Here is a 57,671-nt window from a genome sequence, read left to right as displayed (position 1 = left end):
GTAAAACGCGCACTATTGGCCAGCGCCCTGGCACTGCTGTCGCTGCCAGTTATGGCCGATGCTGCCCACCCGAAAATCGGTTTCTCCATTGATGATCTGCGGCTGGAACGCTGGTCACGTGATCGCGATTACTTCGTCGCGGCGGCGGAGAAGATGGACGCCAAGGTCTTCGTACAGTCGGCCGATGCCAACGAGCAAAAGCAGATTTCGCAAATCGAAAACCTCATTTCCCGTGGCGTCGATGTCATCGTCATCGTGCCATTCAACGCTACGGTCCTAACCAACGCAGTGGCCGAAGCGAAGAAAGCCGGCATCAAGGTCGTGTCCTATGACCGCCTGATACTCAACGCGGATATCGACGCCTACATTTCCTTCGATAACGAAAAGGTCGGCGAGATGCAGGCCAGCGGCGTGCTGCACGCAGCGCCCAAGGGTAATTACTTTCTGCTCGGTGGTGCGCCCACTGACAACAACGCAAAAGTCCTGCGCGAAGGTCAGATGAAAGTGCTGCAACCGGCCATCGACAAGGGGGATATCAAGATCGTCGGCCAGCAATGGGTGAAGGAATGGAACCCTACCGAAGCGCTGAGCATTGTTGAAAACGCCTTGACCCGCAACGACAACAAAATCGACGGCATCGTGGCCTCCAACGACGCCACGGCAGGCGGCGCCATCCAGGCACTGGCGGCTCAGCAACTGGCCGGCAAGGTGCCGATTTCGGGGCAGGACGCAGACCTCGCAGCAGTCAAGCGAGTGATCGCCGGCACGCAAACCATGACCGTGTACAAACCGCTGAAACTCATCGCCTCCGAAGCCGCCCAGCTCTCGGTGCAACTGGCGCGCAACGAGAAACCCGCCTACAGCTCGCAGTACGACAACGGCAGCAAAAAAGTCGACACCATCCTGCTCACTCCGACTCCGTTGACCAAGGACAACATCGACTTGCTGGAACAGGACGGGTTTTACACCAAGGCGCAGATTGCCGGGCAGTGATCATCGCCCCGTAATGCCACCTGCAGGAGCGAACTTGCTCCTGCGGGACCGGCCTCGTACCTGCTGCTTATGAGTTTCTGCCATGTCCGATTATCTGCTGCAAATGAACGGTATCGTCAAAACCTTCGGCGGTGTCAAAGCGCTCAATGGCATCGACATCAAGGTCAAGCCGGGTGAGTGCGTCGGGCTGTGCGGCGAGAATGGCGCCGGCAAGTCCACGCTGATGAAGATCCTCTCTGCGGTCTACCCTTATGGCACCTGGAACGGTGAAATCTTCTGGGATGGTCAACCGCTGAAGGCGCAATCGATCAGCGAAACGGAAGCCGCCGGGATCGTCATCATTCACCAGGAACTGACGCTGGTTCCCGATCTGTCGGTGGCCGAGAATATTTTTATGGGCCATGAACTGACGCTGCCCGGTGGGCGGATGAATTACCCGGCGATGATCCACCGCGCCGAAGCCCTGATGCGTGAACTGAAAGTGCCGGACATGAACGTATCGCTGCCGGTTTCGCAGTACGGCGGCGGCTATCAGCAACTGGTGGAAATCGCCAAGGCACTGAACAAGCACGCGCGCCTGCTGATCCTCGACGAGCCCTCATCGGCCCTGACCCGCTCGGAAATCGAGGTGTTGCTGGACATCATCCGCGACCTCAAAGCCAAGGGGGTTGCCTGCGTCTACATCTCCCACAAGCTCGATGAAGTGGCCGCCGTGTGCGACACCATTTCGGTGATCCGTGACGGCAAACACATCGCCACGACCGCCATGGCCGACATGGATATTCCACAGATCATCACCCAGATGGTCGGACGGGAAATGAGCAACCTCTACCCCACCAAGCCGCACGACATTGGCGAGGTGATTTTCGAAGCTCGCCACATCACCTGCTACGACGTCGACAACCCCAGGCGCAAACGGGTCGACGATATTTCGTTCAGCCTCAAACGCGGGGAAATCCTCGGCATCGCCGGGCTGGTCGGTGCAGGCCGCACCGAACTCGTGACCGCGCTATTCGGCGCCTACCCCGGCCGCCACGAAGGCGAAGTATGGCTGGACGGCCAACTCATCGACACCCGCACGCCGCTCAAGTCAATCCGTGCCGGCCTGTGCCTGGTGCCCGAGGACCGCAAGCGCCAAGGCATAATTCCAGACCTGGGCGTCGGCCAGAACATCACCCTGGCCGTGCTCGACAGTTACTCGAAACTGACCCGCATCGATGCCGAAGCCGAACTGGGCAGCATCGGTCGAGAAATTTCGCGCCTGCACCTCAAGACCGCGAGTCCGTTCCTCCCGATCACCAGTCTGTCCGGTGGCAATCAACAAAAAGCCGTATTGGCGAAGATGCTGCTGACCAAACCCCGGGTGCTAATTCTCGATGAGCCCACCCGAGGGGTGGATGTCGGCGCCAAGTACGAGATCTACAAGCTGATGGGGGCGCTGGCGGCCGAAGGCGTGTCGATCATCATGGTGTCATCGGAGCTAGCCGAAGTGCTCGGTGTTTCCGATCGCGTACTGGTGATTGGCGAAGGCCAGTTGCGGGGCGACTTCATCAACCACGGACTCACTCAGGAACAGGTGCTCGCCGCCGCACTCAGCCAGCCTGCTGGCCATAACAATAATGATCGGAAATCCGCGTAAATGAATCAGGTCAAACAACTCTTCACTCGCTACAAGATGCTCGCGCTGGTATTTGCCGTGGCGTTTATCTGGCTGTTCTTCAGCTGGCTGACCGAGGGCGGATTTCTGACACCGCGCAACCTCTCCAACCTGCTGCGCCAGATGTCCATTACCGGAATTCTCGCCTGCGGCATGGTGCTGGTCATCATCAGCGGCGAGATCGATTTGTCGGTCGGCTCATTGCTGGGCCTGCTCGGTGGCGTTGCGGCCATTCTCGACGTGGTCTACCACATACCGCTGCTGGCGAACCTGAGCCTCGTCGCCCTGTGCGGACTGCTGATCGGCCTCACCAACGGCTACATGGCCGCGTACCTTCGCATTCCTTCTTTCATCGTGGGGCTGGGGGGCATGCTGGCGTTCCGGGGCATTTTGCTGGGGATTACCGGCGGCACGACCATCGCACCGGTATCTCCGGAACTTGTCTACATCGGCCAGGGTTATTTGCCCCATACGATCGGCACGGGCCTGGGCGTTCTGCTGTTCGCACTGACGTTGTTCCTGACCTGGAAACAACGGCGCAATCGCGCCTTTCACGGCCTGGCGGCACATTCACTCCTGCGTGACGTCGTACGCGTGCTGTTGATCGGCGCGGTACTGGCCGGCTTCGTCCAGACACTCAACAGCTATGACGGCATTCCCGTGCCGGTCCTGCTTCTGCTGATTTTGCTGGCCGGGTTCAGCTACGTGACGAGTCAGACCGTCTTCGGCCGGCGCGTCTATTCCGTGGGCAGCAACATGGAAGCGACGCGCCTGTCCGGTATCAATGTGCAGGCCGTGAAACTCTGGATTTTCGGGATCATGGGCGTCATGTGCGCCCTCGCCGGCGTGGTCAACACCGCACGCCTGGCCGCCGGCTCGCCCTCCGCCGGCAGCATGGGCGAACTCGACGCCATCGCCGCGTGCTTCATCGGCGGCACCTCCATGCGCGGCGGCTCCGGCACGGTCTACGGTGCCCTCCTTGGCGCACTTGTCATTACCAGCCTGGACAACGGCATGTCCATGCTCGACGTCGACAGTTACTGGCAGATGATCGTCAAGGGTAGCATTCTGGTGTTGGCCGTGTGGGTCGATGTGAGCACCCGGACGGGGCAACGCTGAGCCGCTGCGGATGGCATCATTCACGAGAGTCTGCTTCTTGGGGAGATGCCAGTTGTGGTGATGGTTGTAATGCAGCCACCGAGAGTCAGAGGCCGGTAGTTTTGGGTCGAAGGCGAGCTCTTTGTGGCAGGCGACTGTCGGCCCAGAGTGTGTAAAAACACCTTAGCGAACACTTTCTATGATTTCTGAGGATTTCATCGTAGGGATCGCCCATGAAGCGCTTTATCCAAGGTGAACATCGAGGCTATGGCTACCAATCAACGAAACGAATCAAGTCCGCCTGATTGGCAACAGCGTCAGCCCAGATGAAGCTAAAGCGGTGGTCACGGCGAACGTCGCAGACATCATCGATCTTTACCAGCGCATCGCGGCATAACTCCCCCACATCACTGCCCAGGCATGACCAGGCATAGGACGCCCGATGCCCACAGAAAATCGACGGAGCGTACGATCCGCTTGCCCGATGACTTAGGTAAGCAATATATCCAATAGTTGATGAATATTGATATCGACCGGTGTTATCCAGGGCGATTGCTTGTTCTCTGCTCGCATCGCCAAATAAGCCAAGGTGCGTCCCTTATGGAATATTTGTTTATTCAGGGAAATTTCGTCGATGAGAGTTTTCGGGACGCCGTAATACCCACATCCAGGGCAGTCAACTTCTACAAACTCTCCAGCCAATAGCAGCTCAATTGCTTGGGCTCCGCAGATTAAACACTCCATCTTTTTGCACTCCCTTTGAATGGCCCTTCAACTGTAGTCGATCAAAGACTAAGGACGCCCCATACCCAAAGAAAACAACTCACTGAACCCTTGAATGTTGAGTGCTCGACTTTGACGAAGCAGGGCATCACTGGTGCCCCGGCTCGATCCGATCACCATGTTCCTCGATACCTACGGCCGGCGCGACTGCCCGACCGAAGCCACCCCGAACTACCAGACCGCCCAGGGCAAGATCACCATCAACTGCTGGGACAAGAGCTGGACGCCCATTTGGGCCACGTACCATTGCGGAGTTCGTTGCCGACTGCGGTAGGACTGCTATTCCTAATTGCTTGAATTGCGGGATCAGTTCCACCGTTTTCCGTTGTGACGCGCTGCATACCATCGACAACAGACCGGGCTCCACGACTGGGAACTGGGCGAGCTGAGCAAAGCTAAAGCCGACGAGCTTTGCATGACATTGATGTTTTGAGCGATATCGAGACCCAAAATGAATACTGGCACCACAGCAAGCTGTTGACGGACCTGTTCGGGGAGAAATGGCACCACCCGTCGGTGATCGCACACTTGGAGAAGAAACACGAATTCACCTAGCTGCGGCGGGGGTGGAGACAGTGCAAGAAGCGCTACGCCAGGAGCAGCAGTGGGTGGCCGCATGACGATGGTGAATGGCCATAACCGTGCCCATAGTGATACAGATCGATACGCCGAGCTTACTTTTTATACTCGCGCGACAACTCACTTCGGCGCGCCATTGCGAGGCCTAGCAGTTTCGTCTGCATGGTCCAGAGTTCACCCAAGGCTAAACCACTTACCATCATAGATTGAACCCTATCTCTGGCGAAATTATGTTCAGCCAAAGCTATTGCTGACTTTAATAAAAATTCTTCATGTTTGGTCACAACATCCCCCTTGAGAGCACTCGAACATCCGCAAGATATAAAAATAACAGAGCAATCCTGCTGCAGTTGCTTTCAATGCCACTGCAATCGCCAGACGACGGCCAATAATAAGCCAAACACGATAGCCACCAACTATGCTCTCTAACGACCTTCACAGATGCATCTGTTCATAAATTGCGTGCTCGCATCGAGAAAGAAGCTTGATCCAAGCCTTTGCTGTATCCCTTAGGCCATTTTTTGCCATCAAGGTTGAATGGCGGTCGAGGAAAGGTGTTCGCCCTACCCACACAACCTCGCCATCCATGGACTGGTAAAGAGTTGGCGGCAGGGGAACAGCTGAAACGATACACCAACTCAATTCCAAACAACTTTATTTCTGTGCCATCAATGTTCGGCGTACCTGGAATCGCTATGTACGAAAGCGTATACGACGAATAAATCAACCCGACGGTCCAACAGACCAATGGCATCTACAAAGAGCACGACATCGCCTCGCCGCTCTCCGCTCAACTCCAAGACTAGGACGGCGAAACGCTCTACTGCACAACCATCCCGCCAGGCACTGACGATATGTCAAACGGGAAATTTGTCCAAGCGTGGAACCTCATCAGGCCTCCAAGCGGATCAGTGATGATCTGCCCCCTTGCAGACGGCCACCAGACGCTGGCCGCAACCATCTGACCACTACCACCTTTTGCCGACACGCGCGGCATGGAGCTCTTATGTCTGCAGAACTGGCGCAGGCACCCCGGCGCGACAACGTCCTTCCCCCTGCTCCATCCGTGCCTGTGCTGCGCGCATCTATCTGGACATGTGCCGCGTCGCGTTCGACAAAACCGTTCTGATTCAGTGAGTTTCCGATTGGAGAGCGCGGTATCGGCTTCGACCGGGCTACGGCCTACGTCTCGCAAAGGCAAACGATAAAAATGGCGCGTCGGACCGATAATCGCACCGTAGCACCAAAGAGGAGATAAATCTGTTGATTAAGGCTCCATCTCGCTTCTTTTGAACCTGTCCACCAGCAGCGGCAGCACGAATTTTGGTGCACCTTCCTCAAGCATTGCCAGTGCCGCTATGCGCGATCAACACGGGCAACATCGCGTCGATGGGGATCATCATGTACGTAGAGGCCGGATGGATCATCACCTCTCCCCCCATTCTCGATTTTTGATCATCCAATTCACTGGGATTTCAGCCAGAAATCAGTTGATCACAAACGACTGTGTGAATACCTGTCGAGTCTCGAATTTGGCGCACTATGTGCAAATATTCACGCTCAAAATCACCGAGGCGACGACCAAACTCGATTTTTTTCATTGCCTGTCAGTAGAAGAAAAAATAAATGCTGCACGCTAAACCTAGCATACGGGATTGCCTATGTGACGGAGCAGATGTTCTTCGCCGATGATGTCAAACGCTGGAAAGTCAGTGGCAGCTAGACGAATGTAATTTCTAGCATAAAGTGCAATTGATCAAGCAGATTGAACCTAGCTTGAGCAAAAGTTTCGGATACTAAAATCCCCATTGGTGAACCCATGGCAATCGAGGAAACGCTACTGCGCCAGCGCAAGGTGCTTGCCAAGTTTGGCGAGCTAGCCTTGGCGTCGGATGACTTGGAGCACATCCTCGATGAGGCGTGTCGGCTGGTCGGTCACGCGCTCGAAACCAATCTGGCCAAGTTCATGCAACTGCAGGATGACGGCATCACGTTTCTCGTGCGAAACGGTGTGGGTTGGACACCCGATGTTGTCGGGAAGGTTCGGGTGCAAGCATGCGAAGGAAGTCCAGAATTGTATTCACTTAACACGAACGCCCCAGTCATATCGACGGACATTTCAACGGAAACACGATTCCGCTATCACGACTTTCATAAGAAAAATGGGGTTAAAGCCTTCGTCAACGTTTTAGTCCAAGGCGCCAATGGCGAACGTCCTTTCGGGATCTTCGAGGTTGATAGTCGAAGTCCTCGCCAGTTCACGGAAAGCGATATCGATTTCCTTCGGGGGTACAGCAACCTACTCGGTGCAGTTCTGAAGCGTTCCAAAACCCAAGAAGCCATGCGGCTGACGGAAAAACGGCTGCGTGAAAGCGAGCGACATTACCGCATCGCAGCTGATCTCAATCCACTTTGGCCTTGGACTGCTGACAAAGTCGGCAACCTTATCTCTATCGATCAGCGCTGGTATGAATATACCGGTCTGTCACCTGCGCAGACATTGGCGCGTCAGTGGGCTAATGCCGCCTACCCCGCAGGTCAGGTATCAATAGCTAATTCGTGGGATCAATCACTGGCCACGCTACAGCCATTCGACTTACAAATCCGCTTAAGAAAACACACTGGCGACTATCGTTGGTTTAGAGTCCGTGCGCTGTGTAGTCTCGACGCAGCCGGACAATGCGAGCAGTGGTACGGCACCGTTGAGGATGTCGACGATCGCGTGCAGCTAGAAAGCGCACTGCGTGATTGGAACGATTTGCTGGAGGATCGTATCGCTGAACGGACTAAGCAGCTTGAGGATGAACAGCATGAACGAGCTGTAGCGGAATCCAAATTGCGGCAAAGTCAAAAAATGGAAGCCGTAGGCCAACTTACCGGCGGAATAGCCCATGACTTCAACAATCTATTGGCAGGCATCATCGGTAGCCTGGAGCTCATGCAGCGACGCATCGATGCTGGCCGTTACAGCGACCTGGCTCGTTATAATTCCGTGGCCATGACTTCAGCTTCTCGGGCGGCCGCATTAACGCAACGTCTATTAACGTTCTCACGACAGCAAGCACTCGAACCTGAACTCTTAGAGCCCCGGAAAGTGGTGGCGGATCTTGAAGAGATGATCAGGCACTCGGTAGGGCCAAGCATCATTGTCGACTGCTCCTTTAGAACGACCGATCGTATCAGGTGCGACCTCAATCAACTGGAAAATGCATTGCTTAATCTCGCCATCAACGCGCGAGATGCAATGCCCAGCGGCGGCAGACTCGAGCTTCAAGTAGATCGATGTTTCATCGATAATGTGTCCTCCTCCGAAAGAATGTTGAGACCTGGAGCGTATGTGAGCATTTCTGCCACGGATTCCGGTACAGGGATTCCTCCTGAAATCTTGTCGCGCATCTTCGATCCATTTTTCACAACCAAGAAGATAGGTGAAGGTACCGGGTTGGGCCTATCTATGATTTATGGCTTCACTCAGCAATCCGGTGGCCAAGTCAGAGTCCACAGTAGCCTTGGTGTCGGCACCACCGTTACCCTCTACTTTCCAGTAGATGCCTCGCAGCCAGATGAGTCCAAAACAGACTCGGGCAACGTTCAACAGATAGAGCCATCAGGGCACAACGAAACCATATTACTGGTGGACGATGAGGCGGCTATTAGACAAATGGCGTCGGAGCTTTTGTCGGAAATCGGCTACCGAGTTATTGAAGCCGCGGATAGTGTTTCCGCGATGAAGATGGCGGATAAGCAGGAACATGTGGATTTACTCCTGACGGATATAGGCTTACCCGGATTGATGAACGGGATTAGCCTGGCTGCGAAACTCAAGGAGAAATTTCCGCAACTCAAAGTGCTTTTTATCACGGGGTTCGCTGGTGGTGCGAGAATGGTCACGGTCGATACGACTACTCAGATTCTACCCAAGCCCTTTAGTCTGAACGAACTCAGCTCGCGAGTGCACTCTCTGATTCAAGTAGCCTCCACAGGCAGTGACGACTGTTGAACAGAGAAAAAACCTAAATAATGGTCGGTCGAATATTGTCGAGGACAAAGAGAACGCGTGCAGTCCTACCTTCGCCATTTTCTTAATAATGCACCGCGTGTCGATAGTGACGGAATCCCTTCCCCCCCCATGAGGTTTAATGCCTTCAGTTAGCTACGGCATCAACGCATGTAGGTTGCATGGTCGCGTGGAGGCTCACCATCCCTGAGCGCAATGATTCGTAAACTTCACTAACAATATGCTAACCCTGCCCAATACTATGCCCATCCGCAGCGCCCTCTAAGCTTGTCGGCGTCACAGTATGAGAACAGGTTTGGGGGTACGTTATGCCTGGTCGTTGAAGAGCATCGCCTTCGGAATAAGCAGAATCAGCACACAGCTGACGAGCAAGCAACCACCCAAGACGTAGGTACCGTTGTTCATATCGCCCGTTAGTGTCTCTGCAGTGGCCGTAATCATGGAACCGGTGAACCCCGAGAGGTTACCAATCGCGTTGATCATGCCAATGCCCGCTGCCGCTGCCACACCGGACAACACGGTACCCGGCAATGTCCAAAAAATCGGCATCAGGCTCAGCAGGCCAGAGGCGGATATGCTGAGGAAGATAATGGACACCGGCAGGTTATGGGCAAAGACGGCGCTGCAAATCAAACCGATTCCGCCGATGAGCGCGGGAATAGCCGCGTGGAAACGGCGCTCTCCGGTTTTATTGGAGTGCCAGGCATTAAGTGTCATCGCCACAATGGCGGTGGCGTAAGGAATCGCCGTCAGCAAACCGATGTGCAGGGTGTTGGAGATACCCGTCGCTTTGATGATCGTCGGCATCCAGAACGCCAGTCCGTAAAACCCGGTGTTGAACGTCAGAAGGATCAGCACCAATAACCACACGCGACCGTTGAAGATCACATCCCGGAGGCTGGAGGCCTTTGCCGTGTTATCCCGGTCGAGGTTATTTTTTAGCATGTTTTTTTCTGCAGCTGTCAGCCATTTGGCGTTGTCGATTTTATCGACCAGCAAGGTCACCACCACCACGGCCATAATCAGCGACGGGATGCCCTCAATGATCAGCATCCACTGCCAGCCGGCCATTCCGTGGACACCCTGCATAGCCCCCATCAACCAGCCGGACAGAATTCCGCCCAAGGTCAGGCTGATCGGCATGGCCATCAAAAAGCCCGCCATTACTCGGCTCTGCCGGTGGGTTGGAAACCAGTAGTTGAGGTAGAGAATTACGCCTGGGAAAAAGCCGGCTTCACATATTCCCAGCAGGAAGCGCAGCACGTAGAACATGGTCTCCGATTCGATGTGGAAGAACCGTGCTAGTGGCACGGTAAACGCCACAGCCATGGAGACAATGCTCCAAGTAATCATGATTCGAGCGATCCAGAGGCGCGCGCCAAAGCGATGAAGTAACAGGTTGCTTGGCACTTCGAATAGGAAATAGCCCCAGAAGAAGATGCTTGCACCGAGCGCGTAGACGGTATTGCTGAATTGCAGATCGTTGAGCATATCCAGCTTGGCAAAGCCGATGTTGACCCGATCCAGGTACGCCGCCATGTAGCAAAACAGCAGGATCGGCAGGATGCGCAGGATGACCTTTCGGTAGGTACGATCCTCGGAGGTAAGCTCCGCCGAGCCCTCTCCTTCGAGAGGACGCTGAGATACTGATTCCATGTGTTGACCTCAAGGCATGTTTGTCATGCCGATTGTTTTTGTTTTGGCTTGCGACCTTGAGTTCCTTGGACTGACCTAGAGCAATCCGTTCGGAGAAAAGGAATCTGCAAGTTGACCTGTTACCGGTAACATTTTTAATTTAGCAATTAGTTTCCGAGCAACGCAAGCACACTCAGCTAAAAATTTTCAGGTGCTTTCACGTGCCAGGATTTTAAATTCGACGACGTCACATTCGCGAGGGCGAGGTAGGCCCAGGCGCTGAGCAGCAGCACTGGCCACCAGCAATTGGCCTGCGCGCCAGCCAATGCCATAGGGATCAACCGAGACGGTGGTGATGGTGGGAGTGCAATACCGCGAGACTTCGAAATCACCAAATCCGGCGATTGCAATGTCCTTGGGTACGCGTCGACCCTGCCGATGGCACTCCATAATTGCGCCGAACGCCGACAAGTCACTCACGCACATCACCGCGTCCGTATCCGGCCACTTTTCCAGCAGGCGCTTCACCGACTCGCCGCCATGACTCATCGTGATCGGCGACTCACCGTATTCCAGCACGCGCGGCTCCCCTGCCCCCAACGCGGCAACGGCCTGAAGGTAACCTTGCTGACGTTGCTGCCCACGGTGGTCAAGAACCGATGCGCCACCGATGTAGCCGATTCGTCGATAGCCTTTCTCGTGCAGATGTTCGTACAGCGCAGCAGCGGCTGATACATTGCAGAAACCTACCGATTGCTCAATGGGATCGGCTGGAATGTCCCAAGTCTCGACGACAGGAACCTGCGCCTGGCGCAGCAGCTTGCGGGTTTCCTCAAGGTGCGCACTGCCGGTCAACATCACCCCGACCGGGCGATGGCGCAGCAGTGTGCGTACCAGCAAAGCCTCCTGTTCCAAGTGGTAATCCGTGTCACCCAACAGCAGGCACAGGCCCTGTCCGCTGACGGCGTCATTCAGGCCGCGCACGGTATCGGCAAAGTTTGAGCTAACCAGGGAAGGCACCAGGGCCACGATAAATTCCGAGCGGCCGCTCGACAGGGTTCCGGCAGAGGCATCAGGCAGGTAGCCGAGGCTTTCAATGGCTTCGTGTACCAGCTTTTGAGTGCGTTCTGAAACATCGCGGCCGGCTAAGACCCGGGAAACCGTCATCTTCGACACGCCTGCCAGCTTGGCAACGTCGGCCATTCGCGGCGGCGTAGTGATTTTGCCTAAATCCTCGTGACTCATGGACGTCCTGTTTTCCTGAAAAAAGACCGGGCGGTAGGTAAAAAATACCGCCGTTAACGCTGATTGTTGCTGATTATACATGCGCGCAAATAGGCGCACCGAAGCTCCTTGCATCGATTATCTGCGCCCATTCGAACATTGATCCTAGGCCTTTACAAAAAAATTGTTACCGGTAACATCGATCAGTAGAACGTCGCCAAGTACTTGGCCAGTGCTGCTTTGTTGCCTCAGTCGCCCCGTTCAACCTTCCATTGATACCTTCTAACAAGAGTTAAAACCCATGACCGGAACCACTCCTCTGCCCCTGCGAAGTCAACAATGGTTTGACGATCCAAGTCATGCGGACATGACCGCGCTCTATGTCGAGCGTTTCATGAACTACGGCATGACGCGAGAGGAGTTGCAATCCGGCCGCCCTATCATCGGCATCGCCCAAACCGGTAGTGACCTCGCCCCATGCAACCGTCATCACCTCGAACTCTCGCAACGCACCAAAGCCGGTATTCGCGATGCAGGGGGCATTCCCATGGAGTTCCCGGTACACCCGATGGCCGAGCAAACCCGGCGCCCCACTGCCGCGCTGGATCGCAACCTGGCTTACCTAGGCCTGGTCGAAATCCTTCACGGGTACCCGCTGGATGGTGTGGTGTTGACCACAGGCTGCGACAAGACCACCCCCGCCTGCCTCATGGCAGCGGCGACGGTTGATATGCCGGCGATTGTGCTGTCGGGCGGCCCGATGCTCGATGGACACCACAAGGGCAAATTGATCGGCTCTGGCACGGTGCTGTGGCATGCGCGAAACCTGCTCGCCAGTGGTGAGATCGATTACGAAGGCTTCATGGAAATGACCACGGCTGCCTCCCCTTCGATTGGTCACTGCAATACCATGGGCACCGCGTTGTCGATGAACGCTCTTGCCGAAGCGCTTGGCATGTCCCTGCCCGGCTGCGCGAGCATTCCGGCAGCCTATCGTGAACGCGGCCAGATGGCCTATGCCACTGGCAAACGCATCGTCGACATGGTTCGCCAGGATATTCGTCCATCCCAGATCATGACTCGCGAGGCCTTTGAGAATGCCATTGCCGTTGCGTCGGCTCTGGGCGCTTCGACCAATTGCCCGCCGCATCTCATCGCTATCGCGCGGCACACCGGAATTGATTTGAGTCTGGAAGACTGGCAACGCATCGGTGAAGACGTGCCGCTGCTGGTCAACTGCATGCCAGCCGGCAAATACCTCGGTGAAGGTTTTCACCGTGCGGGCGGTGTACCGGCAGTTATGCACGAACTGCAGAAAGCCGGACGACTGCATGAAAATTGCGGCACAGTCTCGGGCCAAACCATTGGCGAGATCGTAATCACTGCGGCGGCCAGCGATACCGATGTGATCCACGCCTACGAAGATCCGTTGATTCAACGCGCGGGGTTTATCGTGCTGAGCGGGAATTTCTTCGATAGCGCCATCATGAAAATGTCGGTGGTTGGCGAAGCCTTCCGCAAAACCTACCTGTCCGAACCTGGCGCAGAAAACAGCTTCGAAGCCAGAGCCATCGTTTTCGACGGCCCGGAGGACTACCAGGCCCGAATCAACGACCCCGCCCTAGACATCGACGAGCGTTGCATTCTGGTGATCCGAGGCTGCGGCACCGTGGGTTATCCGGGCAGCGCCGAAGTCGTCAACATGGCTCCACCCGCAGCACTGATCAAACGCGGCATCGATTCCTTGCCCTGCCTGGGCGATGGGCGCCAGAGCGGGACGTCGGCGAGTCCGTCGATTCTCAACATGTCCCCTGAAGCCGCCGTGGGTGGCGGGATCGGCTTGCTGAAGACCAACGATCGTTTGCGCGTCGACCTCAATGCCCGTCGCGTCGACCTACTGGTGGATGACAGCGAAATCGCACGTCGCCAGGCGGAGTTCAAGCCATCCTTCCCGGCCTCGCAAACGCCGTGGCAGGAAATCTACCGGCAGCAGGTTGGTCAACTTTCGACCGGCGGTTGCCTGGAGCCGGCAACCTTGCACCTGCGGGTCATCGCGCGCAGCGGCGATCCACGTCATTCCCACTGATTCAGTCTTTTTGCAAAGGGTATTGTCCATGTCCCAACGATCTGCTGTAACGACATTTTCGGGTTTGAGCGTGCTGGCTAAAGACCTCGGTCAAGGTACCTGGATCAGTCGTGTCTGGATTCCTGGCGCCACCGCAGGGCCTGCCGTTGTCCTGCTCAAGAACGACCAGGTCTATGACATCAGCGCCCGGGTTGCGACTGTTTCGGCCCTGCTTGAACTCGACGATCCCGTGGAGTACCTGCGCGGCTTGCCATTGGAGCAGCCGTTGATCAGTCTGGATGCCCTGCTGCTTAATAGTGATGCGACCTTACGCGACCCAACACAACCGTGGTTGCTAGCGCCGATCGACCTGCAAGCGGTCAAGGCCGCCGGAGTAACTTTCGCCACCAGCATGCTTGAACGCGTGGTTGAAGAGCAGGCAAAAGGCGACCCCGCCAAGGCCGACAGTATTCGCGCAACCCTGGTGCAAAGTATCGGCACAGACCTTGGAGACATTGTTCCGGGCTCAGCCCAAGCCGCCGCGCTCAAAGAGGTGCTGATCAGCCAAGGCATGTGGTCGCAGTACCTCGAAGTGGGTATTGGCCCGGACGCCGAGATCTTCACCAAAGCTCAGCCACTGTCATCGGTGGGCTATGGTTCGGACATCGGCATTCACCCCAAGTCGAGCTGGAACAATCCAGAGCCTGAAGTGGTATTGGCCGTTTCCAGTCGGGGCAAGATTCAGGGCGCTACGCTGGGTAATGACGTCAACCTTCGTGACTTCGAAGGGCGGAGTGCCCTGCTTCTTTCCAAGGCCAAAGACAACAACGCATCGACCGCGCTTGGGCCATTTATCCGGCTGTTCGATGAGACCTTCGGCATCGAGGACGTGCGCTCGGCGGAAGTTGCACTTCGGGTCGTCGGCGAGGATGGTTTCATCATGGATGGCAGCAGCTCCATGAATCAGATCAGCCGCGATCCGCTGGATCTGGTGGCGCAAACGCTCAATGAGAACCATCAATACCCGGATGGCTTCGTGCTGTTTCTCGGCACCTTGTTTGCCCCCAAGCAAGATCGCGATCTACCGGGTGGAGGCTTTACCCACAAAGTGGGGGACATCGTCGCCATCAGCAGCCCCAAGTTCGGCACGCTGGTGAACCGGGTGACGACGAGCGATCGCGCTCCGGCCTGGCAGATGGGATATCGCGCTCTGCTCGACAACTTGCTCGGCCGTGGCTTGGTCGCCGCCGCGATCAAACCACGCTAGCCACCTCGGAAAACCTTATGAACGCTGACACTGGACACAACTTTATCAGTGGCGGACGCAGCGCCATGGGACACACCCGCCTGCACAGTTTCGACGCCACCACGGGCCAGGAACTGCCGGGCTTCTTTATCGAAGCCACCCACGAGGAAGTGGACGCTGCCGCCCAGGCGGCGGCAACTGCTTACCCGTCTTACCGCACCATGCCTGCAACTCGGCGTGCCGCGTTTCTCGAAGCCATCGCCGATGAACTCGACGCCCTAGGTGACACGTTCATCGCAACGGTCTGCCGCGAAACAGCATTACCGGCTGCACGTATTCAAGGTGAGCGCGCCCGTACCAGCAGCCAAATGAGGCTGTTCGCCAAGGTGCTGCGACGCGGTGATTTCTATGGCGCACGTATCGACCGTGCCCTGCCCGATCGCCAGCCCCTGCCCCGTCCCGACCTGCGCCAATACCATATCGGCATCGGCCCCGTGGCGGTGTTTGGCGCCAGTAATTTCCCTCTAGCCTTCTCCACCGCCGGCGGCGATACCGCGGCTGCGCTCGCCGCGGGCTGCCCGGTTGTGTTCAAAGCGCACCCTGGCCACATGGCTACGGCCGAATGGGTTGCTCTCGCAATCATTCGCGCTGCCGAAAAGACTGGGATGCCAAACGGCGTCTTCAACATGATTTACGGCGGTACCGTCGGCGCTTGGCTGGTGCAACACCCCGCCATTAAAGCCGTCGGTTTCACCGGCTCGCTCAAAGGCGGACGAGCGTTATGTGACATGGCGGCAGCACGACCAGAGCCGATTCCGGTGTTCGCAGAGATGTCGAGCGTCAATCCGGTGCTGGTGCTACCTGAAGCGCTGAAAATTCGCGGTGCTAAAATTGCGGCTGAGCTCAGCGCCTCGGTGGTTCAAGGGGTAGGACAGTTCTGCACCAAACCAGGCATGGTGATCGGAATACGCTCTGCCGAGTTCCAAACGTTCATCGATGATCTGGCCCAACAGATCAACGCTCATCCTACGCAGACGATGCTCAACGCTGGCGGGTTGTGCCATTACTCCGATGGCTTGATTCGTCTGCATGATCATGCGCAGATCCACCATCGTGCGGGGCATCCTCAAGAGGGTGGCCAGGCTCATCCACAGCTGTTCGAAGCTGACGCCGAGCTACTGATCAACGGTGAAGAACTGCTTCAGCACGAGGTGTTTGGCCCGGTTGTCGTCGTTGTTGTGGTAGATGATCCGCAGCAACTCATACAGGCATTGCAAGGTTTGCAGGGACAACTGACCGCAACCTTGATTGCCGAGCCCGGAGACTTGGCAGCGTTCGCCGAGTTGATACCTTTGTTGGAACTGAAGGCCGGTCGCCTGTTGCTCAACGGTTACCCAACCGGTGTCGAGGTATGTGACTCGATGGTTCATGGCGGTCCTTACCCGGCCACCTCGGATGCCCGAGGCTCGTCTGTGGGAACGCTCGCAATTAATCGTTTTCTTCGCCCGGTTTGCTTCCAGAACTATCCAGACAGTCTGCTACCGGAAGCATTGAAAAACGCCAATCCTCTCGGCATTTTACGTTTGATAGACGGCGTCAACACAAACCAGATGCTGGGTTGATGATCTTGGGGGTGGATGGGGTACTTCAACCATTCCGCCCCATTTATTGGATGCCACCTGATGTATTTCGTATGAGCTGATCAGCCACCTCGGTTTAGTAAGATACAGAAAGTGCGCTCGAAGGACCCTGAGTGCACCGCCATCACGCAGTACCTTGATGTTGTAAATGGGCAGTTCCATGCGCTATCAGTGTCCAATGTTGCTTTACGGTGATCTAACATTTCCGATCAATGTGAAATTAGAAGCTATGGAAGAAGATGTTGTCTTCACCATTCACAACGGAGGCGAACCGATACCTGAGAACGTTTTACCGTTCATATTCAATCCTATGGGACGTTTTTTCTCAACGGTCGACTATAGACAACAGGCCTGCAGCAGGATTGGGCCTATTCATTGCCTCAGAAATCGTTGCCTCACACGCGGGCGTAATCACCGTAGATTCGGAAACGGAACTTGGCACTACATTTATCGTGAAGATTCCTAAAAGAACTTGAAAAAATAAGATGTTCCGAGAGCCCCGGATTCGAGAAATTCGATCACGGAACTCTGTGTGCTTCTGCCTTCATAGAGGAAAAATAGCCTTAAATGTTGTCCCTGCATCAATTGTCGAAGTAACTGAAACCGTGCCGCCGTGTGCCTTCACGATTTCGCTGACGATGAAAAGCCCTAGACCTACGCTGCGGGTGTCTCGAGGGAGATTGACGCCGCGAGTCATCGGACTGAAGACAGTGGCAAGGAAGTCTGGAGGAATTGGTGTACCCCAGTTATGCACAGTCAACTCAAAGCCCAGTTCCATAACGGAGGATGTGACTGTCACGGGACGATCTTCCGCACCATAAGCTACTGCGTTAGAAATTAAGTTGCCTGCCAGTTGCGCAAGCCTATCGCCGTCCGCAACGCATAAACCTTGGCCATGTGTTGAATAGACAAGCTCTCGTTTTGGATAAACGATTCTGAGTTGCTCGACAGCCCCTGCAATGAGCAGATGCAGATCGGTGGTCGCTTTTGTAATTCCGATACCACGCCCTATTCGCGCCTGCGTGAAATCCAACAAATCGTTGATTAGCCTGCGCGCTCTTTGCGCCGCTTCGTGAGCGTGACGAACAAATTTTTGCTGCTTCGGCGTCAGTCCCTGGCCCGCAAGCATTTCGGTGGTCATTGAGATCACCGAGAGAGGATTACGCAGATCGTGACTCACGATCCCGATCATCTGCTCGGAAAAAAGAGCGCGATCTTCAGCCGCAGCTTGCTCACGTTTTACGTCGGTAATGTCATGAAGGATGCCAACAAACTGCACAAGCTTATTAGCGGGATCGAATGCAGCGCGACCAGTCGAGAGCACCGTGCGCTGAACGCCGTCAATTCCGTTCAATCGGTAGATACAGCGATACTCCTGAGCTACCGATTCAAGGGCCGCCGAAAAGAGTTCGGCTTCCCTCTGCTGGTCTAGGGGCTCAATGACGCTTGAGTAAGCGGAAGCGGAAACAAACTGGCTTGATGGGTAACCAAGTAGTTGCGCGACGCTATCATCATAACGGCGCTCGAGCGTCACCGGGTCGACATCCCACACGTGCATCTGGGCCGATTCCAAAGCAATCCGTAGCCTGGCATCGGCCACCGAAAGATCTCGTTGGAGCGCTAAGTGTGCTTCGAGTGAATCCTCCGCCTGCCGCTTGGAAATCAATACTTCTTGCTCGAATCGGTGCCTCTCGATTACCACAAATGCCGAAACCTCATCGAAGACGCTACCGCAGTGCTCTCTCCTTCTTACATTGAGAATCATCGGCACTTTTTTTCCGTCAGACGTTGCAAACTCAAGCTTTACCTCGGAAATGGAACCCTGCATCTCCAGTAAAGGTATCCAGTGAGTTTGATGGAAAATTCGTCCTCCGATGGTAAGCAATTCTTGCAGTTTACGATGGCCAATTAGCTGGTCTTTCGGGTATCCCAGCCATTCACAAAAAGTGGTATTCGCCCGGAGGATTAAGCCAGCCTTGCTCGTGACAATCAGGGCGCAGGGAGCGTGCTCATAAAGAGAGTCTGCATCGGGAAGCGAGTCGCCATCAGCTCGCATGAGCAATTCGACCTTGGACGCTTTCAATAAAGTTATGGATCGCCTTGATGCAAAGGTCAGGTGCACTGAGGTGCGGACAGTGCCCCATGTTTTCTATCACCTCAAGTCGATTATCTGGAATCACCTTGTGGAGGTATTGACCAACCTCAACAGGGGCGATGATGTCCTCGGACGACTGAATAATCAGTGCAGGCGCCTGTAGCTTCGCCACATCACTACGATTGTCCGAAAGGAATGTTACCCTCGCGAACCGCTTTGCAATGTCTGGGTCGGTCTGGCAGAAACTGTTAGTCAGCTCGACACCAAGGTGGGGCTGGCCAGGCGCGCCCATGATGGCCGGTGCCATGGAACTTGACCAGCCCAGGTAATTACTTTCCAAAGTTTCCAGGAGTGAATCAATATCTTCCCGGCTGAAGCCGCCAAAGTAATCTCCATCATTGATGTAGGACGGTGAAGGGCCAACCATGACATGAGCCCCGATGAGGTCAGGACGCATGTTGGCGGCGATTACCCCAACCATGGCACTGACAGAATGCCCTACAAATATGACCGGGCCGTCAGCAAATTCCTCGATGATCTCCACGACGTCTTGAGCGTACCCTTTCAATGTCGAATACCTCACAACCTCGTAGGCTGTGAGGTCGGATTTACCACAGCCTACAACGTCGAAAAGAATCGTTTGATACCCTTCGCAAAAGGCTGGCTCAACCAGTCTCCACATATTTTGGTCGCATCCAAAACCGTGCGCAAATACCAGCGTGGCAGGGCCTGAACCTCGAACGCGTACATTGTTGCGGATTAGGACAGACATTTCTGCTCCTGCGCTGATCGATGGGAGTCGATTCGTTGAGGTGGGTTTTAGCAGTCTACGTCATCCGCTAGAACAGTCTCGGTTTGGATAGTTTGCGTTGAACCGTCGGCAACCCATCGAATGACGACCAATCAGCTCCACCCACCCGCCTGAGTCCATATCACGAATGATCCGTGAATCGAGACCTGCGAGTGTTCGACTGCTAAAAGAGTGAAGGTAGAGGTCAGACAAACGAGCTAAAGATAAATTCCTTTCTTAAGTTCAGCGAATTATCTTCTAGATCACGAAATAAGTTTACGCTTAGCGTTGAAAAACCATTCACCACCGGAAGACGTAGGAGCGCTTCATGGCGGTGCCTCTGGCACATATCAACGAAACTCTAAGGTGGGTTAATGCGCAGACAAAAAAAATTCAATGCGCCGGCTGGAGACAGTCATATTAGGTATGGCATCAGGATCAATCCAGTCAGATAGCTGGCAAAAAAAACGAACCTCTCAAAGCCGAAACTGGTCAGAATCGTTCTGAAGGCATTGGTGCCTAACTGCTACTGAGGGGCAGTGAAAAGCGTGCGGAGCAGAAAATGAATGACATCACGAACGACTTGCCTGAAGCCATTCGGCGCCAGGCTGACAGGATACTGCGTGACATCGAACATGCCGGCTCCATGATTGTTACCGTCGAAAGCGGCGCAAGAGCAAACGGCTTCGTCCTGGGAATAATGTGCTCGGGAGCCCTTCCTACAGAGCGATGCGAATCACTATCCATATACTTCGATGACCTTGTGGAGAAGAGACTGAGATTGTTAGCTCTTGGCCTTTAGCATTCTCATGATTTGAACTTGAAGAGCAGTGCGTGAGGGATCGGATGAAGTATTTCATATTCCTTATTGGTATAGCTTCGTTGGTCGGCTGCGTTTCGCCTACCGAATATTCTTCCGGGAAGGCGGAGGCAGTCCCACCGTCGCGTCTCTATGGATTCACCAAAAAATCTGACGCGCAGTTGATCGTGGTGAGTGATTCTCGCCTTCTGGAAAAATGCGCTACCCGACTCTCGATTGATGGGAGGCCTGCTGCTGACTTGCTTCCAGGAGAAGAAGCGAATTTCAGCGTTACCATTGGCATGCACAAGCTAGTAGCGCTACCACTGGACGACTGCGCAAATTCGACGGTGCAAGAGGCCAAAGTAAATGTGAAAGCGGGTGACGCTTTGATTAAGAGAATAGAGCGGGCTGGTCTTAACCCGGTTTCGTATTGAAATCCAGGTTACGACATTTGTGAAGCTAATGAGCCCGAGACCGAAAGGATCTAATGCTCCGGGACTCATCGATCTATAGTGATTGGTCAGTCGCCCGACAAGAGTGCAGCGTCGCACCTGAGGCCGATGGCACTATTCGATTTCAATCCACGCTTTGCTTAAAATTCAGACCAAGTGACTCCCATCGAAACCTCACTTCTTAGGCGTTCGATAGTGGCTATGAAGCCGATCCTGTTTGGTGCTATCACTCTGGCGATGATCGGAATGACGACCTATGGGCTGATCCAGTGGAGAGCCGCCGAAAAGTACAATCAAGACGTTTTGTGTACTGAAGCGAAGCACGCCTTAAATGGGGTGCAAATTCGAGCGCGAGCATTGGCTGCGGGGATGACCGTAGAAGCATACGTTGGTGCCGAAGAGGAGGAAGTAGCGAAACTAATCAGTGCTCTCGAAGGTGCGACTAGCGCCACGGAGATTGACGAGGTCATGGAAAACCACGCTGCTGCCATAGAAGCGGAAGATGCCGCTATTGAGGCAGAGGTGAGCGCACGAGGCAATCAAACTTTCCTGGAACAACGATTAAAAAAACAGCGCATTCCTGTAGACGTTAAACAACAGCTCGAACGTACCGCAAAGGCAGTCAATCGCAGTTGTAATTAGAGCTCAGCGATAGAAAGTCTTCCCCCCCAATCGGTCCGACCCAAACTCTCATCCGATCCATAAAAAGGTCTCTATTGTACTCAAACCAAGATCACTTGGTTAGCCAGGACTCGATGTATCGGAACCGTATGTCGCTCTCTATTTTTTCAAGGTTCGTTGATTACCACCAATTGTCTCAACGACAACACTTCTCGCACTACCTTCAATGCCACGCCAAATGATCAAGATCGTACCTCTACTTTTGGGTGACTTAATCTAATCGCCAATGGAGCCAACGCTTTGTAAGCGTCCGGTAATCCCACCCCTTGTCCCTAGGCTGCACTGCCCATTCAGCACTGCCCCACCTGAACCAAAACAACCAACTGAATACCTGAAAGCAGCTGCATTAAGCGGGCTTTCAAGGTGAGTTATGGTCGGGCCGCTCTGCTGCGGGCCATATGGATGAGTGCTGATCTACGACTATCCAGGGTAATTCGCTTTTCGACAGCAAATGGTAAGAAGCCCAGTTTTGGATAAAGCAGCAAGCCTGCTGTATTTTCATTGAAGCACGAGATCTGCACCTCTGTGGCGTTATAGCGGTCGAACGCCAGAGCTGTCATCGTCTCCACGATGAAGGTCGCCACACCCTTACCTCGTGCCTCTTTGGCAACGATTACATTGCCGATACAGCAAACCCCACCCGTTTCAGCCCGATAAAAGTTAGCAAAGCCGACGACGCTGTTCGCGGTCTCGACAACCGTCGAGTCGAATCGTTGAGTAATAGCGTTAGACAGCTGAGCTTCAGTCAGAGGGTATTGAGCTTTCGGGAACATATAAAACAGTTCCCGAGCGTTCAGGGGAAAGCTACAGATAATTTTGATGTCATCAGCCTTCACTGGCCTGTGTTGCAATATCATCGCGCGTCCTTGAGGTCTATGCATCCGGCATTCTAGCTCACCTAGATTTACTCAAACACCTTGCTTAGTTACCGTGGCCCCATTGATGCGGTAGCAGGTTTGCAATATCCCACGCCCGCTGCGTCGGCAGCCGAGTCAGTACGTCCGATAGTGGTCTCAGTGCATTAGGAGCTTAGCATTCGCCCGCAAATTCAAAATCCACGATTCCGATAGCCGTTATTAGCAGAGCCCATCAATTTCTCGTCGCCATCGGTGGCGTAGTCAGCCCCTGACTTTTTCCAAGGCCACAACAATGCGCTCAGCCGCCTCTTGGTCACCAGTGCGTTTGAAGTCGCTAGCCACATGGTTCAACTGCTGTGCCGTGAGGCCAACATTCATGCTGATCTTCAGGTGCGACTCCAACTGCGGCTCTAGCCCCGGCATCGCGGCAAGTGCCCCAACGGTGGCCAGTTCACGAGCAGCCCAATCGAGGTTGTCTCGGGCGAAGATATCGCCGAACAGATGAACCTTCAAAAACTGGTCAATCGCAGGGGCAAACTCAAACAACGGTCCTGAAACCGGTGCACCCACCAGACGGGTTTGATTGTCGGTGCCCAGGTCGAGCAAAGCGTGCCCCGACGGCACAGGGCCTGGTTCACGTCCCGGTTCGTCGTGAGCGCCGCGTGCTTCGCGCTCTTGCAACACGTTCATCAGCAGCGATAGTGCATTGAGGCTGCGCGGGAACCCGGCGTACGCATAGAGCTGAACCAGGATTTCCTTACTCTCACTAATCGTCAGACCGGCATCGAGACCGTGATTGAGCGCATCGCGCAAACGGGGCATATCGCCGGTCGACATGCTAGCGCCGAGAGAGGCGACCGCCAGTTGTTTTGCACTCAGGGTTTGTTCAGTCACCATCTGTGTCTCCGAAGTGTGTGGGGTACTGGCACTCGATACGTGAGCACCTACAACACTGGCCAGCACAACCAGGCCGGCCAAAAAACCCAAGCGGGCATCGCGGTATTTACCGGGTTTGGTAGTATTCATCGCCGACCTTTTCCATCCAGATGCCGTTCTTACCGTTCTCCGTGTCTGTGATTGCTAGGTGGGTCATGGCCGTCGAAGGCGCGGCGCCGTACCAATGTTTAACCCCCGGCGGGCACCACACCACATCACCGGGACGTAGCTCCTGCGCGGGCTTGCCCCATTCCTGGGTACGCCCCACCCCAGCCGTGACAACCAGATATTCCCCGGCCGGGTGCGCGTGCCAGGCCGAACGTGCGCCTGGCTCAAAGGTGACGTAGGCGGTAGAGGTGTTGATGCTGGCGTTTGCAGCGCTTAACGGGTCGATCCGCACGTGGCCAGTGAAATAGTCGGCGGGCCCTGTCATCGAAGCCTGCTCGCCCGCAGGTGTGATTTTCTGGCTGGCTGGGCTCAGCTCGGCCGCGAAGGCTGGCCCGATACAGGTCGCGGTGAGCAGCGCCAGTGCGGCCACAGTTGAATGAGTGTGCTTAGGCGGCATAAGAAGCTCCTGGATCAACGTGCAAGTGGGTTGTGCGCAACGCGTGAAATTAATGGCCGGGCGGAAGACCACTGAAACTAGTCTGTTGAAAACGTCACTCGAACATCGTCGCGACCCAGAGCCTGCGAGAGACCCGCAGGGTTGTCGATGCGGCCGAGACGGGTATAGCTGTAAGACGAGTTGAAGGTTTTATAAAAGACCACCAACGAGTCGGCGCCGTACAGGAGGAAATCACCGTTGTGGATTGTTCCAGGTGGATAAGTTTGAGTGGGTAACGGGCGCTGCAAGGTGACGTGCTTTTCGTTGTCGTTCAGATCGCTCATCTCCAGGGTGAGCGGCAAACAGGCGGAAAGCTCCCGAGTGGTCGGGTTGTCCTCAAGGGTAATGGCGAAGCGCTGTTGGCCTATGGTCATCCACATCGTGTAGTTCTCCATGCCTGTTGACGGGCCGGCGATATGTGTCGCGGCTGCGAGGGGCAATGCCAATAGGGCAAATGGCATCAAGGCCGCGAACCAGAAGCCCTTCCATCCAGGGGAATGATCGATAAACATAACTTTCTCCTTGGAATAGAGGGTTCACAGGGGTGGCGGCACCGGCGAACGAGAGGTTAGAAAGGTTAACAAGGCGGCGAGCGTCAGCATCGCGGCGCTTGCGATAAAGGTACTCTGGTAGCCAAGTGCGTCAAACAGTACACCACCGACGGTGGAGCCTACGGCAATAGCTAATTGAACAATCGCCACCATCAGGCCGCCGCCCGCCTCGGCGTGATCCGGCAAGGCGTGCGCAATCCAGCCCCACCAGCCCGCGGGCGCTGCCGTCGCAATAAAGCCCCAAAGTCCGAGCAATACCGCCACCGCGATAACCCAGGTGTCTGCAGGAATCAGCGCTACCGCAATAACCGCCATCAGTAGCGAGATGGTACTTAAGGTGCCGTACAGGCTGCGCGTGAGCACTAATCCAATCAGCGCTGTTCCGCAAAAGCCAGCGACGCCTATCACCAATAGCATTAGAGTAAGAATGGGCACGCTGACGTGGGTGACCGTTTCCAGAAACGGGCGCAGGTAGGTGAATAGCGTAAATTGGCCCATAAAAAACAAGCCGGCAGCCGCCATGCCCAGCGCCACCTTGCGATTTTTCAGCAGTTTGAAAACATCGCCAGCACCCGGCGAACGCTTCTGCACTGCCATGCTTGGTAGGCTTATCCACTGCCAAACCAGCGCAATTGACGCCACCGGAACCAGGCACAAAAACGCACCTCGCCAACCCACAATTGAGCCCAGATAACTGCCCAGTGGGGCTGCCACCACTGTCGCCAGGGCGTTGCCGCTGTTGAAAACAGCCAGCGCCCTGGGCACCTGTGCAGTGGGCACCAGGCGCATCGCAGTGGCTGCGGACATCGACCAAAATCCGCCAATCACAACGCCGATCAGGGCTCGCCCGACCATGTAGATCAGGTAGTTCGGGGCAAGCGCCACAATGGCGCCCGACACCGCCATCAAACCGGTCAGGGCCAGCAGCAGGGTCTTTCTGTTCAGGGAGCCGGCGATCCAACTAATCGACAGGCTGGCCAACACCGCAAACGCGCCAGAGATGGCCAGCCCCTGCCCCGCCAAGCCCTGGCTTACCCGCAGGTCGTTTGCCAAGGGTGTCAGCAGGCTGACGGGCATGAACTCCGAGGCGATCAGCGCGAAGACGCACAGCGTCATTGCATAAACACCTCCCCAATGGCCGGTACGCGTACCTGTTTCGCCCAAGGCGTTGGTGTGCAGGTGGGCGTCAACGCTCATTTCAGGTGGTCCTGAAAGAACTGGGTCAGCTTGGCGAAAGGAATCAGGTCGACGCGGTCATACAGATCGACATGGCCTGCGTTGGGCACAATGACTAATTCTTTAGGTTCGCCTGCCAGACGAAACGCCTCTTCGCTGAACTCGCGGGAGTGAGCGTTCTCACCTGCAATAAACAACATCGGGCGAGGCGAAATGCTCTCGATATCTACGAATGGGTAGAAATTCATGAACTTGGTATTGCTGCTCAGCGTCGGGCGGGTGGTCTGTTGCGGCGTGGAACTGGGCGGGGTGAATTCGCCACGCGGGGTACGGTAGAAATCAAAGAACTCGCGCTGAATCGGATGGGTGTCAGCACTCAGCTCTTGCACCGTGCCGCCGGTGTATTCGATCTTGCCGCCCGCGAACTCCACATAACGCTGCTCGGAAGCCGCTGCGATGACCTGCTTGCGCTGTTCAAGGGTTTGCGAATGCTTAAGCCCGTTGCGACTGGCTGCACCCATGTCATACATGCTGACCGTGGCGACAGCCTTCATGCGCGGGTCGATTTTGGCTGCACTAATTACAAAGCTACCGCTGCCACAAATCCCCAGCACGCCGATGCGCTGGCGATCAATAAAGGGCCGCGTTCCAAGGTAATCCACAGCGGCACTGAAGTCCTCGGCGTACACGTCCGGCAGTACCGAGTTACGTGGTTGGCCTTCGCTTTCACCCCAGAACGACAAATCCAGCGCCAGGGTAACGAAGCCTTGCTCCGCCAATTTTTGCGCATAGAGGTTGGAGCTTTGCTCCTTTACCGCGCCCATGGGGTGGCCAACGATAATGGCCGGGCTGCGGGTGGAGCTGTCCGGCCCTTTCGGGATGAATAGATTGCCCACTACATTGAGCTGGTACTGATTTTTGAAGCTGACCTTCTGCACGGTCACCTTGTCACTTTTAAAGAAATTATCTGCACCGTTGGACATATCGGCTCCTAAGGCGGTGAATGAACTAATTAGCAACCCGAGCATTACGAGAAGTCTTTTCATGGGGCGTCCTTTTGAGGGAAAGCTGAAGGTGACGCAGCACGAGGCTTGCCCCTCTTCATGGCGATAGGCTGGGATGCGGGGTAGTGTTACGCAATAACGAGATTTTGATTAGCTAATGAATGCTTAATGTGGCTATAACCTCGCCTAATCAATAAATCGAGCGTGCCCGCCATGGCCAAACCCAATTTCAATGATCTGCTGGCTTTCGTGACCGTGGCGCGGGTGGGCAGCTTTACCCGCGCGGCGGTTCAGCTCGGGGTGACGCAATCAGCAGTGAGCCAGGTGGTTTCCGCACTGGAAGCTCGTTTGAAAATTCGCTTGCTGACCCGCACCACGCGCAGCGTGTCGCTGACGGCGGCGGGCGAGCGATTGCTGGAAGCGGTGGGCCGTCGCTTTGATGAAATCGAGGCCGAAGTGGAAGCTTTGACCGAGCTGCGCGATAAGCCGGCCGGGACGGTACGCATTACCTGCGGCGACAACGTGATCAAGACAACCCTGCTGCCCAAGTTGGCGCCGTTGCTAAAGATGTACCCGGATATCAAGCTGGAATTCGATATCAACTACGGCTTTCGCGATATCGTCGCCGACCGCTTCGATGCCGGCGTGCGCTTCAGCGAGACGGTGGCCCAAGATATGATCGCCGTGCCCATTGGCCCGCCGATACGAATGGCCGTAGTGGCTGCGCCAGGCTATTTCGCGAAACACCCTACCCCGGAACACCCTCGCGATCTAACAGCACACCGCTGTATCGATATCCGTTTTCCCACCTATGACGGCGTGGATGCATGGGAATTCGAACGTCTGGGCAAGAAGCTTAAGGTACGTGTAGACGGTCAGCTGGTATTCAACTCCACCACCCATATCGCCGATGCTGCGGTGAGTGGGCTGGGCATCGCCTATCTGCCCGAGGACGAGTTTGCCCCGCACCTAACCGAAGGGCGGCTTGTTCGGGTACTAGAGGACTGGTGTGAACCCTTCGGCGGCTTTCATCTGTACTACCCCAGCCGCCGACAACCCTCCCAGGCGTTTTCGCTGGTCGTTGATGCATTGCGGGTTGATCGTTTGCCGCCGACCGTTGATCCGCGCGAGACGGACGGCTAACCGCTCTCGCTGATGCGATTACGCGCGGAAACGCTCCAGCGCTTGCAAAGACACATGCAATCAAAGCAACCTGATTGCGCATGCAACCAATGCCGAGCTCCTGGCGAGCTATACCCTATGGATAGGAGAGACTTAGAGGCAAGGTGAGTGTCTGGTATGGGTCGATTCTGTTGAAAAAGTCGGATTTTCAGATCGCCTGAACTCAGGCACGACCACCACCGGAGAACCTACTCACCACGTTGAGTGGTTTCTCGGCCCTTCGTTCGCCTTTGCTGCTCTGTTAGGTTAGTTTGAGGTTTTTTGCTGAGTGCAGGCGCACCTATTCCGTAGAAGGTGGCCCTTGACAGGTAAGTTTGGCAAGACGTCGTAAGTTCTGCACCGCAGCGGCCAGCGTAAATTCATCAGTCATGCCACGTAGTCGCAAGCGATCCAGTTTCAGGATGCGCTTGAGGTGGGCAAACAACATTTCGACCTTTTTACGTTCGTGGCGAGAGCGCACATACGCAGGTGTCGCTGCGATTCGTCGAGCCACATCACACGCGGTTTCATGGACGCTGCGAGCGATCTTGCGGAACGCAGTGTTCGGGCAGCACTTGGCTTTCATCGGACAGGCAATGCAGTCCGCCTGCCGGGATCAGAAGATGATGGTGTCGGCTTTGGTGACGTGCGAACGCTCGTTCTTGAAGACTCGCCATTCGCTGCGCAATGCGTTGCCGGTCGGGCAGCGGTATTCCTCCGCCTCTTCATTCCAGTGGAAATCGGTGCTCGAGAAACTGTCGTTCTTGCGCTTGGTTTTGTTCCACACCGGCACATGCGGCTCGATGTCTTTTTCCTCCACCATCCAGGCCAGCATCGGCGCTGTGCCGTAAGCGGTGTCGCCAATGAGGCGCTCTGGCTTGATGTCGAACTGCGCTTTGACCCGATCGATCATCGTCTTGGTACTCTCGACTTCTGCGGTTCGATGAGCCGGTGTAGGTTCCACATCCATGATCACGCCGTGCTCCGTATCGATCAGATAATTCGTGGAGTAAGCGTAGAACGCTGGGTCGCCTGGAGCAGCGGGCCAGCGGGCCAGCGGGCTTGAGGATCCGTCAGCGACAGGCGCTTCGGTAGCGTTTCGGCCAGAGCCTCTTCATCGAGGGCTTCAAGGTATTCACGCACGGCGCGGGTGCTCAGGGCCGGATCGCTCCAGACGACCGGTTCATCTCCCGGTACGCCGCGCTGCCGACTCGCATCCGCGTTGATGATGCTCGCGTCCACGGCAAAGCCTAAGCCCTTGACCAGACCGGCGTCCATGCAGCGACGCAGCACTTCAATGAACAACCGGCGAAACAGATCACTGTCGCGAAAACGGCCGTGTCGATTTTTGGAAAAGGCCGAGTGGTTGGGGGGTTCGTCTTCAAGGCTCAACCGGTAGAACCAGCGATACGCCAGGTTCAAATTGGCCTCTTCGCACAACCGCCGCTCTGAGCGAATGCCGTAGCAATAGCCGACGATGCGGATCATCAGTTCGGGATCAAACGACGGACGCGGGCTATAGAAATCGGCGAGGTAATGGCGCAGGTCGCTCAGATCGAGACGCCGATCGATGCTGCGCAGAAGGTGAGTGGCGGGGATGTGATTTTCAAGGTTGAACGAGTAAAACAGCCGCTCCTGCCCACTCGATAACTGTCCCATCATGCTGCGTGCTTCCCTGCTGGCCAATGCAGAGATTTTGCCGTAGGCCAGACAGGGGAGCTATTTTTTCAACAGAGTCGGCCAGAAACTGGCATTCAAGGATCCCGCTAAACCACCATTGATTCTTGCAGATGTAGCCAATAAACGATGAACATCGCAGATAGCAGAATCATTAAAATATGGAGGAATATTGTGCAGTTCCAATTTGACAGCAAGTCAGTTGCGAACGTCTTATCACGGTCCCCCTTTCACGAACTGATTACGGCCCAGCGCCTTGGCGCCATAGAGCGCCCGATCTGCCAGCTCGATCAATCTTTGCAAATGATCCAGTTCCGAACCCGTGGCGGCAGCAATCCCGATGCTTACGCTAACCCGCCCAAACGGGCTGGACTTATGTGCAATATTCTCTTGCGCCAGGCGATCAAGGATAAGTTGCGCCACTACCGTTGCACCATCAATGTCGGTGTCAGGCATGATTACACTCATCTCTTCTCCGCCATAACGTGCCACCTGGTCCGACGGCCGCCGCACACATTCCTCCAAGACTCTGCCAACTGTTTGTAGGCACGCATCTCCGGCTACATGCCCGAGAGAGTCGTTGAACAGCTTGAAGTAGTCGATATCGATCATCAGCAATGCCAACGTCGTGCCGTCACGTTGTGCGCGCCGTGCTTCCATGGCGAGGCTCTCGTTAAAGCAGCGTCGATTAGCCAGCCCCGTCAGGGCATCCTTCATTGCGAGCAACTCAAGCTGCCGATTGGATGAGAGCAGCAACTGCTGCGTCCCCCGCAACTGGTCTTCTGCCTTGGTGCGCCGACGGATATCCAAGATCAGGAACCAGCCGATCAGGCCGGTAAGCCCCAACAGTCCCGTGACCACCAATGCCGACAGCCATGCCTCCATTCGCCACGCGGCGAGGGCTTCGCGCTTGCCGAGTGCGACGGTGGTTATTAATGGCAGCCGATCACTCTTGCGGAAGGCGTAGAGCCGCTCCACACCATCCAGGCTGGAGGTAAACGACGCCGTGCCAACTGATCGATCGACGAGATACTTTGCATAGATCGGCGACCTGGAAAAGTTGCGCCCCATGTCCTGCTCGCGGAACGGATAGCGAACCAGCAACGTACCATCGGTATAAGACAACCCGATGGCCCCCTCCTGCCCTACGTCGATTTTTCCAAACAGGCGCAGGAAGTTTTCGATTCCTAAGGTGACCGCGACCACGCCGGCAAACTCGCCGCGAGTATCGTTGAAACGGCGGCTCACGGTAATCACCCACTCTTGATTGGAGCGGCTCTGAATCGGCGGACCGATAAAGATCTCGCGGGATGGATCGCCGCGGTGATGAGTGAAGTAGGCACGATCACTGCTGTTCACTCCGGCTGGAATCGGCCGATTGGAGGGCATCAACCAGCGTCCCTGATTATCGTAGATTGTGATGCCACTGAGCTGTGGCATCAGCGGCTCCTGGCGGTTGACCAGTGCACTCAAGCGTTGAATCTGTGCAGGGCCACTACCTTCAGTCTCCAGGCGCTCAACGAGCCCGAGCAGAATCAGCGAGCTCTGGCGGACAATGCCTTCGGAGTAAGTAGCCAGCGCCTGGGTAAGGTTCAATCCATGGACATCCACGTCCTCCAGTGCTCGCTCTCGAGAGGCCAATACCTTCCAGACCGTTAGTGACGCCAGGGAGCAACCGATGACTAGCAGCAAAAACACAACCAGATGGGAATCACGCTTCACATTACTACCTTATGGAAAGTCCGGTTTTCCGTTCCAGCGACTGATGGATCAACTCAAAAACTTCAGCCGCATGTCCTTGTCTCAAACAAGGATACAATTAGCGGTGGGTCACCGTAGCAACAGATTATATGGTGGGGAAAACTATATTTCTTCCTCGCGACGCCATACCCAGACGAGGCGGGCCACAGATTTCAGGAAAGAGAATTCGCGCTTGCTCAAACAACGTCAAGAATGCCAGTCCAAACCATCGCCAGGCTTTCAGGATGTGATTTGCCTGGGGAGGTCCAGACAACGGATGTGGGCTATTCGCGTGGAAGGAAAAGAGGCCAGCCAGGGGCGGGCATCCCTTTCAAGCTTTAGTACGTACGCCGGTTTTACTGTTTCAGTCTGACCCTTGTTTTCAGGATGGATCTTGAACCAGATGGAGTACATCGCTGGCACGAACACCAGCGTCATGATGGTGCCGACGAACGTGCCTCCGATCAGTGTGTAGGCCCGAGTCCCCCAGAAGACGGAGTGTGTCAGCGGAATGAATGCCAGGATGGCCGCAAGCGCTGTCAGCAGTACTGGGCGGGCGCGTTGTACCGTGGCTTCGACCACTGAGTGGAACGGGTCCAGCCCTTCGTGCCCGTTGTGATGAATTTGCCCAATAAGAATCAACGTATTGCGCGTCAGAATGCCCGAAAGAGCGATTAGACCGACCAAAGCGTTGATATCAAACGGCTGCTGGAAAATAAGCAGTGTCGGCACCACACCAATTAACCCTAGTGGCGAGGTGAGGAACACCATGATCAATGCTCACCGACCCTGCAAAAGTGCTGCTAACACCCAAGCGACTTAGCGCTCGTGAGCATCCAGGTATCACTGCCTGGGTAGCCCTTCCACTGTACCAGGAGTGCCTTGAACAAGGTCGGTCAGGGCTTCGCCAAATACTACCGCGCGAAGCAATATCATCGTCATTTTCCTCATTTTTTTCGTAGGGATAACTGCTGGCTGATCAGCTTTTGTTAACGCCAACGCTGAATTGACCCACGTGCTGACGTGCGATTAACCCACCCTCAAGTCAACACAAATCCAGTAAAAGTAGTGGTTATCGAGGAGTCTGCCCGGGTCAGTGATATCTCGGCAACTGGGTCAATTCGGTGCCGGCGCCAACAGGCTGGACGTCAGCGCTGACGTGAGCGCCGGGCGACTGGTCGTGTTGCTGGCGGATCATCCGGGCAACGCTTCGCCGTTAGGCATGGTCTGTCCGCACCGCAAGCAGATTTCTCCTGCCGTTTCGCAACTCTATACGTGGTTGAGAAGCCAGTTTTCCCGAATGGAGCCTGTTTGAACCTGGGCGTCTGGCTTAAAGTCTCCCAGGTAAGAACGGCGGGCTGCGCAGCGTAACGAAACACCCTCTCAACGTTTCACGCCTGAATATGCCGCCGCGTTGATCACTGTCATTGTCATTGTCATTGTCAGTTGAAACACACACTGCCAATACTCAGCCACATCATTCATCAGCCCCGCTGGCGTCTACACTCGACGGCCATGCCCACCAGGACAACCCTGCTGGGCAGGTTGCTGCTGATTATCATGGAAACTTGAGAAGGACACTCAAATGGTACGTGCCGTTACTATTCTCACCGAGAATTTTTCTGACTGGGAGCCCGCGCTGATCAACTCCACGGGCCGCGCCTACTATGGCTTCGAGACTTGTTTTGCCGCTCCCGGTGGCAAGCAAGTGACATCATCCGGAGGCATGACCATCATCCCCAACCTGGCCATCGAGGCCATTCGGCTGGACGATGTCGACTTGCTGATTGTGACGGGAGGCCCGATCTGGAAAACAGACAAGGCACCCGCCATCGAGGCGCTGGTCCGTGAGGCCCACGACAGGAACATCGTCGTGGCGGGAATCTGTGACGGTACCCGCGTACTGGCCAAGGCTGGAGTGCTGGATCACTTGCAGCACACCTCCAATTCCGTTGACAACCTGAAGCAGGTGCATTATCGCGGAGCAGATTATTACCAGGACGTACCGTACGCCGTTGCCGACCAGGGTGTGGTCACGGCTCCCGGCAGCGCGCCGGTCAGTTTCATGGCGCAAATTCTCGACACCTTGGGTTTGAACGACAAGAAGCTGGATGCCTACCTGGCCATGCATGCGGCTGAACATATTCACGGCTGAACCCTTCCCTCTATCTCTCCCCTCACCTCGGCGCTGCGGCCTGTTACCGGGCCGTAGCGCACTTCACCGTTGAACTACTCCTCCAATACTGCGCTGAAAACAACCCCTGTTTGTTCTCCACTGCTGAACCGCAGTTCCAGATCGTCCGACAATTATTTTTAATAATCGGAAAAATCTTACTTGCGGTTACGACATTTCCGACTAGGGTTACTCCCCATGACGCGTAGGGGTTTCCTTGGCTCCATAAGGACGAGTTTGGAGCCGTGTCAAAGAATGCATTATTGAGATCGCCAAGAGGCGACACTTTTCGACCAAAGCTAAGGAATGGCTAAATGTTTTTCTCTGCCGACATGACTGTGGCTCGATGCCTGCCGCACTCGCTTGTGTCCCCGGCTTTCAGCTCCTCATCCCATGAGCGAACTGCTGTAAGCAATAACTCCCATACCCTCAGAGCCGTGCCCGAGATGAAGTCAGGCTCTCTCCTTAGCGTGCGCCTTAGAAATTGATTGGCCCGCTCATAGCCAGTAAATCACCGACACATTTTTACGACATGACTGACTGAGTCTGTCGTACAAAAACCTGTGCGCGTTCTATGTCTTTCCCGCTGAACGGGAGAGATGCGAGTGCCCGGGAATGTGCTCCCCAATGGATCGAGATCGCCGCCGGCTGCTGCCTGTGCGTCGAGGATCTGACATGCCAAAAATAACAGTTGAACGCTCGACCAAAGATTCGACCGAGCAGATGAGCATGACGCAAGCACTTGCCGATGCCAGGCTGAGTGTCGAGGCCAAGGCCATGGTCGCCCAAGGCATCTACGCCGGGGTCGCTCAGGAAGTTTCCATCGTCATACCGGTCAAAACTGCGATCCATCCGAATTTGGGACTTTTGCGTCAGTTGGTGATCGCTGGATGGGGCGAAGCGCTTGGCCAGTATCTTGAAGTGCTCGATCTGGGGGGAGACGGCGCTCCAGAGGCCTTGCGCAAGGTTCAGCTAGCTGTCAGATCCGGCACTGCGCTATTTGCCGCCGGCAGCCTGACCACCCGCACTGGAGTGCACTGCCTGGTCTCGATCCATCATGGGTTGGCCGACGAACATAGCCTTGAGGTGCTGGCACGACAACTACAAACAGAAGACATCGACTCGGCCCTGATGTGCATGCGTCGAGGGCGCGAACGCCATGGCGAATACATCCAGGCACAAGCACAGCTCGCAGAAGTTGATGGCGCGCAGCTGACCGCTGCGGCGCACGCCATGACCCCCGTGCGTTTGCTGCAAACCGGGCGCTTGGCCTTCGACATCCAACGGCAGCGCATCAGCCTGCAACGCACCCTGGACATCGCCTCGATCAATGCTGACAAGCCGCCCGTGGCGAAACTCCTGGGCTGCCTGCAGCGGGCCGGTGTCATCGCCGAGGGCGACACCCTGTGTTCGTCGCACAACTGGCGCGAGGCTCACCAGCAGGATGCCATCGGCATGATGACGGGTCTTGTTCCACGCTCCGTGGCGACCCCTGGAGCGCTTGTGCTTCCCGGACAAATCAGCCTTGAAGCATGCGCCCGTCGCTCTCCGGCTGCGCGCCAGGCGCTGGCCTGCTGCCGCGCGTCCGAGCTGTTCATCAATGGTGCCGGTCGACGCGGCATCCCGGCTTCACACGTGATGAGTGCCGCTTTTCCGGTCGGCATCGACATACGGCGTACCGGCGCTTCGCAACTGCTCCTGGAACTCGAGGGACCGTTTTGCAACGCCAGCGCAGTCACCAATCTGCTCAATGAACTCGCTGATGTATTTATGGATAGGAGTGAATGGAATGACTGAAAACATCCAGCTTGATGAACACGCTCTGGCTGATGAAGTGGCTCGCGTCTGCGCCACTTTTGCCGAGGTGCTCAACCTGCCGAGTGTCGGCCACGAGGACAACTTCTTCAACCTCGGCGGCGACTCCTTTGACGCGATTCGCGTGATGTCGCGGCTGTCTTGCAATTTGCCCATAGTGACTCTTTTCGAGCACCCGACGGCAGCGGGTCTTGCTCAACGCATTGTCTGCGCCGCCGCCCGACAAGCCGCACGTCTGGTCTGTTTTGGCGACGTGCAAGCAGCCGCGGGTTCGACCGCGGTGATTGCGGTGCCTTTCGGCGGCGGAGACGCCACGGCCTACCGCAATCTGTTTCAAGGTAATCCGGATGTGCAGGTGTTCGGCGTGGACTTCGGTGATACCGAGGTGGAGAACGCCGCGGATTTTCAAAGTCTGCTCGACAGCCTTGCCAGCGACATCGAAGAAATCGGCGCTGCCCATCTGGTGATCTATGGTCACTGCGCAGGCGCGGCGACCGCCGCGTGCATTGCCTCAAGCATGGCCGCCCACCACAACCACCTCGCTCTGGTGGTGGCCGCCTCGCGCCCGGTGCTGGATGCAGACGCCGCGATTCGTGCGGCTGAAACCACCTCGGACCAGATCTGGACCGACTACTTGCGATCGCTGGGGGCCTTCACCGGACTGCTCGACAGTCAGGTCGAGAGCATGCTGGCTCGCGGTCGAAGAGACCACCTGATCGCCTGCGAAGCCTATCGCTACCTGACGCAGTACCCAGCCAATGGAGTATCGGCACTGGTGCTGCTGGGCGACGAGGATCCGGCCACCGCCGAGCCTGAAGTCGTATTGGCGCAATGGGGCAAGTTCATCAACGTCACCCAAGCCGCCACCCTCGCCGGTGGCGGGCACTACTTCGTGCGTACCCATGCGCACGAGGTCGAGGAAACCGTGCTGTCTTTTGCAGCACACAACACCAAAGGAAGGGATAGCAAGTCATGACAGTCAATCATCAACCACTTCTGACCCAGGCTGATCTGCTCAAGCGTGGCCTGGCCGATCTGCAGGAACATGATGCCGAACTGGCGCGGATCCTCGACGCCGAGGTCGCTCGCCAGCAACGCACGCTCTCTCTGGTGGCCTCTTGCTGCGCGGTCAAGCCGCGCACCCTGGCCGCGTCGTCCTCCGTGCTGGTCAACGTGACCGCCGAAGGTGTGCCCGGACGCCGCTATCACGCCGGATGCGAGAACGTCGACCTGGTCGAGTCTCTGGCGATCCAGCGTGCCCGCGAGCTGTTCTCTGCGCAGTACGCCGGTGTGCAGTCGCACTCGGCTTCCAGCGCCAACTATTCGGTACTCGCGGCTTTGCTCGAGCCTGGCGACACGCTGCTGGGCATGGCTCTGGATAACGGCGGCCACCTGACCCATGGCAGCCCCGTGACGTTCTCGGGCACTTACTACAACGCCATCGGCTATGGCACCACCAAGGAAGGCCTTATCGACTACGACGAAGTCCGCAGGCTGGCTTTGGAACATCGGCCGCGACTGATCATCTGCGGTGCCACGGCCTACTCCAGAGTCGTGGATTTCGAGCGCTTCCGCCGGATCGCCGACGAAGCCGGCGCCATCCTGATGGCCGACATCTCGCACATTGCCGGTCTGGTGGCAACCGGGCGGCATCCGAGCCCGATCGACGCTGCGCACGTCACCACCACCTGTACCCACAAGCAGCTCGCCGGCCCGCGTGGTGGCCTGATTCTCTCGGGCCGTGACGCCCACGAAAAAGTCCCTGGCCGTGAAGCGACGTTCAGCCGCGTGCTCGAACTGGCGGTGTTCCCGCGGATGCAAGGCGCACCGGCCGTCAACATGATGGCTGCCAAGGCCGCGGCACTGGGTTACGCCATGACCCCTGAGTTCGATGCCGAGATGCAGCGCATCCGCACTGCGGCGGACGTAATGGCCAGCGAATTTCAGGCCCGGGACTATGAAGTGGTGGGCGGTCGCAGCGAGAACCACACCATTCTGATCCGCCTGCGTGCAGCGATGACCGGCGCTATCGCCGAGACCGCGCTGGAGCACTGTGGAATCGTCGTCAACAAGAACCGTGTGCCCGGCGAAACCCGCTCGTCCTTCGTCACCAGTGGCCTGCGCATCGGTACCGGCGCCCTCGCCCAGCGTCATGTCGACCCACAGGGTTGCCGGGAGATCGTCGACCTGCTCTGCCGGATCCTGGACGAGGTGACGCCGCTCGGTGACAGCGAGTTCACCCTCGATCCGCTCCTGCGCCAGCAATTCTGCGCAGAGGCCGAGGCGCTTTGCGCGAAATATCCGATCGCCGATTACCTCGCACGCTAAAACAGTCTCCGGCAGCGCTGGAGGCATGGCACGACGGTCCGCCGATCGTCGTGCCCGGGAACAGGTAAAACTCTAAGGAGAGAGAAGCACCATGACGGACAAGATCAAGTATGTCGCGATCAATGGCTCGGAACGGGTGGATGGCAACAATGCCAGGGCGCTGGAGTGGGCGGCCGAGTACCTGGAAAAACAGGATGTCATTCTCGAAGTTTTCTCATTGGCCAACGCCAAAATCGACCCTTGCGGGGCCTGCGGTGATTGCAATTTTCGCAACGAACCCTGCGCCCAGAAAGATGACGCCGCGCGCGCCGTGCGCCTCATGGAAGCCAGCGATGGCGTGATCTTCGCCTGTGCCGTGCATGGCTTTGGCGCAACCCCTCTGATGTCGGCGTTCCTGGAACGGGTCGGCACCGGGTTCCTGCGCCACGACCGCACCCTCACCAACAAAGTGGCCGGGGTCATGGTCACTGGTCGGCGCATGGGCCATGTCGAGGTCTACAACCAGATGCTCCAGTGCGCCTTGCTCAACCGCATGATCATGGTCGGCTACGGCTTCCCGGCGATGCTCGTGGGCGACAAGAAAGGCGAAGTGCTGGGTGACAAGGAAGGCATGGAGATGCTGCGTCGGATGCTCGATCGCATGGTGTCCATGACGCGTCTGATCCGCGACTACGAACAACTCACCGGGCAGCCGGCGCTGCCGGTCTCGGTGCCTGGGGAACGCCATCGCGAGGGTAACGACGGCAAGTTCTTCGTCCCGACCAAGTCCGACATGTACCAGGTCGAGGCCACTCGCAGTTGCAACTTCGATGTCGTCGGCGACTGAACAGCGCAGCCCCAGAGCCAATCGAGAATCATATGAGCATTAGAACTGCCTGCAATGGCCTCACCGACACTCTCCTGCGGGAATGGATGGTGTCGGAACACTTCGAGCGCCTGGCACAAGCAACGGTGGCACAGATAGCACAGGCCTATGTCGGCGTTTATTCGGCGCGGCCCACCAGTTGGCTGGCGGTCATGGCACGCAATCAAAACCTCGATCGCAAGAGCGTACTGGCGAAAGAAAACGACAGCGAGTTGTTGCGTATCCCGGGTATGCGGCGCTCCAAGTTCCTGCTGCCCGGCGAGCTGGCAGGCAACGTCTTTGCGGCCACTCGCCTGCCGTTGGCCAACCACGAGTGGCGGCTACGGGACGTCGGGCTTGGCCTGGACGATTACCGACGCCTGCTGCCGGCGCTGATCACTTTGAGCACAGGCGCCGCCGTGCGTCTGCAAGACATCGCCAGTGCCCTCGAACTGCCGGCGCCCCAGGCGCGGGCGTTGACGTCAGTGGCGACCTATGACGGCGCGTTGGTTCGCATACCGGCGGCCAATCATTGGTCGAATCGCTGGCTGTATTCGGCTGCACCCGAAGGCCTGTTGCCGGGTGACGGTGTGCCACTGGACCGCGACTCGTTGCTGCGTGACATCGCTGGGCGCTACGTCGAGCACTACGGACCGGTCACGGTCGATGACCTCGCCTGGTGGCTCGCGGTTTCAAAGGACACCGCGCGCACGCTGCTTCAAGCCTGCGCAGCCTGCCAGGTCGCCGATCAGATGTGGCATAGCGAGGCCGGGAAAGCGCGTCTTGAGCAGTTCCTGCAACGCGAGCAGAAACCCGCGAGCAAGCAGATCCGCTTTCTGCCGGCCTGGGACCCGTTGGTCATGGGCTATGCGCCCGGTTCCAGGCAGCGCGACTGCCTTGAACTGGAACGCATCGGCGGCTACGACCCGGCCGGTAACGGCCGGCCGGTGGTGCTCATCGGTGGTCGGGCTGCCGCAACCTGGCACACGGCGGCCAAGGGCAGCAAACGCGTCATCGCAGTCGATGCCTCGACACTGACTGACCAGGAGCGTGCAGCCGTGCTTGAGGCTGCCACGGTTCTGGCGGAGCAGATCGGGGCTATTCACCAGATCGAAAACGAACTCACAGCGTGAAAACAGGGAAGCATGAACAAGATGAGGGACGACATGACATCAGTACCCCAAGCGCCACAATTGCTGTCAGGGAGTGAGCGCAGCCTGTGGGACGCGTTTGCGCAGCCACAGGCCGGGCAATCAGCGGACAACACCCGAGAACAGCAAGAGATCGTCTTGCCCGCTGGCCTGACGGCCACCATGAATGACCTGGTCACGGTCGCCGCGGTTCTGGGCTACCTACTCAGTCCGGAAGGCCGGCTGACGTTGGCAATCCATGATGACGCCAAGCCGTCACTGCTCAGCGTCGATTGCATGACATTGAACCTTGCAGAAGACGCTCGCGACTACATCTCGCAATTGCGCAACAGTGCCGAAGCGTCCCATGGCGAGCCGCAATTGCGGGCCGATATCGAGATCAGCGATGGCAAGCACCTGCCAGCGGCGCAAACACCGGTCTGGCTGTTGGTGCACGAGGGCCGCTGCCAACTGTCGGTACGCAGCGATTACATGACCCCGGCGGTAAGCCTGGAATTGCTGGAGTTGGTGGCCTTCGCCTGCGCCCGTGTGCTTGATTCCAAGGCCCTGCCGGCGCCCGCGCTCCAACCGGACTGCCCGGCCCCGGCCGAAGCCGTCGAGCGCCAGTTTCTCGTGGAGCGCATTTACCGGCATGTGCAGAGAAAACCCTCGGCTGCGGCAATCGTCGATGACAACAGCGATCGCACCCTGACTTACGCCGAACTCTGGAACGCCTCCGAGGCATTGGTCCAGCACATACGCGAGCGCGTCACCTCCCGCCGTTCGAGCCCGCGCCTGGCGTTGTTCCTGGAACGCGGCTGGCAGCATCTGGCCGCGATCATCGCCGTGCAACGCATGGGCGGTACCTGCGTGCTGATCGACCCGGCGCATCCTGATGAACGCATCCGTGCCTTCATCGAAGAGTGCAGTCCGCATGCGGTGTTGACCGCCGGCAGCACCACCGAACGCGCGCGCGAGCTGCTGACCTTTCCGCTGCTGGATATCGATAAGGTGCAGGTCCGTCCTATCCTCGTCGATTGGGAGCACGGCAAGTGGGTCGACAGCACCAATGAAGCCTGTTTTATCGCCGGGACTTCCGGTAGTACCGGACGGCCCAAAGCCGTTTGCCTGTCCTATCGGGGGATGGCCGCGACCCTCGACGCTGTCATCGAGCAGGCCGGACTTGGCGAGCATAGCCGCGGCTCATGGCTGTCGTCGCCCGGCTACGGGATGGTCGAAGTCGACCCGCTGCCGGTTCTGTGTGCCGGCGGCACGGTATGCATCCCTGCGCCCCAGGTGCTGCAGGACGTCAACCTGCTGGCACGCTGGCTGCTTGAAGGCGACATGAACCACACACTGGCCATGACTTCCATTGCCGAAGCATTGTGGGCCACGAGCACCCGAACCGGTCTGCGCACCATGCTGATCGCCGGTGAACGCTGCAAGCAATGGCCGCCGAGCGACCTCGGCTACCGGGTGATCAATGTCTACGGCTCCGCAGAAGCCGCCGTAGTCTCCATCGAAGACCTGAGCGCCCCGCGCCGCACCTTGCTGCCCTCGGTAGGCCGCGCGATTCCTGGCGCCCGGATGTACGTGGTCGACCGCAATGGCCAACAACTGCCGGCCCGTTGTGTCGGTGAGTTGATCATCACCGGCGAAACGCTGTCGGTGGGCTATGTCAATCCCGAGGACACAAGGAAAGCCTTTCGTGGCAACACTCTGGACGCCACGTCGGCCTTGCAATACAGCACCGGCGACCGGGCGCGCATGGCGGCCGATGGCACCGTGGAAATCTTTGGCCGTACCGACTCCGTGGTCAAGATCCGCGGCCATCGGGTCGACCTGACTGAACTGGAGATCACCGCACTGCAAGTTCCGGGCGTGGTGAAGGCCGCGGCCAATTGCTTGAGCAATGACCTCGGCGCGACGCTGGCATTGTTCCTGGAGCTGGCTCCCGGTGCCAAAGAAGTGGTCGCCCGGGTTCGCCAGCACTTGGCCGCGCACTTGCACCCGGCCGCCCAACCCAGCCAGATCGTGACCGGCGCCCTGCCCCTCGGGCGCAATGGCAAGGTGGACTACAGCGCGTTGCAGGTCAGCCCGATCGAGCGCGATGCGAACCAGACCGTTTTTGTCCCGCAGAGCCCGGCAGACCACGCGGTACGTGACTGCTGGCTGGCCTGGACGCTCTGTGACGAAGCCATGCTGGAGGCGAGCTTCTTCGACGCCGGTGGCGATTCCCTGCGCGCCTTGCGCATGGTTGGCGAACTGGCCTGCAAGCATGGCATTCATGTGCAAATGGGGGCGTTCCTCGAGGAGCCGGTTCTGGCGAATCTGGTGCTCCTGGCCAATGCCTCGCACAACACTCAGTTGCCGACGTTCGAGCACTTACCGGCAGAGCAGCAATGGCTGCCGTTCGAGCTCAACGAAAGCCAGCAGGCGCTGTGGATCGGTCGTGGTTCGTTCTACGACTACGGCGGCGTCGGCTGCCAGGGGTATTTCGAGTGGGAAGTGCAAGCCCTCGATAGCGAGCGTTTCACCCGTGCCGTGGGGTTGATAGTGCAACGCCATCCAATGCTGCGCATGACCATCGATGCCAGCGGCCGCCAGAGCATCGGCGACGTCGACGGCACGCAAGCGGTGAAATATGTCGATCTCAGTGCTCTGGACGGCGCGCAGATCGAGCGCGAGATCGATGCGGTTCGCGACCGCATGGCCAACGAAGAAATCGGCACCACGCAATGGCCGCTGTTCCAGTTCCGCATCAGTCGCATCAGTGCCAGCGCCAGCCGGGTGCATCTGTGCATCGACATGTTGATCGCCGACGCCTGGTCGATTTTCCAGGTGATCATTCCCGACCTGATCGATCTGTATCTGGAAGATGATCCACAACTGCCGGTGCTGCAGACCAGCTTCCATGACTACGTCGCCTATCGGCAAAAAGTGCTCAAGAGCGCCCAGTACCAGGCCGACCGCGAATACTGGCTGGAGAAGATCAATCACCTGCCGGCAGCCCCGCGCCTGCCTCAACTGGAGCCTGGAGAGTTCAGCGGCACGTCGCACTTCGAGCGACACGAAGGCACCCTCGCCGTCGATGCCTGGGAGCGACTGCAGGCCCGGGCGCAGGCGCGCAACATCTCTCCGTCCGGCGTGGTCGCGCTGGCCTTGTGCGAAGTGTTGCGCTGCTGGGGCGAAGAAGACCGCTTCACCCTGAACTTCCCGGTCTCCGACCGGATGCCCGTCACTGCCGATATCGACCAGGTTGTCGGTGACTTCACCAACACCTTGCTGGTGCCCTATGAAACCGCGGCCGCCGACACCCTCGAGGTCCGTGGCCAGCAACTGCAGGGCGCCATATGGCAGGCACTGGATCATCGCCTGTTCAACGGTGTCGAGGTGCTGCGCGAGCTGGCCCGGGTCCGGCGCAGTGGCGGCGCGCCACTGATGCCGATCGTCCTCACTAGCCTGCTCGGGCACCCAGGACGCCATGATGCGGCACTGCTTGGGCCAGAGGTTTACGGCGTCTCGCAGACACCGCAAGTCACCCTCGATGTGCAACTGCGCGAATCCGAAGGCACGTTGTACTTCAAATGGGATTACCTCACCGGGGTCATTCGTCCCGAAGTCGTGGAGTCGATGTTCGGCGCATTCAGCACATTGCTGCAGCAACTGGCCGACGACAGCGAGATCTGGCAACGCACCTGGCTTGACCTGCGCCCCGCCGCGCAGATTGAAGTACGCCGTGCCGTAAACGCGACTCAGGCCCCCGTGCCGCAGGTTCACCTGCGTGACCTGTTATTGGCACGGATTGCCGAGCGCGCCGGGGAAACCGCAGTGATCGATACCCGGCGCAGCTACAGCTGGGGTGAAATCGGCCGGGCCGCAGCACGGATCAGCAAGATGATCCAACACACCCGTAACCCCGATGAACGTTTTGTCGGCATCGTCCTGCCCAAGGGCAGCGGCCACTACGCGGCTGTCTATGGCTGCCTGCTGGCCGGGGTCGGTTATGTGCCGGTGGATATCGATCTGCCGTCCGAGCGTATTCGTTCAGTGCTGTCGCAGGCCGGAGTGCACACGGTTATCGCCGGTATCGATACCCCGTTGCCGGAGCAGATCCAGCGGCTGGTACTGACCGATGAGGACCTGCATTACTGGACTGCCGAGCACACGGAGCTGACTCTCGCACCTCTGGCTGCGGACTACTCGCCGTATGTGATCTTCACCTCCGGCTCTACCGGTAATCCCAAGGGTGTCGAGATCCCGGAGGCCGCAGTAGTCAACCACGTTTATGACGTCGTCGAGCGCTTTGGCCTGGATGCCTCCACTCGCCATCTGGCCACTGCCGCCCTGCATTTCGACATGTCGGTCTTCGATATCTTCGGCCCCCTGCTGCACGGCGGCTCGGTGGTGGTGCCAGCTCAGGCGGCGGGCCCAGACCCCGATGCCTGGCTACGACTCCAGCGGCGTCACGGCGTGACCTTCTGGGCCTGTGTTCCGGCGATCATGGACCTGCTGTGCAGTGTTGCGGAAACTGCACGGAGTTTCTGCGCGGTGGATTCGCTGGCCAACATCGTCATGGCGGGCGACTGGATTCCACTGCCACTGTTGCCACGCGCCAGGGCGCTGTATCCGAACGCGCGATTGTATTCCTGCGGAGGTCCCACCGAGACCACCAACTGGTCGGTGCTGCACGAGATCGACGAACAAGAAGGCCATCGAGTGCGTTCGGTGATCTACGGCGCGCCCATGCGTAACTCTGCCTACCACATCGTGGCCGACGACTGGACCGATTGCCCGGATTGGGTGCCCGGGGAAATGCTGGTGGAGAGCGATGTTTCCCTGGCCTGTGGCTACATCGGCCAGCCGGAACTGACCGGCAAGGCCTTTGTCCAGCACCCGCGCAGCGGGCGGCGCATGTACCGCACCGGCGACCTTGGGCGTTACCTGCCTAACGGCGAAATCGAGATCCTCGGACGTATCGACAACCAGATCAAGCTCAATGGTCTGCGCATCGAGCTGGGAGAAATCGAGGGCGTCGCCGAGTCCTGCGCCGGCGTCTCGCGGGCCTGTGCGATAGCACTGCCGGGGCCCGACGGGCATCCCAAACAGATTGCCCTGGTGTATGTCGGCGAGCCCGGACTGGCGCCTGCAATCACGTTGACCTTGAGCCAACGGCTGCCCGCGTACATGGTGCCGAAAACTGTCCAGTCGTTGCCCCGCTTGCCCCTGTCGAAGAACGGCAAGGTGGATGTGCTGGCCCTGCGAGAAACCATGAGGAATGACATGAAAGAACCCAATGGCAAGGCTTCGCAATCCACCCTGCGCATCGTGATTGGTGTGATCAGCCAGCATCTCGGACAGCCAGTACTGCCCGACGACAACTTCTTCGACATGGGCGGCGACTCGCTGTCGGCAATGAAGATCAAGGTCGAACTTGGCTCCAGGTTGTCACAGCCCATTGAGCTGGAGGACCTCATGCTCACCGAGACCATCGGTGAGTTCGCCAAGTGCCTGAAAGCGGAGACCCAGTCATGATCAGAGACAACCTGCACCAGCAATGGCTGGATGATGTGGACGCCTACCTGGATGGACGCACGACGCCGCAGACACTGCAGGCCAACGGGCAGCAACGGGCCGAGGAAGTCTTGCGCTATGTCGCGCAACGCTCGGCGTTCTATGCCGATCACCTGCGCTCGCAAGCGGGCAGTCCGAGCGCCTTGCCGGCGCTGGACGGCGTACCGTTCACCACTAAGGACGACCTGCGCGCCGTGGGCCGCTCGGTCTGCAGCCTGCCGTTCGACCAGATCGCGGTGTACTACGAGACCACCGGGACCACCGGGCTGCCAACCCCCTGCCCGCGCGCGGCGATCGATGTCGAAACCAGCGGCGCCTATGTGCAGAAGGCTGTTGCCGACCTGTATCAGTCGACCTTCGGCACCACTCATGCCCTCACCGCGATCATGGGGCCGTCGGAGCTCTACGCGTTCGGCGATACCTATGGCGAGGTCTGCCGCAATCTGGGCATTCCTTACGTACGGCTATGGCCGGAAAGCCCTCGGGTCGGCCTGGTCAAAGCCGCCCAGTTGATCAACGACCTCGGTGTCCGCTCGCTGATCTGCTCACCCGCCGTCGCGCTGGCCCTGGCCCGCCTCTATGTGAGTCAGGGGATCGATCCGCGCGCGACAGCAGTTGGGCAGATCATGGTGTTGGGCGAACTGTGCACGCCGCAGATGCTGAGCAATATTGCCCGGGTCTGGGATGCGCATTGCACCCACGGCCTGTATGGCTCTCAGGAAGCTCACGCGGTGGCCACCGGTTGCCCGAACGGCAACCTGCACTTTTCCGAGACCAACTATCTGGCGGAGATTCTTCCGGTGCCCGGGATGGACGGCGATATCGGCGAGCTGTGCCTGACGATGCTCGTACCCGGCGCCAAACCGCTGATCCGCTACCGCACCGGCGACCTGGCGCGCCTGCATTCTGCCGAAGAATGCGGATGCGGCAATCGTTCGCGTTGCCTGCGGGTCTTTGGCCGGGTGAGTGATGTGATGACCCTGGCCGGTCGCCAGGTACTCCCGGCTCTGATCGAGTCGGCGGTGCTGACGGCGGCCGAGTGGGTCTCCGGCTACGAGGTCAGGATCTGTTCCGCCAGCGACGGCAGCGACCATGTCGAGGTGTCGATGGTGGCAGGGATCGGTGAGCGTTCGCTGGCCGAGGTACAGGAGCAGATGGCCAGCCATTTCGGCACCTCGGTCCAATTGCAACTGGCACAGAACCTGGACCCGAGGACCGAGACCGGTGCCTACATTTCCTGGAAGCACGCACGTATCCGCGATCAACGGGAGCCCGCCCTGTGAGCTCATTACAACCCATCCCCCTGTGGAGCGTGGAGCACCACGAAATCAGCGATGCGGCGCCGCTCGCCCAGGTGCGGCGAGGCCTGCTGGGGCTGTATCCGTGCCCGGCATTGTTCGAGACCGGTGCGGGTTTTCTGCCGGTCGACGGCAACCAGACCACCTTCATGATCGACCTGTTGTTGGAGTTGAAACTGGTCAACGACACCTGGCACTTGTCGACCGGTGCGCCGTTCCAGTGGGCCCTGGCCGCGTGCGAGCAGTTGCTGAACAATTCGCAGGCGAGCCTGTGCGAACGTCTGCGACGCGTCACCCAGACGCTGGCCCTGCCGGAGGGCTTTCCGCTGGTGCTGGCGCTGGGCTACAGCGCCGCGCGGTTTGTCGAAAACCTGCCGGAGATTGCCATCGAGCCAGATGTCCCGGAGGTGGTGGTGCGGGTCTATCGGCATGTCGTCCGCTACGAAGCTCCCGAAGGTCCGGCGCGGATCGACGTACTCAATGCCGGCGACAACGCGGCAGCGCAACTGGATGCCCTGCTCGCCGTGCTGCGCAATCCGCCGGTGACGGCACCTGTTGCAAGACTCGGCACTGAAGTCGCGGTGATCGAGGACGTCACTGACCGCGAGGACTTCTGTGCCGCCGTTTTAAGGGCCAAGGAGTACATCCGCGCCGGTGACATCTATCAGGTGCAGTTGTGCCGGCGTGCCGTGTCCAGCGCGACGATTGCTCCGATCGATCTTTACGAGCGTCTGGCAACGGTCAATCCGGCGCCCTACATGTACTACCTCGACCTTGCCGACCTGCATGTCGTGTCATCCAGTCCTGAACTGATGATCCGCCTTCAGGACGGCGTGGCCCAGGTCCGGCCCATCGCCGGCACCATGAGCCGGGAGGATCAGCGCGGCAGTCCGCTGGACAAGATTCCCAAGGAAGCCGCCGAGCACTTGATGCTCGTCGATCTGGCGCGCAACGACCTGGCCCGGTGCGCGGTTCCCGGGGGCGTCCAGGTGAGTTCGTTCATGCAGCAGGACACTTACGGGTCCTTGCTGCACCTGGTGTCCACTGTGGAAACCAGGGTACGCGAGCAATGCGATGTCTGGGATCTGATCGTGGCCAATTTCCCGGCGGGAACCATGACCGGCGCACCCAAGGTCCGCGCAATGGAAATCATCGCCGAGCTGGAAGGCACCGCACGCGGGCTGTACACCGGTTGTGTCGGCTATATCACCGGGCCCAACAGCGCGGTGCTGGCACTGACGATCCGCACCATTGTCGGCAACGCCGGACGCTATGTGTTGCAGTCGGCGGCGGGAGTCGTCGCTGACTCCGAGGCCGAGGATGAATGGAATGAAGCGGGAGCGAAGATCAAGTCGTTTTCCCGAGCGATGGGAGCCTGCGTATGAAAGTGATGTTGATCGACGCCTTCGACAGCTTTGTGTATGTCATCGAGCAGTATTACTCGGCCGTGGGTGCAGAAACCCGGGTCGTTCGCGTCAACGATGATCCGATCGCCCAATACCGACAGTGGCAACCGCAGTTGTTGGTTCTGGGTCCAGGGCCGGGCACTCCCGAAGATCATGGCTACCCGCAGATCATTCGCGCGATGGATGAGCAGCAGGCCATTTTCGGTGTCTGCCTGGGGCATCAGGCACTGGGCGAACATTTCGGCTGGAAGCTCAGCCGTGCACCGACCACCCAGCATGGCAAATACGCCCAGGTGCATCATGACGGCCGCGGCGTTTTCCAGGATGTACCGTCGGCCGTCACTGTGGTGCGTTACCACTCGCTGGCCATCACCGAGCCGCAAACATCAAGCTCATTGGTGGCCACGGCGTACTCGGACGATGGCGTCAACATGGCGGCGCGGCACCGTACCCGGCCGATCGAAAGCGTGCAGTTTCACCCCGAGAGCGTCGGCACCGCCCACGGGATCAAAATGATCCGTAACTCATTGGCGTTGGCCAACGTCCACGCCATGGGCTGATCGCTCAAGAAGAAAGCCCTGGGTGCCGACTGGAAGCCGGTCGACACCTCTTTAAATCTAAGGATTGGATAAACATGATGCACACACCAACCAACACAACGCTGCACGAAAAACGATGGCAGGCACTCGCTGTCATCTCGATCATCCAGTTGATTCTGCTGCTGGATGCCACCGTGGTGAACGTCGCCCTGCCACGGATCAAACACGACCTGGGACTCACGGATGGATCCCTGACCTGGGTCGTCAATGCCTACCTCATTACCGCAGGTTCGCTGTTGCTGCTGGGCGGACGGATCGGCGATGCCTTCGGGGTGCGCCGCACCTTTCAGGTCGGCGTAGTGATTTTTGGCGGATTTTCCTTACTGGCAACCTTCGCCCAAGACGCCACCGTGCTGATCATCAGCCGTGCCGGTCAGGGGCTCGGTGAAGCCCTGGCGTCAGCCACCGGACTGGCAATGGTGTCACTGCTGTTTCCTTCCGGCCCCGAACGCGGCAAGGCGTTTGGCATCTGGGCAGCACTGGGCGGCCTGGGCTCGATCATCGGCGTATTGCTCTCCGGTGTACTGACGCACTATCTCTCGTGGCGCTGGGTCTTCGGGATCAACGTACCGATTGTCATGCTCCTGATCGTGGCTGCCGCCGTCATGATTCCCAAGTTCAGCCACCGCAGTTCCACCTCTCTGGATCTGGGCAACGCGCTGATCCTGGTCGTGGCCGTCGCCGCGACCGTCATGGCCGTGATGGGTTCTGGCATTGAGCATCTTCCTGGCCAGCGCATGGCGCTTCTGCTGCTGGGCGTTTTGGGCATCGCGGTGGTACTGCGTCGTTGCAAGCGTTCGGAAAACGGCATTATTCCGGCACGCCTGATGACGCGCTCTCCGCGCATGGCTGGTTACGCCATCGTCGCTATTCTCGCAGCGACCTCCGGCGCCCTGTTCTATCTGGGCGTGCTGTTGCTGCAAGACTATCTCGGCCTGACGCCGATGCAGACGGGCCTGGCGTGGCTGCCCTTCTGCCTGGGTTTCTTCCCTGGGATCTTCCTTTCGCAGTTCGTCATGCAGCGCTGGAATCCGCAGGCCGCCGCCGTGGTCGGCCTGGCAATTTCGGCTCTGGGTTTCGCCTTGTTTGCCTTCGGCGTGCCCCTGCACAGCTACTGGCTGGGAATGCTTCCGGCGATGCTGGTGACCTCCATCGGCTTCGGCTGTGTCGCCCCGGTCGCCCAGTCGTTGGCCACCAGCGACCTTAGCGAGGCCGACGCCGGTGCAGGGTCGGGCATCACCACCACCCTTCAGCAACTGTTCCAGGTTTTCGGGGTCACCCTGCTGGCAGCCGTGGCGCTGGCGGTCTCTGACAACAGTGGCGTGCCGACCATCGCCGCGAACGGTTTCGTGGCCGCCTTCGCCGTGTCGGCGCTGGCCATGCTCGGGGGCGCCTTGCTGATATGGGCCGGACGCAATGCCCTGGCGCTCGAGCCAGCCCCGTCGAGCCCCCAGCCTTAGGAAACCGTCATGCATCAGAACTACCTGATCCCGCCCTTCAAGGGCCCCCTCACGACGCTGTCCAGCGTCGCGGGACTGCGGGAAAAATGGACCGGGGCGATGCTTGACCAGACAGGGCGCGCCTATTGCGGCGCCCTGCGTCTGGACTTCAGCGCAGAGTGTGACCAGGCACAAGTATTCGATGCCGTGGCCCAGACCCTGGCGCGACATCCAATCCTCGCGGCCCGGTTCGAGCTGGAACAGGAACACCTGATCGGCCGAGCCCCCACTGAGCAGGCATTGCGTCAGGCGTTGCGTGAGCAATTGGGCCAGGTGCAGGCCACGCTGAGCGATCAGGACTTCCTCGCCTATCGCGCCCGGCACGCCGGCGAACCCGGGCTGCGCATCGCCTCGGCGGTCGACGCGGCTGGCCTGCATGTCTGGATCGGTTTCTGGATCTATACCTGCGATGGCGCGTCGATTGATCTGTTGATCGACGACATCACCCAGTATTACCGGGGCCTGCCCCCGGTTTCCTGCACGGAATGGAACGACTATTGCCAGGGGCTGCACCTGCCGGAGCAGCCCGTGAGCACAGCGCAGCAGCTGGAGATTTACCCGGGAACAGGCCCCTACGGACTTGATGCAGTGCGCAGCAAAAACACAAGCGGCAAGGGGCGCATGCAGAGTCTGAAGTTCACCGCCCCCGTTGCCCGCAGCCGGGTGTTGGACTATGCCAAAACCTTGCGCGTGACGCCGTTTGCTCTGCTGCTGGCCATCTATCAACGGGCAATCAGTGCCGTCAGTGGGGTCGCGACCGTGGTGACGGGAGTGCCCTTCGCCAATCGCCCGGATGCTGCCGCTCAGACTGTGGTGGGGCCGTTGTCCAATACCATCCCGGTCAGTACCCGGCATGAACCCGACGAACCGCTGGCAACAGTGGTCAAGCGGGTGCAGCGGGCGGTGATCAATGCCGCGACGCGGCAGCAAATCGAACCGGCAGCGTTGTATCCCGAAGGCATGTCTACGCGTACCGCCGGCTTCGAACTGCCGTTTCCCCAGTTGTTCAACGCCTGGAACTCACGCAGCGAAGGCAGTCGCATCGACCTGGGTGACAACCAGTGGATGAGCCTGCAGCTATTGCCGAACGATACCTGCCGGGTCGCTTTCGAGATCACTCTGGATGAGCATAACGAGCATATTTCAGGGCGGATCGACATGGACGCCGATGGCTATGGCGAACACGCAGGACAGGTCATCGAGCAGATGATCCGCGACCTGCAAAGCATCCCCGACGCTTGATCGGTAACGCGTGTAAAGCAATCAGGGCGGTGTCACACCGCCCTGATTCAATTGCCGATGTAACTTGCTTGCTCAGAAGTCCACAGTCGCCGACAGCAGATAAGTCCGAGGTGTCGACAGCGTCAACCCCGGTTCGCTGTCATCGGAAGCGCCGGCGGAACTCCAGTAACGCTTGTCCAGCACGTTCTCGACATTGGTGCGCAAACGCCTGGGTCGCATTGGAGCCTACACGCACGAGCTTGGTCGGTACTGGGTGTACCGAACGTTGGTGGGGCAACCTGCAATCTTGCGCGCGCTATCCGCAGCTTTTGGTCGATGAGTCCCAGGACCTGGGCACCTTGCATCAGGCTATCTTGGAATTGCTCATGAAGGCTGGAGTCCATGTCTCGCTCATTGGTGACGTGAACCAAGGCATTTACGGCTTCGCAGGAGCTGACGGTTCGTTTCTGAGCACTTGTTACAACCGTGCTGGGGTGAAGGATTTCAAGCTCACGCGCAATTACCGCTCACTGCCTCCAATCATCAGCATCGCCAATTCGCTCTGTGGCCGCGAGGATGAAGCCGATCGGGAGCCTGAAAACGGAGGGGCATATTTCGTCGGGTACAAGGACTCCGAGCTTCCTAAGCTTTTTGAATCGTTCAAAGCGCAAATTGATGACTTGGGCATGCAATATCAAGATGCGGTGATACTCAGCCGGGGGACTGAACGGGCGGCAGTGCTATCCGGCAAAGCTGCTCCCCCAGGTCAAGGTACGGTCGCTCTTTTCACCGAAGCAGCATTGGTCCGAGACCAGCAAGGCCGCTATCAAGACTGCTTCAAGCTTGTGTGCCGAGCGATGGTGGGTTTGATGGATAAGCCACCGCATGGCCTCAGCACCCACCTTCAGGGTGCCCCGCAGGATGCATGGATGCTTGGGCTTAGACGACTGCTGTGGGGGTTCATCCGCGACGCTGAGGCCGGGCTACCTTCATCTACGCTTCTGGCTAAAACCGAGTGGCATCCCCAATTAGTGACCAATCTCAAAAAACTTCTCTCGACCACCGAAGGGCAATTTGGGTTGAAGGCCGCAGACAGGCTGGGCAACAAGCTGGCTAAAACTGGGTTGTTGGATCTTCCCCTACTGGTGGGGTAGAGGAGAAAGATCGGGGCCCCGGGATTAGAGTGGAAACCATTCACCAGGTGAAGGGCGAGTCTATCGGTGCGGTTCTGTACGTAACCAAAAAGCCGAACGTTGACGCCTTGCTTGCCGGCACCCTTACCGAGGAAGGTCGCATCGGCTATGTCGCTGTGACCAGAGCGCGGAACCTGTTCTGGCTGGCCGTGCCACATACTTGCTTGAAAGCACTTCGCCCGAATCTGATTGCCGCTGGTTTTGAAGAGTTTCCTGCCCGCAAGTAGCCCAGGATCAAGCGGCATTTTTCAGATAGGCAGATGTTCTTCGGAGAGTAAGAGTTTGACTGTAAATAACAGACTCTAGACTCGCAGCGCTTTATACGCGGAGCAAGAGCCATAGCTGGACTTACAGAGACAATCGGCAGTACCGGCGGCAGGGCTGGATGGTGGCGCATTCAACTCAAGCGCGTCATTTTTGCTTCGTAGTTGAGATGTCTTGCAAAATGGTATTCTCCTGCGCAATAAAAAATCCGACTCAAGGGCAGCGTATCGCGATCATTAGCAAGTAGAAATCAGATGTTGACCGTCATTTTTCGAGTGTCTTCCGGTGCCTCATATGGCGCGAGAACTCCTGCCCTCCAGCGGCAACTCGAAAAACAACGAACTCCCATCAGAAGCACTCAAGTGTAGCGGTAACATCCATCGTCACCGCTCGAAGCTAACGCCTCAGTTTGAGCCTAGGGCACTACACACGATCCACTTGGTCACGTCGAAATTATCCGAAGTGAGGGCATCAATTGGCGAACGATCTTTTTGTCGCCAATCGAGTGACATTCTCGCCGGCCAGATTCGCAAACTCATGAGGCGTGACATGCTCCGGAAGATTCGCCGTAAGGTACCGGCTCCACCAGTTCATGATCAATCGACGCTCCTCAATGAACTCTGCCTTGTGAATGTAGGCAGCTCGAACGCTGTTGCGCTCTCTATGACTCATTTGCCTTTCGATGGCCGTCTCAGACCACAGACCTGACTCGATCAGTGCGCTACAGGCCATTGAGCGGAATCCGTGACCACAAATCTCTGTCTTTGTGTCGTATCCAATGGTGCGCAACGCTTTATTCACGGTGTTTTCTGACATTGGCTTCCAGGCCCTAGCATCACCGGCAAACACCAGGTCGAATGTGCCAGTGAGGGTGTGGATCTTTTCAAGCACGGCCACAACTTGCGGCGATAAAGGCACAAGATGAACATCGCCCGCCATTTTCGTCCCCCGCGTTGAATGGCGTACGTCCTCCAGCTCCGGCCGAGTATCCGGGATCTCCCATACGCCACGCTTGAGGTCGAACTCACACCAGCGAGCGAAACGTAATTCACTCGAGCGAACAAACACGTGCAGCGACAGCATGAGCGTTAGCCGGGTCAGCTCTCGGCCCTTGTAGGTATTGATTCGTGCCAGCAATTCAGGCAGGCGTGATAGGGGCAATGCAGGCCGATGGGAGACTCGCGGCGCTTTGATCAAGCCCTGAAGATCGTACGCAGGGTTTATCGGAATAAGACGAAGGCGTTTTGCCTCACGCATAATACTTTGCAGGTATCTTTGTACCCTTAAGGCGACGTCAATCGTTCCTCGTTTTCTGATCGCCTCCAAAGGTTGCATCAGATCATAAGTATCGAGATCAGCAATCGCGCGGGCACCGATAAACGGGAAAACATAGTTATTCAGACGGTTCAACACACTCTTGGAATGGTCGGGTATCCATCTCGCCGACATGTTCTTGTGCCAATCCAACGCAACACTTTCAAAAGTACGGCCGTTGACAGCATCTTCCGTTTTGGCTTTACGCTTGTTCTCAACGGGATCAATGCCGTCTGCGAGCAGCCGCTTCGCATCTAAACGCTTCTGGCGCGCATCGGCAAGGCCAATCACAGGATAGCTGCCGAGGGAGGTCAACCCCTCCCGGCCGTCAGGCTTTACGTACCTGAGACGCCAGCCTTTACGGCCATTGGGTTGGATTAGGAGATAGAGACCGTCGCCGTCGAAAAGCTTGAAGGGACGGTCTGTTGGCTTGGCTAAACGGCAAGCAGCGTCGGTAAGCGGAGCAGTTGTGCGCGACATAAGGGTACTATCCTTAATCGAACCAAAGACTACCCCTAACTTTACCCTCTAAATGACCGGATTCCAGAAGATTGGACAAGAATCCGACGGAATGCTAAAACGAAAAAACCCGCCAGAGGGCAGGTTTTTCAAGGCCTCCAAAGAACTCAAAAGCGCTCTGTGGAATGCAAGATGGTGCCCGAAGCCGGAATCGAACCGGCACGCCCTTACGAGCGGGGGATTTTAAGTCCCGAGCCGAAATCAACCAGGCCAAGGGCTCCGGCATGATTTTTGGTCCGCAATCAATCAAAAACAACACCCATCTGAGCCAATGATTCCGCATGCTTTAAAATGATTGCGGTCCGGAATACTGGTGAAAAAAGACCGCGTCTCGCCAGTCTTCTAAAGGCTGCATCCGGCCGACATTATGCCGATTCCGCATGAGTAAACCACCCTCCCCGGCGTCCTGCCAATCGTCAAACACCCTTGATATAACACGATGCTACGCTGACCTTTTAACCGAGGATTCGCGATGCCAAGTTCAGACCTTCTCCCTTCCCTGCTGTACAAGATCAACGAGAACCAACTGGCCCTTGAGGCCGCCATCCTGGAGCTGACCAACTGGGTCGAAGCGCGCGGTTCAGCCGACGTCGCCGACAACGTCCGCGGAGCGCTGGAGGCCATCGACAAGAACGAGGAGTTCATCAAGCTGACGTTGGCGGTGTTGATGTCGCCGGAGTGACTGCTATCGGCCCAGAGTGTGTAAAAACGCATGCGCCGTTTTGAAGTCTGCGTTGCTACGTAAAATCTGCCAGCGCTTGGCTAGTCGCAAGACCTGAAATTTGCGTAGGAACGCGATTTTTTCGTTCTGGTTTTGACCGTCAAACCTGCTCTAAAACGTTCCTACACAACCTCGGCCAATAGCGGACGTTGACTCAGGCTCGCTTTGCGCAAATGGCGGCCCCTTGCCACCAACTGCTATCGATGATGATTCAACAGGAGCATTCCTATCATTTACGCTTCACGGTCTTTTCGTAATTCAACCCATAGCAACATGCCGGCACCTACCATGATGGCAACATCGGCGATATTGAAAACGCCAGTGTGCACAGACCCCAAGTTGAGCACCATGTAGTCGACCACGTGCCCCTCACGAAACACTCGATCAATCAGGTTGGAAGCGCCACCCAAAGCGAGGAGGTAGACCGCCGCCGACCTCCCCGGAGAGCTTATCCAGCGTGTCAGGGACCACCAAGTGGCCCAGCACACTACGGCTGCCACGCCTACTATAAAAATCAGTTGTTTTACACTTGGTGCCAGCTCTGCGCCCAAGCTCAGGAATGCGCCAGCGTTCAAGCTCAACGCAATATCCAGCCAAGCGAAACTACCACCTAATTTGAAACTGTCCGATTGCAGCGACATTAACGCCTGCACCTTGACCCACTGATCTAAAGCGATAAATCCCAAGCCAATCAGCACCGCAAAAAACCGACTTCTCATCATGAGTTCCATCATCATTCCTTTCATTTATCTATACCGAGCACTTAGGGATGGCTTACCTTTGGCAGCGGCGAGAAGATATCGCGGCCTCGACGTAGGGTCTACTGATAGCAGACTCAAAAGCAGACGTAGCATTACGTCCGCAAATGGCCGATTACAGCCCTTCGCGACAGGCAGCAATCGGCCAAAAGCAGCCGTTCCTGATCAATCGTTCTGGCCCAAAGCTGACGGTGTCGACATGCAGAAATCGGCCAGCAGCGGGCAATTGGTCTTCGAGTTATTTACCGTTCTGGTATTCGTCTTTAGCTGGACTCATACAAGCGGAAGGTGACTTCCTGTAACTATGTAGTAAATGTCTGCGCCGACCTTGGAAATCTCCGCGAGATAATCCGCCCTTGGTATGCGCAAGCCGCTTTCATACTTGTATTGAGCATCAGTCCGAACTCCGCCGGCGGAGCCAAATTTCTGCTGAGTCATTCTGAGTCGAATCCGTTCTTCACGGAGTCGCTCACCGATTGTCATACCGTCCTCACCAACGTCTTTTTGGTCGAGTTGACTCACACTGCCGCCCTCGCTCAGCATCCATTTGATGTGGGGATATTACAACGACCAAGCGGCTATAGAGATCACTGTATCGATTGCCTCATTCGCGATCACTTTCGAAGAGGGATTCGACCCCCTTCCTACGTCCGCTCGACCTGCAAGCTCGCGAAATCGCACTGCTTTTGGCCAAGAGCGGACGGTCAAATCAAGCAGCTTTAGGCTGTGAGCGTAAACGTCCAGCCGGGCTCTCTGCGAGCTTGACCCATCCCTCTTACAGATGATATGTCGGTATCCGGGATTGCCATCGATAGGATCTGCTCTATGACCTACCTATCCTCATTGCTGCTCGATATCCCCGGCGTGGATCATGGTTTCGAGACTTCTGGAAATTTAACGCTGCCGGAAGGAACACGTTACTGTGCTCAGGCTCACGGTACACACATCATCGATGCTGACGTGGAAGGGCGAGATGAACGTCCTGTCGCCGATGCACTGTTCTCGAGAGGAGTCCGGGATGCGGTAGCAGTCATCACAGCCGATTGCTTGCCGGTTCTGGTTGCGTCGGTTGATCAACCATTTGTAGCGGCAATCCATGCCAGATGGCAGGGTTTGAAAGCAGGCATTCTCGGTAATTCGATAGGCCGGTTAGAGAAAGAAGGTGCTTCTCTTGCTGGATTGCGAATAGTGATAGGCTCATCCATCGGCCCCTGTTGTTATGAGGTGAACAGGAAGTTTGTCGAGGGTATTGAACATTCCGACAGCCATCTTTGGCAAAACGATTCTCCGCCGTGGACGCTCCATAGAGTGCCACCCGCAAGTGCGCCTTGGGTCGAACCTAAGGTCACACATAATGAAGCTTGGTTCGATCTACGAAAATATGCGCTGCACCACTTGGTGGCGAGTGGTGTGAGTATTGAACAGATTCAAGTGCTTGAATGTTGTACTTATTGCCACAGCGCTGATCTGGGCAGCTATCGGCGGCGGAGCCATCAAGCCGAGCCAAAATCCTTCCAGTATTCCTGGATAAGACGTTATCGGGATCCGGTT

At 57.4% G+C, this 57,671-nt stretch carries 43 protein-coding genes and 4 pseudogenes (2 of these 47 running past the window's edge); 30 read left to right on the top strand and 17 right to left on the bottom strand.

Annotated elements, in window-relative coordinates; genetic code table 11:
* The 4 genes from xylF to ACWIKB_RS04795 all read left to right on the top strand — a co-directional run.
* Nucleotides 1-993: the 3' portion of a D-xylose ABC transporter substrate-binding protein gene (xylF, locus tag ACWIKB_RS04810; RefSeq protein WP_475265562.1), read on the top strand. It extends 9 nt beyond the left edge of the window; the window shows 993 of its 1,002 coding nt (coding positions 10-1,002); its start codon lies beyond the left edge, outside the window; its stop codon occupies nt 991-993.
* Between the two features lie 82 nt (nt 994-1,075).
* Complete coding sequence (gene xylG / locus ACWIKB_RS04805; RefSeq protein ID WP_475265561.1) at nt 1,076-2,632, top strand: D-xylose ABC transporter ATP-binding protein; 1,557 nt, start codon at nt 1,076-1,078, stop codon at nt 2,630-2,632.
* Complete coding sequence (locus tag ACWIKB_RS04800) at nt 2,633-3,769, top strand: sugar ABC transporter permease (RefSeq protein ID WP_475265560.1); 1,137 nt, start codon at nt 2,633-2,635, stop codon at nt 3,767-3,769.
* Nucleotides 3,770-4,625: 856 nt separating this feature from the next.
* Nucleotides 4,626-4,805, top strand: a complete 180-nt coding sequence (locus tag ACWIKB_RS04795) for a phiTE_072 family protein (protein ID WP_475265559.1) — start codon at nt 4,626-4,628, stop codon at nt 4,803-4,805.
* A gap of 400 nt (nt 4,806-5,205) precedes the next feature.
* Here ACWIKB_RS04795 and ACWIKB_RS04790 read toward each other — a convergent pair whose 3' ends face one another.
* A complete protein-coding gene (locus ACWIKB_RS04790) occupies nt 5,206-5,394 on the bottom strand; it encodes a hypothetical protein (protein WP_475265558.1) in 189 nt (62 codons plus the stop codon).
* A gap of 987 nt (nt 5,395-6,381) precedes the next feature.
* On the opposite strand from ACWIKB_RS04790, the pseudogene ACWIKB_RS04785 reads away from it, so the two are divergent.
* Nucleotides 6,382-6,833 (top strand): annotated as a pseudogene (locus ACWIKB_RS04785) (ATP-dependent Clp protease proteolytic subunit); the annotation flags it as partial.
* 96 nt (nt 6,834-6,929) lie between these two features.
* Nucleotides 6,930-9,110, top strand: coding sequence for an ATP-binding protein (locus ACWIKB_RS04780; protein WP_475265557.1), 2,181 nt, complete (start codon nt 6,930-6,932; stop codon nt 9,108-9,110).
* Between the two features lie 324 nt (nt 9,111-9,434).
* Here ACWIKB_RS04780 and ACWIKB_RS04775 read toward each other — a convergent pair whose 3' ends face one another.
* On the bottom strand, nt 9,435-10,784 hold the full coding sequence (locus ACWIKB_RS04775) for an MFS transporter (protein ID WP_475265556.1): 1,350 nt from the start codon (nt 10,782-10,784) through the stop codon (nt 9,435-9,437).
* 186 nt (nt 10,785-10,970) lie between these two features.
* Nucleotides 10,971-12,107: a LacI family DNA-binding transcriptional regulator gene (locus tag ACWIKB_RS04770; protein WP_475265555.1), complete on the bottom strand. Its 1,137-nt coding sequence runs from the start codon at nt 12,105-12,107 to the stop codon at nt 10,971-10,973.
* Nucleotides 12,108-12,288: 181 nt separating this feature from the next.
* On the opposite strand from ACWIKB_RS04770, the gene ACWIKB_RS04765 reads away from it, so the two are divergent.
* The 4 genes from ACWIKB_RS04765 (at nt 12,289) to ACWIKB_RS04750 (ending at nt 17,414) form a co-directional block, all read left to right on the top strand.
* Nucleotides 12,289-14,073, top strand: a complete 1,785-nt coding sequence (locus tag ACWIKB_RS04765; protein WP_475265554.1) for an IlvD/Edd family dehydratase — start codon at nt 12,289-12,291, stop codon at nt 14,071-14,073.
* A gap of 28 nt (nt 14,074-14,101) precedes the next feature.
* Nucleotides 14,102-15,319 carry a fumarylacetoacetate hydrolase family protein gene (locus ACWIKB_RS04760; protein ID WP_475265553.1) on the top strand — a complete coding sequence of 406 codons (1,218 nt, stop codon included), beginning with the start codon at nt 14,102-14,104 and terminating at the stop codon, nt 15,317-15,319.
* 17 nt (nt 15,320-15,336) lie between these two features.
* Nucleotides 15,337-16,920 (top strand): aldehyde dehydrogenase (NADP(+)), encoded by a 1,584-nt coding sequence (locus ACWIKB_RS04755; protein WP_475265552.1) that lies wholly within the window; start codon nt 15,337-15,339, stop codon nt 16,918-16,920.
* 257 nt (nt 16,921-17,177) lie between these two features.
* A complete protein-coding gene (locus tag ACWIKB_RS04750; protein ID WP_475265551.1) occupies nt 17,178-17,414 on the top strand; it encodes an ATP-binding protein in 237 nt (78 codons plus the stop codon).
* A 68-nt stretch (nt 17,415-17,482) separates the two neighbouring features.
* Here ACWIKB_RS04750 and ACWIKB_RS04745 read toward each other — a convergent pair whose 3' ends face one another.
* Complete coding sequence (locus ACWIKB_RS04745) at nt 17,483-18,994, bottom strand: sensor histidine kinase (RefSeq protein WP_475265550.1); 1,512 nt, start codon at nt 18,992-18,994, stop codon at nt 17,483-17,485.
* Nucleotides 18,984-19,805, bottom strand: a complete 822-nt coding sequence (locus ACWIKB_RS04740; RefSeq protein ID WP_475265549.1) for an alpha/beta fold hydrolase — start codon at nt 19,803-19,805, stop codon at nt 18,984-18,986. The genes ACWIKB_RS04745 and ACWIKB_RS04740 overlap by 11 nt, the downstream gene beginning before the upstream one ends.
* 864 nt (nt 19,806-20,669) lie before the next feature.
* On the opposite strand from ACWIKB_RS04740, the gene ACWIKB_RS04735 reads away from it, so the two are divergent.
* Entirely contained in the window at nt 20,670-21,059 is a 390-nt protein-coding gene (locus ACWIKB_RS04735; protein ID WP_475265548.1) for a hypothetical protein, read from the top strand.
* 219 nt (nt 21,060-21,278) lie between these two features.
* Nucleotides 21,279-21,719, top strand: coding sequence for a hypothetical protein (locus ACWIKB_RS04730; RefSeq protein WP_475265547.1), 441 nt, complete (start codon nt 21,279-21,281; stop codon nt 21,717-21,719).
* A gap of 407 nt (nt 21,720-22,126) precedes the next feature.
* Here the strand turns inward: ACWIKB_RS04730 and ACWIKB_RS04725 are convergent, their stop codons facing one another.
* The 6 genes from ACWIKB_RS04725 to ACWIKB_RS04700 all read right to left on the bottom strand — a co-directional run bounded on the left by ACWIKB_RS04725 (nt 22,127) and on the right by ACWIKB_RS04700 (nt 26,928).
* Complete coding sequence (locus tag ACWIKB_RS04725) at nt 22,127-22,615, bottom strand: GNAT family N-acetyltransferase (RefSeq protein WP_475265546.1); 489 nt, start codon at nt 22,613-22,615, stop codon at nt 22,127-22,129.
* A gap of 261 nt (nt 22,616-22,876) precedes the next feature.
* Entirely contained in the window at nt 22,877-23,641 is a 765-nt protein-coding gene (locus ACWIKB_RS04720) for a carboxymuconolactone decarboxylase family protein (RefSeq protein ID WP_475265545.1), read from the bottom strand.
* On the bottom strand, nt 23,619-24,116 hold the full coding sequence (locus tag ACWIKB_RS04715; RefSeq protein WP_475265544.1) for a (R)-mandelonitrile lyase: 498 nt from the start codon (nt 24,114-24,116) through the stop codon (nt 23,619-23,621). Before ACWIKB_RS04715 ends, ACWIKB_RS04720 begins: the two co-directional genes overlap by 23 nt.
* Nucleotides 24,117-24,193: 77 nt before the next feature.
* Nucleotides 24,194-24,667 carry a cyclophilin-like fold protein gene (locus ACWIKB_RS04710; RefSeq protein WP_475265543.1) on the bottom strand — a complete coding sequence of 158 codons (474 nt, stop codon included), beginning with the start codon at nt 24,665-24,667 and terminating at the stop codon, nt 24,194-24,196.
* 24 nt (nt 24,668-24,691) lie between these two features.
* A complete protein-coding gene (locus tag ACWIKB_RS04705; RefSeq protein WP_475265542.1) occupies nt 24,692-25,903 on the bottom strand; it encodes an MFS transporter in 1,212 nt (403 codons plus the stop codon).
* Nucleotides 25,900-26,928 carry an alpha/beta hydrolase gene (locus ACWIKB_RS04700; protein WP_475265541.1) on the bottom strand — a complete coding sequence of 343 codons (1,029 nt, stop codon included), beginning with the start codon at nt 26,926-26,928 and terminating at the stop codon, nt 25,900-25,902. Before ACWIKB_RS04700 ends, ACWIKB_RS04705 begins: the two co-directional genes overlap by 4 nt.
* A 171-nt stretch (nt 26,929-27,099) precedes the next feature.
* On the opposite strand from ACWIKB_RS04700, the gene ACWIKB_RS04695 reads away from it, so the two are divergent.
* Nucleotides 27,100-28,029 carry a LysR family transcriptional regulator gene (locus ACWIKB_RS04695; RefSeq protein ID WP_475265540.1) on the top strand — a complete coding sequence of 310 codons (930 nt, stop codon included), beginning with the start codon at nt 27,100-27,102 and terminating at the stop codon, nt 28,027-28,029.
* A 319-nt stretch (nt 28,030-28,348) separates the two neighbouring features.
* Here the strand turns inward: ACWIKB_RS04695 and ACWIKB_RS04690 are convergent.
* The 3 genes and pseudogenes from ACWIKB_RS04690 to ACWIKB_RS04680 form a co-directional block, all read right to left on the bottom strand.
* Nucleotides 28,349-29,709, bottom strand: a pseudogene (locus tag ACWIKB_RS04690) (transposase).
* Between the two features lie 231 nt (nt 29,710-29,940).
* The gene (locus tag ACWIKB_RS04685; protein ID WP_475265539.1) at nt 29,941-31,446 is read right to left on the bottom strand and encodes a sensor domain-containing diguanylate cyclase; all 1,506 of its coding nucleotides are present in this window, start codon (nt 31,444-31,446) and stop codon (nt 29,941-29,943) included.
* Between the two features lie 258 nt (nt 31,447-31,704).
* Nucleotides 31,705-32,244 (bottom strand): annotated as a pseudogene (locus ACWIKB_RS04680) (efflux RND transporter permease subunit); the annotation flags it as partial.
* A gap of 361 nt (nt 32,245-32,605) precedes the next feature.
* Between ACWIKB_RS04680 and ACWIKB_RS04675 the strand changes: the two are divergent.
* The 13 genes and pseudogenes from ACWIKB_RS04675 to ACWIKB_RS04615 form a co-directional block, all read left to right on the top strand.
* Nucleotides 32,606-32,779, top strand: a pseudogene (locus ACWIKB_RS04675) (LysR family transcriptional regulator); the annotation flags it as partial.
* Nucleotides 32,780-33,049: 270 nt separating this feature from the next.
* Complete coding sequence (locus ACWIKB_RS04670; protein ID WP_461978105.1) at nt 33,050-33,619, top strand: type 1 glutamine amidotransferase family protein; 570 nt, start codon at nt 33,050-33,052, stop codon at nt 33,617-33,619.
* 645 nt (nt 33,620-34,264) lie between these two features.
* Nucleotides 34,265-35,434, top strand: coding sequence for a hypothetical protein (locus ACWIKB_RS04665; protein ID WP_475265538.1), 1,170 nt, complete (start codon nt 34,265-34,267; stop codon nt 35,432-35,434).
* Nucleotides 35,427-36,428, top strand: a complete 1,002-nt coding sequence (locus ACWIKB_RS04660) for a phosphopantetheine-binding protein (protein WP_460144004.1) — start codon at nt 35,427-35,429, stop codon at nt 36,426-36,428. The genes ACWIKB_RS04665 and ACWIKB_RS04660 overlap by 8 nt, the downstream gene beginning before the upstream one ends.
* The gene (locus ACWIKB_RS04655) at nt 36,425-37,780 is read left to right on the top strand and encodes a serine hydroxymethyltransferase (RefSeq protein ID WP_403100010.1); all 1,356 of its coding nucleotides are present in this window, start codon (nt 36,425-36,427) and stop codon (nt 37,778-37,780) included. The genes ACWIKB_RS04660 and ACWIKB_RS04655 overlap by 4 nt, the downstream gene beginning before the upstream one ends.
* A 91-nt stretch (nt 37,781-37,871) precedes the next feature.
* Entirely contained in the window at nt 37,872-38,606 is a 735-nt protein-coding gene (locus ACWIKB_RS04650; protein WP_104995203.1) for a flavodoxin family protein, read from the top strand.
* 32 nt (nt 38,607-38,638) lie between these two features.
* Nucleotides 38,639-39,757, top strand: coding sequence for a DNA glycosylase AlkZ-like family protein (locus tag ACWIKB_RS04645; protein ID WP_403100008.1), 1,119 nt, complete (start codon nt 38,639-38,641; stop codon nt 39,755-39,757).
* Nucleotides 39,758-39,790: 33 nt separating this feature from the next.
* Nucleotides 39,791-45,289: an amino acid adenylation domain-containing protein gene (locus tag ACWIKB_RS04640; protein ID WP_475265537.1), complete on the top strand. Its 5,499-nt coding sequence runs from the start codon at nt 39,791-39,793 to the stop codon at nt 45,287-45,289.
* On the top strand, nt 45,286-46,611 hold the full coding sequence (locus tag ACWIKB_RS04635) for a phenylacetate--CoA ligase family protein (protein WP_475265536.1): 1,326 nt from the start codon (nt 45,286-45,288) through the stop codon (nt 46,609-46,611). Before ACWIKB_RS04640 ends, ACWIKB_RS04635 begins: the two co-directional genes overlap by 4 nt.
* On the top strand, nt 46,608-48,011 hold the full coding sequence (locus ACWIKB_RS04630) for an anthranilate synthase component I family protein (protein WP_475265535.1): 1,404 nt from the start codon (nt 46,608-46,610) through the stop codon (nt 48,009-48,011). Before ACWIKB_RS04635 ends, ACWIKB_RS04630 begins: the two co-directional genes overlap by 4 nt.
* Nucleotides 48,008-48,592, top strand: coding sequence for an aminodeoxychorismate/anthranilate synthase component II (locus ACWIKB_RS04625; protein ID WP_475265534.1), 585 nt, complete (start codon nt 48,008-48,010; stop codon nt 48,590-48,592). Before ACWIKB_RS04630 ends, ACWIKB_RS04625 begins: the two co-directional genes overlap by 4 nt.
* Before the next feature lie 74 nt (nt 48,593-48,666).
* Complete coding sequence (locus tag ACWIKB_RS04620; RefSeq protein ID WP_346609076.1) at nt 48,667-50,091, top strand: MFS transporter; 1,425 nt, start codon at nt 48,667-48,669, stop codon at nt 50,089-50,091.
* Between the two features lie 9 nt (nt 50,092-50,100).
* Nucleotides 50,101-51,372, top strand: a complete 1,272-nt coding sequence (locus tag ACWIKB_RS04615) for a condensation domain-containing protein (RefSeq protein WP_475265533.1) — start codon at nt 50,101-50,103, stop codon at nt 51,370-51,372.
* A gap of 72 nt (nt 51,373-51,444) precedes the next feature.
* On the opposite strand, the gene ACWIKB_RS04610 is transcribed toward ACWIKB_RS04615, so the two are convergent.
* A complete protein-coding gene (locus tag ACWIKB_RS04610; RefSeq protein WP_346609129.1) occupies nt 51,445-51,591 on the bottom strand; it encodes a hypothetical protein in 147 nt (48 codons plus the stop codon).
* Between ACWIKB_RS04610 and ACWIKB_RS04605 the strand changes: the two genes are divergently transcribed.
* Both ACWIKB_RS04605 and ACWIKB_RS04600 read left to right on the top strand, forming a co-directional pair.
* The gene (locus ACWIKB_RS04605) at nt 51,591-52,505 is read left to right on the top strand and encodes a UvrD-helicase domain-containing protein (protein ID WP_475265532.1); all 915 of its coding nucleotides are present in this window, start codon (nt 51,591-51,593) and stop codon (nt 52,503-52,505) included. The two genes, ACWIKB_RS04610 and ACWIKB_RS04605, sit on opposite strands and share 1 nt — an antisense overlap.
* A gap of 23 nt (nt 52,506-52,528) precedes the next feature.
* Nucleotides 52,529-52,771, top strand: coding sequence for a hypothetical protein (locus tag ACWIKB_RS04600; protein ID WP_475265861.1), 243 nt, complete (start codon nt 52,529-52,531; stop codon nt 52,769-52,771).
* 508 nt (nt 52,772-53,279) lie between these two features.
* Here ACWIKB_RS04600 and ACWIKB_RS04595 read toward each other — a convergent pair.
* Entirely contained in the window at nt 53,280-54,602 is a 1,323-nt protein-coding gene (locus ACWIKB_RS04595) for a tyrosine-type recombinase/integrase (RefSeq protein ID WP_475265531.1), read from the bottom strand.
* Between the two features lie 511 nt (nt 54,603-55,113).
* On the opposite strand from ACWIKB_RS04595, the gene ACWIKB_RS04590 reads away from it, so the two are divergent.
* On the top strand, nt 55,114-55,323 hold the full coding sequence (locus tag ACWIKB_RS04590; RefSeq protein WP_475265530.1) for a hypothetical protein: 210 nt from the start codon (nt 55,114-55,116) through the stop codon (nt 55,321-55,323).
* Nucleotides 55,324-55,595: 272 nt separating this feature from the next.
* Here ACWIKB_RS04590 and ACWIKB_RS04585 read toward each other — a convergent pair whose 3' ends face one another.
* Complete coding sequence (locus ACWIKB_RS04585) at nt 55,596-56,108, bottom strand: signal peptidase II (protein WP_475265529.1); 513 nt, start codon at nt 56,106-56,108, stop codon at nt 55,596-55,598.
* Nucleotides 56,109-56,945: 837 nt separating this feature from the next.
* Here ACWIKB_RS04585 and ACWIKB_RS04580 point away from each other — a divergent pair.
* Nucleotides 56,946-57,671, top strand: partial view of a purine nucleoside phosphorylase YfiH/LACC1 family protein gene (locus tag ACWIKB_RS04580; RefSeq protein WP_475265528.1) — the 5' portion only. Its footprint extends 6 nt past the window's final position; only the first 726 of its 732 coding nucleotides appear in the window; the start codon lies at nt 56,946-56,948; its stop codon lies off the right edge, out of view.

This window comes from Pseudomonas sp. 5Vm1k, assembly GCF_056161485.1.
This window is presented reverse-complemented; position numbering and strand designations above follow the sequence as displayed.

Coding starts and splice junctions, on each gene's coding strand:
- ACWIKB_RS04625 (WP_475265534.1), top strand. CDS start 48,008: ATGAAAGTGATGTTGATCGACGCCTTCGACAGCTTTGTGTATGTCATC.
- ACWIKB_RS04650 (WP_104995203.1), top strand. CDS start 37,872: ATGACGGACAAGATCAAGTATGTCGCGATCAATGGCTCGGAACGGGTG.
- ACWIKB_RS04750 (WP_475265551.1), top strand. CDS start 17,178: ATGTTGTCTTCACCATTCACAACGGAGGCGAACCGATACCTGAGAACG.
- ACWIKB_RS04620 (WP_346609076.1), top strand. CDS start 48,667: ATGATGCACACACCAACCAACACAACGCTGCACGAAAAACGATGGCAG.
- ACWIKB_RS04715 (WP_475265544.1), bottom strand. CDS start 24,116: ATGCCGCCTAAGCACACTCATTCAACTGTGGCCGCACTGGCGCTGCTC.
- ACWIKB_RS04615 (WP_475265533.1), top strand. CDS start 50,101: ATGCATCAGAACTACCTGATCCCGCCCTTCAAGGGCCCCCTCACGACG.
- ACWIKB_RS04745 (WP_475265550.1), bottom strand. CDS start 18,994: ATGCGAGCTGATGGCGACTCGCTTCCCGATGCAGACTCTCTTTATGAG.
- ACWIKB_RS04670 (WP_461978105.1), top strand. CDS start 33,050: ATGGTACGTGCCGTTACTATTCTCACCGAGAATTTTTCTGACTGGGAG.
- ACWIKB_RS04640 (WP_475265537.1), top strand. CDS start 39,791: ATGACATCAGTACCCCAAGCGCCACAATTGCTGTCAGGGAGTGAGCGC.
- ACWIKB_RS04740 (WP_475265549.1), bottom strand. CDS start 19,805: ATGTCTGTCCTAATCCGCAACAATGTACGCGTTCGAGGTTCAGGCCCT.
- ACWIKB_RS04635 (WP_475265536.1), top strand. CDS start 45,286: ATGATCAGAGACAACCTGCACCAGCAATGGCTGGATGATGTGGACGCC.
- ACWIKB_RS04800 (WP_475265560.1), top strand. CDS start 2,633: ATGAATCAGGTCAAACAACTCTTCACTCGCTACAAGATGCTCGCGCTG.
- ACWIKB_RS04590 (WP_475265530.1), top strand. CDS start 55,114: ATGCCAAGTTCAGACCTTCTCCCTTCCCTGCTGTACAAGATCAACGAG.
- ACWIKB_RS04655 (WP_403100010.1), top strand. CDS start 36,425: ATGACAGTCAATCATCAACCACTTCTGACCCAGGCTGATCTGCTCAAG.
- ACWIKB_RS04705 (WP_475265542.1), bottom strand. CDS start 25,903: ATGAGCGTTGACGCCCACCTGCACACCAACGCCTTGGGCGAAACAGGT.
- ACWIKB_RS04720 (WP_475265545.1), bottom strand. CDS start 23,641: ATGAATACTACCAAACCCGGTAAATACCGCGATGCCCGCTTGGGTTTT.
- ACWIKB_RS04645 (WP_403100008.1), top strand. CDS start 38,639: ATGAGCATTAGAACTGCCTGCAATGGCCTCACCGACACTCTCCTGCGG.
- ACWIKB_RS04695 (WP_475265540.1), top strand. CDS start 27,100: ATGGCCAAACCCAATTTCAATGATCTGCTGGCTTTCGTGACCGTGGCG.
- ACWIKB_RS04735 (WP_475265548.1), top strand. CDS start 20,670: ATGAAGTATTTCATATTCCTTATTGGTATAGCTTCGTTGGTCGGCTGC.
- ACWIKB_RS04710 (WP_475265543.1), bottom strand. CDS start 24,667: ATGTTTATCGATCATTCCCCTGGATGGAAGGGCTTCTGGTTCGCGGCC.
- ACWIKB_RS04610 (WP_346609129.1), bottom strand. CDS start 51,591: ATGCGACCCAGGCGTTTGCGCACCAATGTCGAGAACGTGCTGGACAAG.
- ACWIKB_RS04730 (WP_475265547.1), top strand. CDS start 21,279: ATGAAGCCGATCCTGTTTGGTGCTATCACTCTGGCGATGATCGGAATG.
- xylG (WP_475265561.1), top strand. CDS start 1,076: ATGTCCGATTATCTGCTGCAAATGAACGGTATCGTCAAAACCTTCGGC.
- ACWIKB_RS04660 (WP_460144004.1), top strand. CDS start 35,427: ATGACTGAAAACATCCAGCTTGATGAACACGCTCTGGCTGATGAAGTG.
- ACWIKB_RS04755 (WP_475265552.1), top strand. CDS start 15,337: ATGAACGCTGACACTGGACACAACTTTATCAGTGGCGGACGCAGCGCC.
- ACWIKB_RS04760 (WP_475265553.1), top strand. CDS start 14,102: ATGTCCCAACGATCTGCTGTAACGACATTTTCGGGTTTGAGCGTGCTG.
- ACWIKB_RS04665 (WP_475265538.1), top strand. CDS start 34,265: ATGGATCGAGATCGCCGCCGGCTGCTGCCTGTGCGTCGAGGATCTGAC.
- ACWIKB_RS04725 (WP_475265546.1), bottom strand. CDS start 22,615: ATGATATTGCAACACAGGCCAGTGAAGGCTGATGACATCAAAATTATC.
- ACWIKB_RS04765 (WP_475265554.1), top strand. CDS start 12,289: ATGACCGGAACCACTCCTCTGCCCCTGCGAAGTCAACAATGGTTTGAC.
- ACWIKB_RS04700 (WP_475265541.1), bottom strand. CDS start 26,928: ATGAAAAGACTTCTCGTAATGCTCGGGTTGCTAATTAGTTCATTCACC.
- ACWIKB_RS04595 (WP_475265531.1), bottom strand. CDS start 54,602: ATGTCGCGCACAACTGCTCCGCTTACCGACGCTGCTTGCCGTTTAGCC.
- ACWIKB_RS04780 (WP_475265557.1), top strand. CDS start 6,930: ATGGCAATCGAGGAAACGCTACTGCGCCAGCGCAAGGTGCTTGCCAAG.
- ACWIKB_RS04775 (WP_475265556.1), bottom strand. CDS start 10,784: ATGGAATCAGTATCTCAGCGTCCTCTCGAAGGAGAGGGCTCGGCGGAG.
- ACWIKB_RS04585 (WP_475265529.1), bottom strand. CDS start 56,108: ATGAAAGGAATGATGATGGAACTCATGATGAGAAGTCGGTTTTTTGCG.